Consider the following 57,671-nt stretch of genomic DNA (forward strand, 5'->3'; position numbering starts at 1 on the left):
CGAGAACGACACCCCGTCGAGCAGCGGGCGGTCCCCGCGGGAGAGGGTCACGTCGCGCAGCGAGAGCTGAGTGGGCAAAGGCGAACCTCCGAGCAGGCGGGCACGGGTGGCGGCCAGGAGCCACCTCACAAATACAACTGAAGTTGTATTACCCTGATCGTGGCACAACGAACCAACTAACACAACTGGAGTTGCAATTGTCCTCGGAGGCCGACTCCCAGGCGCCCGGCACGGTCCGCCCCGGCGGGCGCACCGCGCGCACCCGCGCCGCAGTCCGCGACGCCGTGCTCACCGGCCTCACGGAGCACGGCTATCCGGGGCTGACCGTCGAATACGTCGCCGAGCACTCCGGCGTCCACAAGACGACCCTGTACCGCAGGTGGGGCGGCGTCGAAGAGCTGCTCGCCGACGCCCTCGACCTGGCCGGCGAGGACACCTGGACGCCGCCCGACACCGGGGGCCTCGACGGAGATCTGCGGGCCCTCGCGCGCGAGGTCACCGATACCTTCACCGACGCTTCGGCGGCCGCCGCGCCCACCGCCTTCATCGCCGCCGCGTTCCAGTCCGAGCGCGCCGCGGCGGCCCTCCACGACTTCTACGCCGAGCGGTTCTCCCGCTGCGCGTCCGTGGTCGTGCGGGCCGTCGACCGCGGCGAGGCCCCGGCGGGCACCGACGCCGGGGCGGTCGTACGGGCCGTCTCCGCCCCGCTGTTCTTCCGGGTGTTCATCACCCGCGAGCCCATCGACCAGGCGCTGGCCGACCAGTGCGCCGCGGCGGTCGCCGCCGCCGTCCGGGCGGGCACGTACGCCCCGGTTCCCTGAGCCCGGACCTGGAGGACCGGGGAGTCGGGGCGCCGACGGCCGTGGCCCCCGTCGCGCATCACACCGTCCAGGAGAACTCGACCCCCACGACATCGCCCGCGATCGCCGCTACGTCCGCCTCGGTCTGCGCGCGCAGAGCGAGGCGCTCCACCCGCTCCACGCGGTACTTGCCGTGCTCGGCGGCCGAATTCCACATCGACAGCACCAGGAACTCACTGCCGGGAGCCTCCCCGAACACCCCGCGCACCATCCCCGGCGAGCCGGCCATCGCCGGATTCCACACCTTCTCCTGCACAAGCGTGAAGTGCTCCACCCGGTCGGCGTGCACCCGGCAGTGCGCCACCCGCACCACATCCGCGTCCGTGAACCGCGGCTGGAAGCCCACCTTCACATCGAAGCGGTGCTCGAACAGCCGCACCTGCATGTCTCGGTAGGTGCCCGACTGCGTGGCCGCCAACCGGTCGTGCGAGCGCGCCATGAAGGAGTCGTAGAACGCTCTGCTCTCCCAGAACGCGAAGATGTGCGCCACGTTCGGCCGCCCCCGGCTCCAGCCGCCGCCCTGCCCCCGGAATCCCGGTTCGCCGAGCAACCCCGCCCACTTCCGCTGCCCCCGCTCGAAACCGCGGCGGTCCACCACGGTGCAGCGAATCCACTTGACCAGCACCGCGCCATCGTACGGCCCCGAAGGTGGCCCGCATCCCGGACTGAAGGAGTCCGGCTACGCTTGGGGGTTGCCCGGCGACAGCACGTTCGAGGTTCCACGCGGCCGTACGCCCCGCGCACACCCGTCAGAGCGACCGAGCACCCCCCTCAGAGCGACGAAGGCGGGGCACGGGCCGAAGGCCCGCACCCCGCCTCAGCGGTTCACCCGCAAGGGGCCGGTGATCAGCTGCAGCCGCTGGTCGAGCCGCAGCCCTCGCACAAGTAGCAGCTGCCCGCCCGGCGCATCTTCGTCCCGCAGGAGAAGCACAGCGGCGCGTCGGCGTTCAGCCCGAACTGGATCTCGGCGAGCTCGGTGGAGCTGTGTGCCTGCTTCGGCGCCGGGGCGACGGCCCGTGGCTTGGAGGTGGCGGCCGGCGGGGCGGCGACATGGCGCGGAGCCGACTGTGCCAGGCCCTCGACGTCCACCTCGGCGTCGTCGATGGACTGCTCGTACGAACCGGTCTCCAGGTGGCGCTGACGCTCCTCCGCGGAGTGGATGCCGAGCGCCGACCGGGTCTCGAAGGGCAGGAAGTCCAGCGCCAGCCGGCGGAAGATGTAGTCGACGATCGACTGCGCCATCCGCACGTCCGGGTCGTCCGTCATCCCGGCCGGCTCGAAGCGCATGTTGGTGAACTTCGAGACGTAGGTCTCCAGCGGCACGCCGTACTGCAGGCCGACCGAGACGGCGATCGAGAAGGCGTCCATCATGCCCGCGAGGGTCGAGCCCTGCTTGGACATCTTCAGGAAGACCTCGCCGAGGCCGTCGTCCGGGTAGGAATTCGCCGTCATGTAGCCCTCGGCGCCGCCCACCGTGAAGGAGGTCGTGATGCCGGGACGGCCCTTGGGGAGGCGCTTGCGAACCGGGCGGTACTCGATGACCTTCTCGGCCTCGGGCTCGACCTGCTCGGCGGCCTTCTCCTCCTTCTTCTTTGCCGAGAGCGGCTGACCCACCTTGCAGTTGTCCCGGTAGATCGCCAGAGCCTTAAGGCCCAGCTTCCAGCCCTCGAAGTAGATCTCCTCGATCTCCTCGACGGTGGCCGACTCCGGCATGTTGACCGTCTTGGAGATCGCGCCCGACAGGAAGGGCTGGGCCGCGGCCATCATGCGCACATGCCCCATCGGCGAGATGGAGCGCTCGCCCATCGCGCAGTCGAACACCTCGTAGTGCTCGGGCTTGAGCCCCGGCGCGTCGATGACGTTGCCGTGCTCGGCGATGTGGGCCACGATCGCCTCGGCCTGCTCGGGCTGGTAGCCGAGCCGCTTCAGCGCCTTCGGGACCGTGTTGTTCACGATCTGCATCGAGCCGCCGCCGACGAGCTTCTTGAACTTGACCAGGGCCAGGTCCGGCTCGATGCCCGTGGTGTCGCAGTCCATCATCAGGCCGATGGTGCCGGTCGGCGCGAGCACCGACGCCTGGGCGTTGCGGAAGCCGTTCTTCTCGCCGAGGCGGATCACGTCCTGCCATGCCTCGGTGGCCGCGGCCCACACCGGCGTGTCCAGGTCGTCCATGCGCTTGGCTGCGGCGTTGGCGTCCGAGTGCTGCTTCATGACGCGCTTGTGGGCGTCGGCGTTGCGGGCGTAGCCGTCGTACGGGGCGACGACCGCGGCCAGCTCGGCGGAGCGCCGGTAGGACGTGCCGGTCATCAGCGAGGTGATGGCCCCGGCCAGGGCCCGGCCGCCGTCGCTGTCGTAGGCGTGGCCGGTGGCCATCAGCAGAGCGCCGAGGTTGGCGTAGCCGATGCCCAGCTGGCGGAAGGCGCGGGTGGTCTCGCCGATCTTCTGGGTCGGGAAGTCCGCAAAGCAGATGGAGATGTCCATCGCGGTGATGACGAGCTCGACGACCTTGGCGAAGCGCTCGGCGTCGAAGCGCTGGTGGCCCGCGCCATCCTCGTCGAGGAACTTCAGCAGGTTGAGCGAGGCCAGGTTGCACGAGGAGTTGTCCAGGTGCATGTACTCGCTACAGGGGTTGGAGGCGGTGATCCGGCCCGTCTCCGGCGAGGTGTGCCAGTGGTTGATCGTGTCGTCGTACTGGATGCCCGGGTCCGCGCAGGCCCAGGCCGCCTCCGCCATCTTGCGGAAGAGCGACTTGGCGTCGACCTCTTCGAGGATCTCGCCGCTCATACGGGCGCGCAGACCGAACTTCGAGCCGGACTCCACGGCCTTCATGAACGTGTCGTTCACGCGGACCGAGTTGTTGGCGTTCTGGTACTGGACGGACGTGATGTCATCGCCGCCCAGATCCATGTCGAAGCCCGCGTCACGCAGGGCGCGGATCTTCTCCTCCTCCTTCACCTTGGCCTCGATGAAGGCCTCGACGTCCGGGTGGTCGACATCGAGGACGACCATCTTCGCGGCCCGGCGGGTCGCGCCGCCCGACTTGATCGTTCCGGCGGAGGCGTCGGCGCCGCGCATGAAGGAGACCGGACCGGAGGCGTTGCCACCGGAGGAGAGCAGCTCCTTGGAGGAGCGGATGCGGGAGAGGTTCAGGCCGGCGCCGGAACCGCCCTTGAAGATCATCCCCTCTTCCTTGTACCAGTCGAGGATCGACTCCATGGAGTCGTCGACGGAGAGGATGAAGCAGGCGCTGACCTGCTGCGGCTGCTTGGTACCGACGTTGAACCACACTGGCGAGTTGAAGCTGAACACCTGGTGCAGCAAGGCGTAGGTGAGCTCGTGGTCGAAGATCTCGGCGTCCGCGGGGGAGGCGAAGTAGCCGTTGTCCTCGCCGGCCTGGCGGTAGGTGCGCACCACCCGGTCGATGAGCTGCTTCAGGCTCGACTCGCGGTCCGGAGACCCGACCGCGCCACGGAAGTACTTGCTTGTGACGATGTTGACCGCGTTCACCGACCAGAAATCGGGGAACTCGACGCCACGCTGTTCGAAGTTGATCGACCCGTCGCGCCAGTTGGTCATGACGACGTCACGGCGCTCCCAGACCACCTCGTCGTACGGATGCACGCCGGGCGTGGTGTGGATGCGCTCGATGCGCAGACCCTTGGCCGCCTTGCTTCCCTTGGAGCGGGAGCCTCGCGCGGGGCCGCTCGTCGTCTCTGTCATTCCGCCTCCCTGTACGGGCGAAAACGCCCTGATGTGCCCTTTTCTTCCCTGGCACGGTGTATGTCGTTCATCCGGGGGCACCTCGCCCCCGGCAGGCCTTGACCGCCGCGACTCAGTCGGCGGCGGTGGCGGACGCGGGGACCTCCGCGGCCCCGTCGACGCCGGGCCCGCGGTCGTTCGCGGGAGGCCGTTGCTGGTTGCGCAGTTCCGTGACCGCGGCCTCGAAGTCCTCGAGGGAGTCGAAGGCGCGGTAGACGGAGGCGAAGCGGAGGTATGCGACGAGGTCGAGCTCCTGGAGCGGGCCGAGTATGGCGAGCCCCACGTCATGGGTGGACAGCTCCGCGCTGCCGGTGGCCCGTACGGCCTCTTCCACTTGCTGGCCGAGCTTGGCGAGGGCGTCCTCGGTGACCGGGCGACCCTGGCACGCCTTGCGCACCCCGGAGATGACCTTGTCGCGACTGAAGGGCTCGGTGACCCCACTCCGCTTGATCACCATCAGCGACGCGGTCTCCACGGTCGTGAAGCGGCGCGAGCAGTCGGGGCACTGGCGGCGCCTGCGGATCGAACAACCGTCGTCTGTGGTCCGGCTGTCGACGACTCGACTGTCGGGGTGCCTACAGAAGGGGCAGTGCATGACTCCGTACCCTCCTCACCCTCAAGAACGGCGCATGGCTGACATGCTTCGACCGGCCCTCGCAGGCCTTTCGAAGCGACCACAAGCATAGGCGAAGCGCTCGACCCTGGATAACCGGGGACCACAACCTGTAGGCGGCTGCCATCTATCAAACCACTAGATGTGGTGCTTGGCACTCAACCGCAGCAGTGGCGTGTCCCGACCCGCGAGCAGGCACGAGACTACGCGAAGCCGACCGGTCCCCGTGCCGCGGGGGTGAGGGTGTCACACTGGACGCCGCCCAGCCGACCACCGAACCCAACCGCCCCATACACCCAATCCTGTGATCACGTCAGCTCATCTGCGAAATTTCACTCGAACGTGTGTTTGGCGCAACCTTTCGAAAGCAACTACCGTTGCCCTACTAGGGAGAACATCTCGAGAGGGGCCGTCGTGACCACCACCACAGAGAGCGCCACCATCACCACCCAGGAGCGCTCCCAGAGCCGACTCGAACACACGCATGCGATGAACCAGGGCCACGCGATGAATGACGCAGCCACGAACCCGGAGGGGCAGAAGCCCGCGCGCTCCCTACCCGGTCGACCTCCAGGGATCCGGGCGGACAGCTCCGGGCTGACCGACCGGCAGCGCCGGGTCATCGAGGTCATTCGCGACTCTGTGCAGCGGCGCGGCTACCCGCCGTCCATGCGTGAGATCGGGCAGGCGGTGGGCCTCTCCAGCACCTCGTCCGTCGCGCATCAGCTCATGGCGCTGGAGCGCAAGGGCTTCCTGCGGCGCGACCCGCACCGGCCCCGGGCATATGAGGTGCGCGGCTCCGACCAGCCCAGCACCCAGCCCGCCGACACGACCGGCAAGCCCGCCGCCTCGTATGTTCCCCTCGTCGGCCGGATCGCGGCCGGTGGCCCGATCCTCGCCGAGGAGTCGGTCGAGGACGTCTTCCCGCTCCCCCGGCAGCTCGTGGGAGACGGGGAGCTCTTCGTCCTGAAGGTGGTCGGCGACTCCATGATCGAGGCTGCCATCTGCGACGGTGACTGGGTGACGGTGCGCCGCCAGCCCGTCGCCGAGAACGGTGACATCGTCGCCGCCATGCTCGACGGAGAGGCCACGGTCAAGCGCTTCAAGCGCGAGGACGGCCATGTGTGGCTGCTCCCGCACAACGCCGCCTACCAGCCGATCCCGGGCGACGAGGCGACCATTCTGGGCAAGGTGGTCGCGGTTCTGCGCCGGGTCTGAGCTCGGCGGGCCTGAGCTCGGCAGGTCCAGGCGCGCCGACCCTCCGCGCCCAGCGACCGGGCCCCGGAACCTCTGCGCCGGTTCCGGGGCCCTGCTGTGTCCGCGCTCCTCCAGGGCCTAGGCGTCAGCCGCCTTGGCCACGTCGTCGATAGCGGCCAGCGAACGGCGCACCTGATTACGGTCGGTCGTGTACCAGAAGTCCGGCATCGACTTGCGCAGGAAGGAGCCGTAGCGGGCCCGCTCGACCCGCGGGTCGAGCACGGCGACGACCCCGCGGTCCCCGGAGGCACGCACAAGCCGACCCGCCCCTTGCGCCATCAGCAGGGCGGCATGCGTCGCCGCGACCGCCATGAAACCATTGCCGCCGGCCTCCTCCACGGCCTTCTGGCGAGCGCTCATCAGCGGATCGTCGGGGCGCGGGAACGGCACCCGGTCCATCACCACCAGCTGGCAGCTCGGGCCCGGCACATCGACGCCCTGCCAGAGCGAGAGCGTGCCGAACAGGCACGTACGGGCGTCGGCGGCGAAGGTGCGGATCAGCTCGCCGAGCGTCTCCTCGCCCTGGAGCAGGATGGGCATGTCCAGGCGGCCACGCAGCTCCTCCGCGGCCGCCTGGGCGGCGCGCATCGAGGAGAAGAGGCCGAGAGTCCGGCCGCCCGCGGCCTCCACCAGCTCGGCGAGTTCGTCGAGCATGTCCGAGCGGCTGCCCTCGCGACCGGGTTGGGCAAGATGCTTGGCGACGTAAAGGATCCCCTGCTTGGAGTATTCGAAGGGCGAACCGACGTCTAGCCCCTTCCATGAGGGCGCGGCGCCCTCTTCGCCATCGGCGTCCCGGACGCCCTCGGGGAAGAGGCCGAGCGAGGCTGCCACGCCGTTGAAATCCCCGCCCAGCTTGAGGGTGGCGGAGGTGAGGACCACGGACCGGTCCTCGAAGAGCTTCTCGCGCAGCAGGCCGGACACCGAGAGCGGGGCGACGCGCAGCGAGGCGCCGAAGCGATCGTGCCGCTCGTACCAGACGACGTCGTACTCGGACCCTTCCACGATGCGCTCGGCCACCTGGTGGATGTTCTCCACGGAGGCGAGGGCCTGCTTACGCACGGCGTCCTCGTCCTGGACCGACGCGTCACGCGTGGCACCGAGCGCCGAGATGACCGTACGAGCCGCATCGCGGAGCGCCATCAGGGCGTAGCCGAGGTCTTCGGGGATCTCCTCGAGGCGGCCGGGCAGCGCCAGCTCCATGAGCCGCTCGAAGGTCTCGGCGGCGGTCTGCAGGGCATCTGCCGCCTTCTCGTTGACGAGCTTGGCGGCGCGGCGCACCGCGCGGTTGACCTGGCCCGGGGTGAGCTCGCCGCTGGCGACTCCGGTGACCCGGGAGACGAGCTCATGGGCCTCGTCGACGATCAGCACCTCATGGCTCGGCAGGACGGGCGCGCCCTCAATGGCGTCGATGGCCAGCAGGGCGTGGTTGGTGACCACGACCTCGGCCAGCTTGGCCCGCTCGCGGGCGGCCTCGGCGAAGCATTCGGCACCGTAGGCGCACTTGGACGCGCCGAGGCATTCCCGGGAGGAGACGGAGACCTGGGACCAGGCCCGGTCGGAGACGCCGGGGGACAGGTCGTCGCGGTCGCCCGTCTCGGTCTCGTCGGCCCAGTCGCGCATCCGCAGCAGGTCCTTGCCCAGCTTGCTGGTGGGCTCGGCAGCCTCGAACGGGTCGAACAGCCCGGCCTCCCCCGCCTCGGCGTCCTCCTGCGGCACGCCCTCGTGGAGGCGGTGCAGGCACAGGTAGTTGGAGCGGCCCTTGAGCATGGCGAACTCGGGGCGGCGGCGCAGCAGCGGGTGCAGGGCGTCGACGGTGCGCGGCAGGTCGCGCTCGACGAGCTGACGCTGCAGGGCGAGGGTGGCCGTCGCGACCACGACACGCTCTCCGTGCGCGAGGGCGGGCACGAGATAGCCGAGGGACTTCCCGGTGCCGGTGCCGGCCTGGACGAGCAGATGGGCGTTGTCGTCGATCGCCTCGGCTACGGCTTCGGCCATGGCGATCTGGCCAGCGCGCTCGGTGCCGCCCACGGCGGTGACGGCGGCATGCAGCAGGTCGGCGAGTGGAGGCGGGGACGATGGAGTCATAGGACTGTCAGCCTACGCGGCGGCACGGACATCACGGGCGAGACTCCTGGCACGGAACCTGAACGGGGCGGGCGGTGTATGGAAGTCAGAGGCGCGAAGTGGCGCCGGTGGATCACAGGAGGTGGCGCAGGGTGCGGTCCCGCAGCATGAGGGCAGCGTGTTTGTCGGGTAGTTCCACCTCGGCGGAGAGACGGAAGCCGGCGCCGAGGAAGGCGGCGACGCAGGGGGTGTTCCGCACATCGGGTTCGGCGACCACGCGGCCGCAGGAGGGTCGCCGGTCGAGGACGAGATCGGCGACGGCGCGCAGCAGAGCCGTGCCGATGCCGCGGCCCCGATCGCGTACGCGGCCGATGAGCAGGTGGAGACCCGTGTCCTGCGGCCGGGCCGGGTAGTACCGGGCAAGGGGGGCGAGGTCGGCGCGGTACACCTCCCAGTAGCTCATCGGCACCCCGTCCAGGACCCCCAGGCAGGGCACGCTGCGGCCGTCGCCGTCGAGCTGGGCGCGCAGGTGCCGCGCGGTGGTCTCGTGCGGGCCGGACAGTTCCCAGAAGGCGGAGACCGCCGGGTCGTTCATCCATCGGGCGATGAGCTCGACATCGCGCTCGAGGTGGACCGGGACGAGCTGGAAGGCGCCCACCACCGTGCCGACGGGCCCCCACTGGGCGAGCTGGTCGAGCAGGTCCGGCCGGTCGGGGGCCTCCGGCCCGGCGAGGTGCTCCTCGACGAGGCGTGCGGCGTGTTCCTCGGAGGGCCGCATGTCGAGGGTGTCCTCGGTGCTGGAGCTGGTGCCGGAGTCGGTGGGCGGCATGGCTGCGCTCTCCTCTCGTCGTTACCGGGGCGTCGTGGGGGCGCCTGATCGTCGGCGCGGGCGTCACGCCATGGACGTCACCGAGCGGAAAAGGGGGTTGGCGATGGTGACATAGACGGACTGGGTGTCCACCGGTCCCACGAGTTCGTCCAGGCCGCGCAGCCGGGTGAGCAGGTTGGCCTTGCAGCGCAGGGTGGGCGTCTCCAGGAGCCTGGCGGGCAGTGTCGAGCGGATCTTCGCGGGGCCGGACGCGGCCTCGGCGAGGAAGCGGCGGAACGCGGCCAGCAGAAGGCGCTCGTCGGCGAGCCGCTGGGAGCCGAACGCGCCAATCAGGCCGAGGACGTTGTTGACACCGAGGTAGTAGGCGAACCGTTCGTCGGCGACCTCGTCGGAGACGAAGGTGTCGCTGTGGGCGCCGATTTCGGGCAGTCGTCGCTGGAGGTCTGCGCGGCGGGACTCACGGAAGTAGTAGCCCTGGTTGTCGCGGTAGCGGCCGCCGGCCGGCCAGCCGTCGGGGTCGAGTAGTACCAGGGTGTTCTGCTGGTGTGCCTCCAGGGCGATGCCGGCCTCGCCGTCCAGCCAGAGCACGGGCCGTACGACGGTGTGCAGATAGCGCAGGAACCACTCGGTGCCGACGGTCGCCGGGCGGTGGCCGGTGCGGGCGGCGATCCGGGCGACGATCCGGCCGAGCCGTGAGCACATCGCCCTCCGGTCCGGCCAGGGGCGGAGCGAGGTGAGGCCGGCCAGGCATACGGCCTCGTCGCCCGGGCCGAACGGGTTGTGCCGGATGACGACGTCGAGTCCGCTCAGCGGGGTGCCGTCGGGCTTGTCGACCGCGAGCCAGGCGGGGTCGCGGACGATGTCGAAGCCGGGGCGCCCCGGGCAGGCCGCCCGCCATTGCCCGGAAAGGCCGCTGCGCAGCAGCCGGTGCATCTCGACACCGCGCCACAGCTCCTTGCGGAGGTTCTCACGGCGGGAGTTGGTGATCCGCAGGGCGAGCGACAGCTTGAGCATCGCGGGTGCGCCGGTCCGGTAGACGGTGCGGATGGAGGAGGTGGGATGCCAGTGCTCGCCGGCCGCTCCCAGGTCGTGCAGCAGCCCCGCGTCGAAGAGCGCGGTGACCTCCGGGCGGTACCGGATCTCCCGGGCCTGCCAGGGGTGCAGCGGCAAGGGCACGGTGCCGGGCGGCCGTTCGGGGTCCGGGCCGGCGAGCGAGAGGGCGAGCCGTTCGGCGGGCACGGTCCGGCCGCGTTCGGTCCAGGCCGAGTCGCGGGCCAGGACGGACCGGTCGACGGCGATCCAGTGCAGGGGAAAGGAGCCACGCGACTCCGGTGAGAAGACAGGTGATTCGGCGTCGGAGAGCCCCTCGCGGCTCTTGGGCGTGGGATGGAGGGGGTGCCCCAGGAGAAGGGACTGTTCGGCGGTCAGAAAGGGGGTGTCCGTGGCGGGGTCGGCTGGCGTGGCTCGCCGGAAGGACAGGAATTGGGCGGTGTGGCGTACGGAGTCCGCGACCCGGCCGACGAGTTCGGTGACCGGTGCCCGGGAGCTGAGCCGCTCGGCGCCGCAGGACGCCTCCTGGCCGAGGAGGGCCGCGAGGGTGACCGCGGCGAGGGCGGGCGCGTCCTGGGCGCCGCCGTCGAGCGTGGGCGGACCGAAGCGGTGCCATCCGGTGGCGGACCAGTGGCGCACGGGCACGAGCAGGGCGGTGCCGGCGGCGGGGAGCGGGATGCGCAGGGTGCCGGCGGTGGGGGGCGCGGCGCCACTCTCGCGCACCCAGCAGCGCAGCAGGTTCTCGGTGGTGCAGGCGTCCGCGGCGGCCCAGGGGTCGGGGTGGTCCAGGGCATCGTCCGGGACGTCCCATGCGCCGTCGTGTGCGCCGTCGGCGCGGCGGCCCTGCCGTGGAACGGCGGCGGTCTGCGGTGCCGACGGGAGGTGCGGGTGGTGTTCCCCGGGGGAGTGCGGCATATCGGGTGCGGGCACGGCTGTCGGTCCTCCTGCTGCTGAACGCCTTTCGGCTGTCCCCCGCACCTACCAACGACGCGCGGGGCGCGGGATCACGGGCAACCGGAAGATCCGTACGGCCGGGAACCAAGGACCCGGCTGCGGCCGTCGTAGCCGGCACCGGCATAGTGGGGGCCGTCCCCTTATCGGGGCGGTGCATGACAATTTCACAGCAGTACTCAGAGCAGCCCAGAACATCAGGGGGAGTTCCGCCCATGCCATCCAACCGCCAGCCAGCCTCGCGCCCAGGGTCCAGGTGGAGGGCGCTGCGCGCCCGCAGCAGCTCCCCCGTGCTGGCCGCCGCGGCCATCGCCTCGGTGCTGGCGCTGACCGCCACGGCGTGCGGCCCCTCGGACGACAACGCGGGGTCCGAGGCGAGTGCCTCGTCGTCGCAGAGCGCAGGGGACATCACCCTTCCCGACAACCTCGACGACAAGTTGAAGGAGCTCGGGGTCGACCTGGACAAGTGGAAGAACGGCGCCTGGAACAAGTGGGACAAGGACGACTGGCTGCGTGAGGCCGGCGACTTCATCAACCCGATCATCAAGGACCTGTGGAAGCCGGACCGGATGAAGGAGGCCCAGGAGCCCGACACCCCGGTCGACGACAACGACATCTCGGGCGACCAGGGCGTCACCGACCCCGACCCCCAGCCGGTCACGGCCAAGGAGGTCGCGAGCCCCTACAGCGCCAACGTCCCCGAGGCGGGCAAGGTCTTCTTCGACGGCCCCGAGGGCTCGATGGTCTGCTCCGCCACCGTCGTGCAGGACCCGGCGCACCCGGGCAAGTCCAACATGGTGTGGACGGCGGGCCACTGCGTCCACGCGGGCAAGGGCGGCGGCTGGTACAAGAACCTGATGTTCGTCCCCTCGTACAACGACGCCGGCAAGTCGGTCGACGAGCTGGAGAACGCCACCAAGGAGCAGCTGGCGCCGAAGGGCGTGTGGTGGGCCGACTGGGCGCAGACCTCCTCGCAGTGGATCGACAACGGCGCGGCCATCGGTGGCAAGGGCGCCCCGTACGACTTCGCGGTGCTGCATGTGAAGCCCGAGACCAGCGGCGGCAAGTCGCTCGAGGAGACGGTCGGCGGCGCGCTGCCGGTCGACTTCAACGCCCCGGCGGTGAAGTCCATCAGTGAGATCACGGCCACGGGCTACCCGGCCGCGCCGCCGTTCGACGGCCAGAAGATGAACCAGTGCGCGGACAAGCCGGGCAGGCTCTCGCTGGACGCCAAGCAGCCGACGATGTACCGCATCGGTTGCACGATGACCGCGGGTTCGTCCGGCGGTGGCTGGGTCGCGGCCGGCTCGGACGGCAAGCCGGCGCTGGTGTCGAACACCTCGATCGGCCCGTCCAACGCCACCTGGCTGGCGGGTCCGCACCTCGGCCCTGAGGCGAAGGCCCTCTACAACGAGGTCAGCAAGAAGTTCGCCAACCAGTAGGTTCAGCCGGCCGAGCCGGAAGGACGCGGTGGTCGGCACCAGCCGACCACCGCGTTTCTGACCAGCGGCGTCCACGCGCTCGCAGACCAGACACAGACCAGACACAGGTCAGACGACGAAGGCCCACCCCCGGGACACCGGAGGCGGGCCTTCGTCGTGGAAGGGGTGTGGGCTAGCCCTGCGCGGGGGCGGCGGCGGGCACATACCGCCGCAGCTCGGCGGCCAGCTCCTCGTGCACCCGCGCCTTCAGCAGCGTGCCCTCCGCGGTGTGCTCCTCGGAGATCACCTCGCCGTCGGCATGCGTGCGCGCGACCAGCTTGCCCTGCGTGTACGGCACCAGCGCCTCGATCTCGACCTGAGGCCGCGGCAGCTCGCTGTCGATCAGCCCGAGCAGCTCGTCGATGCCCTGCCCCGTACGGGCCGACACCGCGATGGCGCGCTTCTCGACGCGCAGCAGCCGCTGGAGGACCAGCGGGTCCGCCATGTCCGCCTTGTTGATCACCACGATCTCGGGCACGGCGACCGCGCCCACATCGCGGATCACCTCGCGCACGGCGGCCAGCTGCTCCTCCGGCACCGGATGCGAGCCGTCCACCACATGGACGATCAGATCGGCGTCGCCGACCTCCTCCATGGTGGAGCGGAACGCCTCGACCAGGTGGTGCGGCAGATGCCGGACAAAGCCGACGGTGTCCGCGAGGGTGTACAGCCGCCCGCTGGGCGTCTCGGCCCGGCGCACGGTCGGGTCCAGGGTGGCGAACAGCGCGTTCTCCACCAGCACGCCCGCGCCGGTCAGCCGGTTGAGCAGCGAGGACTTCCCCGCGTTGGTGTATCCGGCGATGGCGACCGAGGGCACCTTGTGGCGCTTGCGCTCCTGCCGCTTGATGTCGCGGCCGGTCTTCATCTCCGCGATCTCCCGGCGCATCTTCGCCATCTTCTCGCGGATGCGACGCCGGTCGGTCTCGATCTTGGTCTCACCGGGACCACGGGTGGCCATACCGCCGCCCGCCGATCCGGAGCCACCGCCACCCATCTGCCGGGAGAGCGACTGACCCCAGCCGCGCAGCCTCGGCAGCATGTACTGCATCTGGGCCAGGGAGACCTGCGCCTTGCCCTCGCGGGACTTGGCGTGCTGAGCGAAGATGTCGAGGATCAGGGCGGTGCGGTCCACCACCTTGACCTTGACGACGTCCTCCAGGTGGATCAGCTGGCCGGGGCTCAGCTCACCGTCGCACACGACGGTGTCGGCACCGGACTCGATCACGATGTCGCGCAGCTCCTGGGCCTTGCCGGAGCCGATGTACGTGGCCGGATCCGGCTTGTCGCGCCGCTGGGTGACCCCGTCGAGTACGAGGGCGCCCGCGGTCTCCGCGAGCGCGGCCAGCTCCGCCAGGGAGTTCTCCGCGTCCTGCACGGTGCCGGAGGTCCAGACGCCGACCAGCACCACGCGCTCCAGGCGCAGCTGCCGGTACTCGACCTCGGTGACGTCCTCCAGCTCGGTGGACAGGCCCACGACGCGCCGCAGCGCGGCCCGCTCGGAGCGGTCGTACTGGTCGCCGTCACGCTCCTGGTCGACCTCGTGACTCCAGGCGACGTCCTCTTCCATCAGGGCGTCGGCCCGAAGGCTCTCGGCGAAGGCGAGGCGCTGCCGGTCCTGCGGAAGGGAAGAGGAGTGGGTCAAATCGATCCTTACGTCGATGAGTACTGTCACCGTCGACAACGCGTGGCGGACCCGGAGGATTCCCGGCCGCCGGCCGCGGCGCCGACCTGTCGATGGTCGCACGCGGCGGTCGGGCCGTCACCCGGGTTTCCCGGCGGACTTCCCGCGGCTCGGCCCGGAGAGCACCCCGAGAGCACCCCTCAGCCGCCCCGAGAGCACCCCCTCAGCCGTGCCTAGGGCATCCCCTCAGCCGCCCCGCCGGCCCTGCCGACCGCCCGCCCGGGAGCCTTTCCGTACGCCCATCGGTCCGCCTTTCCGTCGGCCTTCGCCATGGCCCTCCCCGAGGACCTGGCGTCGGGCTTCCAGTCGGGGTGCCCCGGCATCTTCGGCGTCGTCCTCCCGTACAGCCACGGCCGCAGGAAACCGGTCAGGTCGCGGCCCGCCACCTCCGACGCCAGCCGGACGAAGTCCGCGGTCGAGGCCACGCCGTCGCGGTGCCGGTGCGCCCACCGCCGCTCCAGCCGCTCGAACGCCGCCCGCCCGATCCGCTGCCGCAGCGCGTACAGCACCAGGGCGCTGCCGTCGTAGACGACCGGACGGAAGATGCCGATCTGCTGGTCGGAGTCGGACGGCAGAGGGGCGGCGGGCGGGCCCCCGGAGGCACGCCAGGCGTCGGACTGCCCGTAGGCGAGACGCATCCGCTTGTCGAGCGGCATCTTCCCGCGCTCGGCCCCGTAGAGCGCCTCGTACCAGGTGGCATGGCCCTCGTTGAGCCACAGATCGGACCACCGGCGCGGGCTGACGCTGTCGCCGAACCACTGGTGCGCCAGCTCGTGCACCATGATCGACTCGATGTACCACGAGGGCAGTCCGGAGGTGGTGAACAGCCCGCTCTCGAAGAGGGAGAGCGTCTGGGTCTCCAGCTCGAAGCCGGTCGTGGCCTTGGCGATCAGCACACCGTACGTCTCGAAGGGGTACGGGCCGACCTTCTTCTCCATCCACTCCAACTGTCCCGGTGTGCGCGCCAACCAATCGGCCAGGAGCGTACGGTCCGCCGCGGGCACGACGTCGCGCACCGGCAGCCCATGAGGGCCGGTGCGGTGCAGGACGGCCGAACGGCCGATGGAGATCTGTGCCAGCTCGGTGGCCATGGGGTGGGCGAGGCGGTACCGCCAGGTGACGCTGTCCCTCTCGCGGCTGCGCCCCAGCGGCTTTCCGTTCGCGACGACAGTGAGGTGCCGGGGGGCGGTGACGCGGAAGGTGAAGCGCGCCTTGTCGGAAGGGTGGTCGTTGCAGGGGAAGACGCGGTGGGCGGCATCGGCCTGGTTGGCCATGGCGAGCCCGTCGCGGGTGCGGATCCAGCCGCCGTTGCTGCCGCTCGGGTCGCTGGTGTGCGCGACCGTGACCCGGAAGGAGGCGCCGCTCCGGACGGGCCGGGCCGGGGTGATGACGAGGTCCTCCCCCGCGCCGGTGAAACGGGCGGGCCTGCCGTCGACCCGCACGGAGCGCACGGAGCCGTGCGTGAAGTCGAGGTTGAAGGTGCGCAGCGGGGCGGTGGCGCGGGCGTCGAGGGTGGTGACGGCGTCCAGCGGCCGGTCGTTGCCGCGGTAGCGGAAGGCGATGTCATAGGCGTCGACGTCGTAGCCGGGATTGCCGAGATCCGGGAAGAGCCGGTCGCCGATGCCCCGGGGGGCCGGGGGCGGCGGCTCCGCCGCGGACACCCGCCCCGCGGCGGAGGACGGGCAGACCACGACGAGGGCGGCGGTCATCGCGGCGGCCGCGGCGGCGGTCCTGCGACGCCCCGCGCGCCCGGCTGACGAGGGGCGGCCCCTCGGGGAAGACAGCATGATCTACGGCTATCAACGCCCGGACAAAAGCGGCCAGCGGCACGGCCCAAGTCCACCCGAATGGGGTTCGGCGCTGAAGACACCGAAGGGGCCGGAGGGGCCGGAGGGGCCGGAGGGGCCGAGACAGGCCGGAAGGAGCCGCCGGGGGGAAGCGGACGGTTGGGGACCGGCCGGGTTCAGGACCGCGCCGCCGCCATGCTGCGGCCCGCCCGCGTCACGTCGTAGACGCCGGGCACATCGCGCATGGCGCGCATCAGCGTCGGCAGCCGGCCGGGGTCGGGCAGCTGGAGCGTGTACGTATGGCGGACGCGCTGCTCGCGGGGCGGCTCGACCGCGGCCGAGACCACGGCCACCCCTTCGGCGGCGATGGCCTCGGTGAGGTCGGCCAGCAAGTGAGGTCTGCTGAACGCCTCGGCCAGGAGGGTCACGCGGTAGTCGCCCCCGTCGCCCTCCTCCCCGTCCAGCCAGCGCACCCCGACCGTGCCGCGCCCGGCCGCCGTCATGCGGGACACCGCGGGGCACTGCTCACGGTGGACGGTGACGGCCCCGCCGCGCACCGCGAAGCCGATGACGGCGTCCGGGGGCACGGGGGTGCAGCAGCCGGCCAGCCGGACGGCCGCACCGGGCAGGTCCGCGGCGACGCCCGGGGCGACCGCCACCCGGCCCGCGGCCCCACCGGGCGCACCGGCACCCGCGGCCCCCGCCGGGTCCTCGGCCGGTGCGGAGTCCGGGCCGGTGGCCGACTGGGGCTGCTGCCGCTCCGGATTGGCGGCCAGCCAGCGGCTGATGGCGATGCGCGCGGCGGGCGTACGCGCGTGGTCGAGCCACTCGGGCGAGGGCCCTGAGGAGGCGGCGTCGCGGGTGTCGCGCGCCATGAGCAGCTGGAGCATGTCGCCGTCGCGCAGCACGGTGCTCAGCGTCGCGATACGGCCGTTGACCCTGGCCCCGATGCAGTCGTGGGCGGCCTCGCCGTGCTGGGCGTACGCGGCGTCCACACAGCTCGCGCCCGCGGGCAGGCCCAGCGTGCCGCCGTCGGCCCTGAAAACGGTGATCTCCCGGTCCTGGGCGAGCTCGGCGCGCAGCGAGGACCAGAAGGTGTCGGGGTCGGGGGCGGCACTCTGCCAGGCCAGCAGCCGCGACAGCCAGCCGGGGCGGGTGGGATCGACGCGCTCGCCGTCGGGGGCGTCGGCAGCCTCCAACGGCACGTTCGGCGTGTTGGGCGCGTACGGATTGCCGAGGGCGATCACTCCCGCCTCGGCGACCTGGTGCATCTGGTGGGTGCGGATGAGGACTTCGGCGACCTCGCCGTCGCGCCCGGCCACGGCCGTGTGCAGGGACTGGTACAGGTTGAACTTGGGGACCGCGATGAAGTCCTTGAACTCCGAGATGACCGGGGTGAAGCAGGTGTGCAGCTCGCCGAGGACCGCGTAACAGTCGGCGTCCTCCGAGACGAGGACGAGCAGCCGGCCGAGGTCCGAGCCGGTCAGCTCGCCGCGCTTGAGGCCGGCCCGGTGGACGGACACGAAGTGCCGGGGCCGGATGAGGACTTCGGCGGCGATGCCCGCCTCGTGCAGCACGGCGCGTACGTCCTCGGCGGCGCGGGCGAGCGGGTCCGGGCGGCCCGCGTGGTCCAGCAGGAGCTCGCGGGTGCTGGCGTACTCCGCGGGGTGGAGGATGGCGAAGACCAGGTCCTCCAGCTCGGTCTTGAGGGCCTGCACGCCCAGCCGCTCGGCGAGTGGAATCAGCACATCGCGGGTGACCTTCGCGATGCGGGCCTGTTTCTCGGGGCGCATCACGCCCAGGGTGCGCATGTTGTGCAGGCGGTCGGCGAGCTTGATGGACATCACGCGCACGTCGTTGCCGGTGGCGACCAGCATCTTGCGGAAGGTCTCGGGCTCGGCCGCCGCGCCGTAGTCGACCTTCTCCAACTTGGTGACGCCGTCGACGAGATAGCGGACCTCCTCGCCGAACTCCTCGCCCACCTGATCCAGCGTCACGTCGGTGTCCTCGACCGTGTCGTGGAGGAGTGACGCCGTCAAGGTCGTGGTCTCGGCTCCCAGTTCGGCGAGGATGAGGGTGACGGCGAGCGGATGGGTGATGTACGGCTCGCCGCTCTTGCGCATCTGGCCGCGGTGCGAGGACTCGGCGAGCACATACGCCTTGCGCAACACGTCGAGATCGGCCCCGGGGTGGTGGGCCCGATGCACCTTGGCCACATGCTCGATCGCGTCCGGCAGGCGGCCGCGGGCAGGCGAGCCCAGCAGCGCGGCCCTGCTGAACCTGCGGAGATTTCGCAGGTCGATGCGCGGGAGGCCGCGCCTGCGGCCGAGAGCGGCGTGGTCGGTGGCCTCTGCGCTCATGGGCACCTCCGGCGGCATCGAGCGTCAACCGGCGTGGGTACTCCCCCTGGGCCGGTGCTTGATGCTACCGAGCCCATCACGCACGGCCGACCGGCTCTCGCCCAGAGTGAAATGGATCACCCATTGGGGTGAACTGTCAAGCGAGGGCCGTGTCCAGCCAGGCGGGGTCGAGCTCGCCCTCGGCGACGATCACGGCCGGGCCGGTCATCTCCACCGTCCCGTCCGGAAGCTCGCTGATCACCAGGCGCCCGCCGGGGACGTCCACGGTGTAGGTGACGGGGTGGCCGTCGGCCGCGGGGTCGGCGCCGTCCCGCCGGGCGGCGGCCACCATCACGGCGCAGGCGCCGGTGCCGCAGGAGCGGGTTTCGCCCGATCCGCGCTCATGCACCCGCATCGCCACATGGCGCGGGCCGCGGTCGACCACGAACTCGACGTTGGTGCCGTGCGGATACGCCGAACCAGGGGTCACGGCGGGAGGGTCGAACAGGCGCCCCGCCTGGCCGAGGTCGTCGACGAACGCGACCGCGTGCGGGTTGCCCATGTCCACCTGGCGGGCGGGCCAGCTCTGCTCGCCGACGGTGACCGTGACCGGGCCGTCGGGGCCGGGCTCGGGCAGGGCGGCCTTGCCCATCCCGACGGTGATCGCCCCGCCGGGTCCGTCCGCGCCACTGAGGTCGTCCTTGGCGATGTGGATGTGGCGCACTCCGGCCCTGGTGGCGACCGCAAGATCGCCCGCCTCGACGAGCCCGGCCCGCTCCAGATAGCGGGCGAAGACGCGGACGCCGTTGCCGCACATCTCGGCGATGCTGCCGTCGCTGTTGCGGTAGTCCATGAACCACTCGGCCTCGTCGGCCATGGCCCGCGCCTCGGGGTGCGCCGAGGACCGTACGACGCGGATCAGCCCGTCACCGCCGATGCCGGCCCGGCGGTCGCAGATACGGGCGACGGCGGCCGCGGACAGCTCGAGCCGTCCGTCCGGGTCGGGGACGATGACGAAGTCGTTCTCGGTGCCGTGGCCCTTGAGAAAGGCCGGGCGGGGCGCGTCGCTCATCCTTCGATCTTACGGGGCGCTCAGGACAACCGCCCGGACAGGGCTCCGCTACGGCAGAGCTCCGCTACCAACAGGGCTCAGCGGAGGCGGGCCACGCGCCAGAAGGTGAGGGTGGCCAGCAGCGCCACGATCACGACATACAGCACGACGAACCGCCAGTCGGGGCGGCGCCCGGAGCCCCGGGGCGGCAGCCCGGGCCAGGTGTAGCCCACGCGGCGGGCGGCCATCAGGCCCCACCCGGCGGCGCAGCAGCTGAGCAGCAGGCCGAGCATGGCGACCACCGCCCCGCCGTCGCCGAATTCGAAGGCGAGAGGGAAGGCGAACATCAGGGAGCCCAGGATGGCGAGGCCCACGATCGGCGCGAGCTGCCAGATCCGCAGCCGGCGGGGCGGGCGCAGCTCGCTGAAGGACTCGCCGGCGGCGGGGAGGCCCTCGGTGCCGTCGTCGATGGCCAGGGCGCCGGGCTCGCCGGGGACCACGTCGTCGTCCGGACCGTCGGAGGCGAGGTCCGGACCGTCGGAGGCGAGCGGTCCCGGATCGCCGTGGGGCGACTGCCGCGATACGTCGCGAGGGCCGGCCTCCATCGCCACCCGCCCTCCCAACTCCTGAACGACAGCACGATCGGAGCTTGATGATGGCATGCCCGTGGGGGCCGGTATGGCACACGGAGCGTCCCGATGCCATCACGTGATCAGGCTGTGACCGCCCGGTCGACCAACGCCAGCGCGTCCGGCAGAAGCTCCCCGCGGCGGGCGGCCGCGCCGCTGAGCCAGTGGACGCGCGGGTCGCGGCGGAACCAGGAGTCCTGGCGGCGCGCGAACCGTTTGGTGGCCCGCACGGTCTCGGCGCGCGCCTGCTCCTCTCCGTACTCGCCGGCCAGCGCGGAGAGCACCTGCTGATAGCCCAGAGCGCGGGAGGCGGTGCGCCCGGCGCGCAGCCCGGCGCCCTCCAGCCGCCGTACCTCGTCCACGAGGCCGGCCTCCCACATGCGGTCCACGCGTACGGCGATCCGCTCGTCCAGCTCGGGGCGCTCGACGTCGACGCCGATCTGCAGGGTGTCGTAGACGGCCTCATGGCCCGGCAGGTTGGCGGTGAAGGGGCGGCCGGTGATCTCGATGACCTCGAGCGCCCGGACCACCCGCCGGCCGTTGCTGGGCAGGATCGCGCGGGCCGCCTCCGGGTCGGCGGCGGCGAGCCGGGCGTGCAGGACCCCCGAGCCCAGCTCCGCCAGCTCGGCCTCCAGCCGGGCCCGGACGGCCGGGTCCGTGCCGGGGAACTCGAGGGCGTCGATCGCCCCGCGGATGTACAGCCCCGAGCCGCCGACCAGGACGGGGGTGCGGCCCTCCGCGAGCAGCCGGTCGATCTCGGCGCGGGCCAGCCGCTGGTACTCGGCGACGCTGGCCGTCTCGGTGATGTCCCAGATGTCCAGCAGCCGGTGCGGCACCCCTTGCCGCTCCTCCGCGGTCAGCTTGGCGGTGCCGATGTCCATGCCCCGGTAGAGCTGCATGGAGTCGGCGTTGACCACCTCGCCGCCGAGGTGGCGGGCGAGGGCAACGCCCAGGTCGGACTTTCCGGCCGCGGTGGGGCCGACGACGGCGATGACGCGGGATGGAGGGCCTGCGGTATTCACCGGACCAGTCTCGCAAATCCTGGACGGCCTACTCGAACGAGCGACGTGACGGCGCACTTCCGGGGTCGTTGCCCGAACAGCACGCGGTATCGCCCACACGAGTAGGGTATGGAGAAACATATGGGTGTTTTTGATTGGTTTCGTCGAGCGGCGCGGGGACACGGCGAGGCGGAGGCATCGGCGGGCGAAGGCATCGGTATCCCGAAGCAGCAGTCCAAGCAGGAGGCCGATGCCGCGCGGGAGGCTGTGCGCCATCCTGAACAGGAGACGGCGCCGGAGGCCGTGGGGAAGCCTTCCGGCGGCGCGGACAACGAGACCGGCGAGAGCGCCCGCACATAGTCATTGACCGAGGGAAGGTGGCCCATGAGCGTGCTGGACAACCTCAAGGCCAAGGCCGGAGTCATGAAGGACAAGGCCGTCGGCTTCACACGGCAGCACGAAGAGAAGATCGAGAGAGGCCTGGACAAGGCCGTCAAGACGGTCGACACCAAGACCAAGGGCAAGTACCGCGACAAGCTCGAGACCGGTGCGGGCAAGGCCAAGAACGCCCTCGGCCGCTTCTCCCACCCGCAGGAAGGCGAGGGCAGGGCCAAGGGCCACGGCCGGCCCAACGCCTGAGCCCTGCCGGTGAACGGCCGCGGAGCAGCCGCTCCGCGGCCGCGCCCATGTCCGCCCCCGGCCCGCCGCCCGCCGCCCCGCCCAGGCACGGACGCGCGCCCGCCTCCGCGGCCGCTACGACCACATCGCGACGAAATACCCCACGCCGTACGGCGCTCCCTCATACCGCAACTCCCCCTTCAGCGCGGCCCCCTCGCCGGCGCCCGCGAGCACCTGCAAGGGCGCCCGGCCCGCCGCCTTCAGCTCGGCCGCCAGCTCCTCGTCCAGCGCGGCGAGCGCGCCGCCGTCCGCCGCGCCCAGCGCCCGCGCCACCTCCGCGTCGAAGGCGGCCGCACGCTCGTCGAGATAGCCCGGAGCCTTCAGCGTCCGGCACGCGCTGCCGTCGCCCATCACCAGCAGCGCGACCCGCTCGGCCTGCGCCGCCAGCTCCCTTCCGACTTCTCTACACCGCTCGGACGCCAGAGGTTCCCCCACGCCCAGCCCTTCGACCGGCGCCGCCTGCCACCTCGCGCGCTCCAGCAGCCACGCGGCCACGGCCAGCGAAGGCGGCAGCATCCGCTCGGAGGCCTCGGGCGCGGCCTCGCCCCAGCCCCCGAGCCGTACGTCCAGGTCCACCCCGAAGCCCTCGAAGGACCCGGGCGTGCCCTGGGGGTGCGGGCCCCGCCCGTCCCGCTCCGCGGGCCCGACGACGATCAGCCGCTCGGGCCGCGCCGCGGCCAGCACACCGACCGCGTCCAGGCACGCCGCGCGCAGCGCGTCCAGCTCACCGGCCGCCCCGGCGGCGACCTCGGGCACCAGGAGCGGCGGGCAGGGACAGACAGCGGCGGCGATCAGCATGATCGCCAGCCTATCCGGCGGGCTCGGGCCGGGGCGCCGAGTCCCACAGCAGCTCGGCCACCCGGAACCGGTAGCAGTAGTTGCCCGTCGCGGCCTCCAGGACCATCAGGAAGACGTCGCCGTCCCGGTACACCAGCTTCCGGTACGGGTTGGCCGGGTGCCTCGGCTCGTAGCGCAGCACGCGCTCGCGCAGCTCCTGGAGGGCCTCCTCCCGGCTCCCTCTGATGTGCCCCAGGGGAGTGACCGAGTGGTTCCTGGCGCCCGGGCCCATGATCTGGAGGTAGTCCTCCATGAGCAGGCCCCACCACGTCGTCACGCCATCCCCCGTCGCGCCGTCCCCCGTCACGCCGTCTCCCCCGTCGGATCCCACTCGCCCAGTCGTGCGGTCGCTCAGTCGTGCGGTCGCTCAGTCGCAGCCGCAGCCCGCGGCGGGCGCGGCCACCGGCGGCGGGGCGCCGACGGTCGGCAGGCCCAGCATCACGCCCGCGGGCTTCTTCTCCTCGGCCGCGTTGCGCCGCTCCCACGCGTCGCCCGCGCGGGTACGCCGCACGCCCGTGGCCGGGCCCTCGGCGAGCAGGTGGTGCGGCGCGGCGTAGGTGATGTCCACGCTGACCACATCACCCGGACGGACGCTCTCTTCGGGCCGCGCGAAGTGGACGAGGCGGCTGTCGGGGGCGCGGCCGGACAGCCGCCGGGTGGCGCCGTCCTTACGGCCCTCGCCCTCGGCGACCAGCACCTCCACGGTCCGGCCGACCTGCTTCTTGTTCTCCTCCCAGGAGATCTCCTCCTGGAGGGCCACCAGCCGCTCGTAGCGCTCCTGCACGACGGCCTTCGGCACCTGCCCGTCCATCTCGGCGGCGGGCGTGCCGGGCCGCTTGGAGTACTGGAAGGTGAACGCCTGCGCGAAGCGCGCCTCACGCACCACGTGCAGGGTCTGCTCGAAGTCGGCGTCGGTCTCGCCGGGGAAGCCGACGATGATGTCGGTCGAGATCGCGGCGTCCGGCATGGCGGCGCGCACCTTCTCGATGATCCCGAGGTAGCGCTCCTGCCGGTAGGAGCGGCGCATCGCCTTCAGCACGGTGTCGGAGCCGGACTGGAGCGGCATGTGCAGTTGGGGCATCACGTTCTCGGTCTCGGCCATGGCGGCGATGACGTCGTCCGTGAAGTCACGGGGGTGCGGCGAGGTGAAGCGGACGCGCTCCAGGCCGGACACCTTCCCGCAGGCGCGCAGCAGCTTGCTGAACGCCTCGCGGTCCCCGATGTCGGACCCGTACGCGTTCACGTTCTGGCCCAGCAGGGTGATCTCGCTGACGCCCTCGGCGACCAGGGCCTCCACCTCGGCGAGGATGTCGCCCGGACGGCGGTCCTTCTCCTTGCCGCGCAGCGCCGGGACGATGCAGAAGGTGCAGGTGTTGTTGCAGCCGACGGAGATGGAGACCCACGCGGCGTACGCCGACTCGCGCCGCGTCGGAAGGGTGGAGGGGAAGGCCTCCAGGGACTCGGCGATCTCGACCTGGGCCTCTTCCTGGATCCGGGCGCGCTCGAGCAGCACCGGCAGGCTGCCGATGTTGTGGGTGCCGAAGACCACGTCGACCCAAGGGGCCTTCTTGACGATGGTGTCGCGGTCCTTCTGGGCCAGGCACCCGCCGACCGCGATCTGCATGCCGGGGCGCCTGGCCTTGATCGGCGCCAGCCGGCCGAGATTGCCGTACAGCCTGTTGTCGGCGTTCTCCCGCACCGCGCAGGTGTTGAACACGACGACGTCCGCGAAGGCCTCGTCGCCCTCGCCCACGCCCTCGGGCGCGCGGACGTAGCCGGCCTCCTCCAAGAGGCCGGAGAGCCGCTCGGAGTCGTGGACGTTCATCTGGCACCCGTAGGTGCGCACCTCGTAGGTCTTCAAACCGGCTACCTCACTGCTGCTCACCCATCCAGGGTAAGGGCCCGCGATCAGGCCACCGTGCCGAATGCCTCATCCGCCGGGGCCGCCACCGACGGCGTCGGCGGCGTCGGCGAGGAGCTCCGGCACCGACCGCAGCCGGGAGATGAAAGCCTCCAGGTGATCCGCCAGCCGGTCCAGGTCGTACAGCTCGGCGTTGCCGTCGAAGGATATGTCCAGCCCCTGGCCGTCCAGCCGGTCGTAGACATTGATGGACAGATCCTCGACCGGCCCGGCGCTCATGCTGTGGACGGTGGCGGGATGGCCCGCGAAGCGGGTGCCGTAGCTGAAGGACATGATGTTGATCTCGGGGCCGAACTGCTTCCTTCCCTCAGGCAGCCCCGGAAGCTCGCGCACCAGGCGCTCCCGTGGGTAACGCTGGTGCGCCACGGCCTCCTCCACACGCCGGGCGGCCTGCGCCACCAGGTCCGCGAAGGCCGTCCCGGGGTCCAGGACGAGGCGCAGCGGCACCACGTTGGTCAGCATCGCCGGTACGCGGCGCAGCATCGGGTTCGTACGGCCGGTCACCGGGAGGCCGACGACCACCTCACGGACCCCGGTCGCCCGGTGCAGTTGCAGGGCGACCACTGCGATGACCACCTCGGGCCAGGTCACGTCCAGCCGCCGGGCCGCCGCGCGCAGGGCGTCGACCTCCGCCGGGGTGAGGCGGGCACTGCGGCGGACGCAGCCGCGGCCGCGGGTCGGGCGCCAGTCGGTGAGGCTCGTCACTTCGGTCTGGTCCGCCAGCCGGGAGAGCCAGAACCGGCGGTCCTGTTCGAATTCCTCGGAGGCCTGGTAGGCCATGTCCGACGCGATGACGTCCGCGAAGGTGGCCGGGGGCCGCGGTCGGCGGGGCGCGCCGGTCGCCAAGGAGGTGTAGACGTCGGCTACGTGGGAGGCGGTGAGCGCGAGCCCGAACCCGTCCACGACGACGTGGTGCGCGGCCCGGTACCAGAAGTACCGCTCGGCGCCCGCCTTGAACAGCGCCCACGTGAAGAGCGGGCCCTTGGCCAGGTCGTACTCCTTGGCCAGGTCCTCCGCCATCCAGCGCTCGGCGGCGGCCCGGGGATCCGGCTCTCCGCTGACGTCCAGATAGGGCATCGGTACGTCGACGGTGTCGTCGATGTCCTGGCACAGCCCCTCCTCCCCGACGCCGAACCGGGCCCGCAGGGCCGGAGTGGCGGCCACGACCTCGCGCAGCGCGGCCTCGAAGAGGACGGGGTCGACGGGGCCCCGGATATCGCTGTACTCCGCGATGTTGAGAGATCTGTCGTCGGGGTCGAGCTGTTGGGCGACCCAGACCTCGGTCTGGGCCGAGGACAAAGCCAGCCGCTCAGCCATCGGTCACCCGGCTTCCGCTCGCTGCGCCCGGAGCTCGGCGACGAACTCGCAGACGCTGTCCAGAGTGTGAAATTTCTCGGCGATGGCGCTGCTGCCGGGCAGGATCACATCGAAACGCTTCTCGATAAAACTGCCCAGCCTGGCCACGGAGAGAGAGTCGAGAATTCCCCACTCCAGCAGCGGGGTATCCGGGTCCACGACACCCTGGCCTTTCAAGACCTTTTCTTCAATGAAGCCCTTGACGGCGTCGAAGGTCTCGCTATCCTTCATCCGACTCCCCTAAATATTTTCAAGGCAATTGACGCTACTGTTCCGCCGGGACGCCTGTCAAGACATATACGGAGACCTCACTGTGATGCTGCACGAACTCGTCCGGACCGCGGCCCGGCGCACCCCAGACGCACTGGCCGTCGTGGGTCCGGGCGGCGCGGCAAATTATGCTCAATTGGACGCATGGTCCGATGAGCTCGCGCTCGAACTCGCCGGTCTCGGGGTACGCGCGGGTGACCGCGTCGGCATTTGGCTCGATAAATCCGTGGCCGCCGTCGCCGTGATGCAGGCGACCCTGCGACTGGGAGCCGCATACGTTCCCCTCGACCCGCAGGCGCCGCTTCAGCGCATTGCGAAACTCGTGGCGGATTTCGCCCCCGCGGCGCTGGTCACGCTGCCCGAGCGAGCGAAAGCGCTGGAGGAGGCCGGGGTGGCCACCACCTCGCTGTGCGCCTGGCCCGACGGCGCCCGCTGGCAGGAGCTGCCCGCCGCGGCCCCCTCGCCCGACCGCCACGTGCCGCGCCCCACCGGCAGCGACGACGACCTCGCCTTCATCCTCTACACCTCCGGGTCCACCGGCGAACCCAAGGGGGTGTGCCACAGTCACAACAGCGCATGGGCGTTCATCTCATGGGCCGCCGAGATACAGCAGGCACAGGCCGCAGACCGATATTCGAATCACGCCCCCTTTCATTTCGACCTGTCGGTGAACGATATTTATGTGCCGTTCTCGGTGGGCGCCTCCGTCCATCTCGTGCCCCAGGAGGCCTCGTATTCTCCGAAGGCGCTGGTCCGGTTTCTCCTGGATCAGGAGATCACCGTCTGGTATTCAGTGCCGGCGGCGCTCATGCTGATGATGAGGCATGGCGGCCTGCTGGAGACCGAGGTACCGGCACTGCGCTTCCTGCTGTTCGCCGGCGAGGTGTTTCCGATCGACCCGCTCAGGCAGCTGCGCGACCATCTCCCACACATTCGGTTCATGAATCTCTACGGGCCGGCCGAAACCATCATCAGCACCGGCTACACGGTCGGCGACATTCCGGCGGAGCGCATTCTCCCCGTACCGATCGGCACCGCCGCATGCGGCAACACCGTCACCGTGATACGCCCCGACGGACAGCCGTCCCGAGCGGGCGAGGAAGGTGAGCTGGTGGTCACCGGGCCGAGCGTCATGCTCGGTTATTGGGGTCGCCCCCCGGTGACCGACCGCACCTATGCGACCGGCGATATCGCGCTCGTGCTGGAGGACGGAAACCTTCAGTTCGTGGGCCGGCGCGACGCCATGGTCAAGCTGCGCGGAAATCGCATCGAACTCAGCGAGATCGAAGCCGTGCTGCAGAGCCACGAAGGGGTCGCCGAGGCCGCGGCCGTGGTGGCGGGCAGTGGTATCGACGCGCATATCGTGGCGTATGTCGTCCCCGCACCGGGGCATGATCCCTCACTCATCGATCTCAAACGGCACTGCGCCGGGCAGCTGCCCCGGCACTCGATCATCGACACCGCCCACCGACTGCCGTCCCTGCCGCGCAACGCCAACGGGAAGGTCGACCGCCGGCTGCTGGCCGCCCGGACCGCCGACGAGCAGTCGGCGGACATGGCGGACGCGGCGTCATCGGGCCGGTGACGGCGGGTGGGGTGACCTGAGCGGCACACGGTCACCCCACCCCGGTCTCGGCCGGGGTAAGACACGGCACCGCGGGCCGCGTCGCGCCGTCCTCGGGGGTGGGCACGTCGTAGCCGATGCCGAACCCCTCCTCACCGTAGACATCACGCACCCAGGACTCCTCGTAGATCGTGTCCAGATAGCGCTCGCCGAGGTCGGGCGAGATGGCCACGGCGGTGACCGGCGATACGGAGCGGTGTGCGGCCAGCCAGCGCTGCGCCCCGGCGATGACCGTTCCCGTGGAGCCGCCGAACAGGAACCCGGCCGCGGCGAGCCGACGGCAGACCCTGACCGTCTCTTCCTCCGGCACCATCACCACGTCGTCGACGAAGGAAGGGTCCAGCAGCTGGGGGCGGACGCCCGCGCCGAGCCCCGGGATCATGCGCGTCCGCGGCGGGCCGCCGAAAGTCACCGAGCCCACCGTGTCCACGGCCACGATGGCCACCGGGCGCTGCCACTCGCGGAAGTACCGCGCGCACCCCATCAGCGTGCCCGTGGTGCCCGCCCCCACGAACAACACGTCCAGCTCCGGGAATTGCCGGGCGATCGCCGGTGCGGTGGTCCGGTAGTGGGCGGTCCAGTTCTGGGCGTTGGTGTACTGGTTCAGCCACACATAGCGCGGATCGGACGCGCACAGGTCTTGGACATAGCTCAGCCGTGCGGCGAGGTACCCGCCCTCCTCGTCCGGCACCGTGACGGAGTACACCTCGGCGCCCATCGCCTCCATCAGCCGCCGTGTGCTCGGATTGCACCGCGCGTCCGTCACACACAGGAAGCGATAGCCCTCGCTGGCGGCGATCATGCTGAGCGCCACCCCGAGGTTGCCCGACGACGACTCCACCAGAATGGACTTCTTGGTCAGCAGGCCCGATTCCGCTGCCTGTGCCACCATCGCGGCGGCCGCCTTCAGCTTGATGGAGCCCGCGAAGTTGAAGCCCTCGCACTTGAGGTGGAGTTCGATTCCCAGGACCGGCCGGAGATCCACGTACACGTCCTCGGCGTTGAAGTCCTGGGGAGAGGTGATTACCGGCACCGTGGCCACCCCGTCCTACGCATGTCCGCCACTCGCCTTCTCGTCCCCGTAGCGGCTGACCTCATGGAAAAAGTCGCTGATGATCCGTAGTTCGCCACGGTCACGGACCACGTCGTAGACGTGCTTGCTCACCGCGAGGTCGAGTACCCCGAGGCCGAACGGCGAGAAGACGATCGGCCTGTCCTCGGGAAGCCGCACCCGTCCCGACATGACGTCGTACAGCGTCCCGTCGATGAAGTCCCGGTTCCCCACTGCCTGTTCCACCAGGTGGGGCGAGGTGTCCGCCTTCAGACAGTGCTCGATGTCGTCGACGATGTTGGCCGACTTCAGCACGATCTCCGGCGCCAGGTCGCGCAGCGAGATGTGCAGCACGACGGGGTGGTGCGAGAACCAGTCGGCCTCGGCGACATGGGGGGTGCCCGCGACGGTCGCGAACACCACCAGGTCACTGGAGCGGATCAGGTCCTCGGCCTTGTCGTGCACGGTGATCCGCCCGCCGGCTCCGGTCCGCTCCACGTACGAGCGGAAGCCGCCCGCGTGCTCAAGGCTGAGATCGTGCACCCCCACCTCGTCGAACGACCAGCCCGCGCCGTGCAGATAGGTGTGGATGTAGCGGGCGATGAACCCGGCGCCGAAGAACCCGACGCGCCGCGGACGGCCACGCTCCCGGGTCAGCCAGTCGGCGGCCAGGGCGGCGGATCCGGCGGTGCGCGCGGCGCTGATGATGGAGCTCTCCATGCAGGCGATCGGATATCCGGTCGCCTGGTCGTTCAGCACGACCACGGCGGAGGCGCGGGGGATGCCCGCGTCGACGTTCCCTGGAAAGCTGGATATCCACTTCAGCCCGTCGACCTGGGTGCGCCCGCCGATGGACGCGGGCAGCGCGATGATGCGGGAGGCCGGCCGGTCGGCGAAGCGCAGGAAATACGACGGAGGGTTCACCGTGTCGCCCTCGCCGTGGACCCGGTACGCCTCCTCGATGAGCTCGATGACCTGCTGTTCCTGCCCGGCGAGCGCTTGGTCCACCTGGGAGCCGGGGATGACGGAGAAAGGGGGGATCTGGAGGTTCATGAGGAAGTGCGATTCCGTTCTGGAAAGGTGTCCGGCAAAGTGGCACCGACCGCTCAGGAGGCCGTCCCGGGCTGATGCGTCGGCGAGCAGTCGGCCAGCCGCACCGGAGCGCCGAGGACCATTCCCACCTCGCGCCGCCCCTCGAAGGGCTCCCTGCTGTGCGCCATACGGACGTTGTCGACCAGCAGAAGGTCGCCCGCCTGCCACGGCTCCCTCAGCGTCCCCGCCTCGTACACCTTGTTGATGGCGTCCACGGTGTCCGCGTCGATGGGCGCCCCGTCGCCGTACCGGCTGTTGAACGGCAGCCCTCGGGAGCCGAACTGGGACACCAGGTATTCCCGCACGGCCGGTTCCATCGTCCATTCGTTGAGGAAGGCGATCTGGTTGAACCAGACCCGAGCGCCGGTCAGGGGGTGCCGGATCACCGCCGAGCGGCGCTGGCTCGTACGCAGCTCGCCGTCCGGCTCCCAGGCGAACGTGATTCCGTTGTCCCGGCAGTACTTCTCCACCGCATCGCGGTCGGCGGCGCCCAGGGCCTCCGTCCACGGCAGTCCGACGACATCGTTGTAGGAGCGGGTCAGCGACCAGCCTTCCGCGGTGAAGCGCTCGACGACCGGCTCGGGCAGATCGGCGAGCACCGCCTGGGCATCGGCGAGCCCGGTGACCCCGCCGCTGGTCGGCGGCGTGAAGCAGCCGATGGCCAGCAGCCGGGGGAATTCCAGCGCGTAGCTCAACTCGTGGTGCATGCACATCGGCTGGTCGGGCGGCCATTCCAGGGACGAGGCCACCGGCCCGCCGAGCGGCTGACGACGCGCGAACGCCTCCGTCTCCGGCATGGTCGTCCCCAGGAACCGCTCGGCGACCCGGCCGAGCGCGGCGGCGTCACGCACTCCCAGGCCGCGTATCAGCACGGCGCCGTGGCGCAACAGGGCGGCTTCCAGGGCCTCCTGCCGCTCGCCGATCCACGGCTGGAGACCTTCCGGGGCCACGGGCTCGCCGACCCGCAGGATCGGGGGCTTCCCCGGGGCGAGCTCCAGGCCGAGGTCTTCGGCGGCACCGCTCCCGGACCCGGTGGGGGGCGTCGGTGCGGACGGCTGCGTCATGCGCTCTGTTCCTTCCCCTGCTGCGTGTTCTCGTCCATGGCCGCGGCGAGGTCCGCCAGGACCGGGCGGCTCACGATGTCTTCCAGCGTCACCGCCTGGCCGAGGGCGACACCGAGCCGGACCGCGGACAGGGAGGTGCCCCCGGACTGGAAGAAGTGGTGATCCCGGGAGATCTCCGCGACGGGGATGTTCAGCACCCGTGCCCACAGCTCCGCCAACCGCTTCTCCGCGGCGGTACGCGGCGCGTTTCCGGCATCGCCCGCGGCGGGGACGGTGGCCGACTCGGCCGCCTGCCGGGTCAGCCCCTTTTTGTCGATCTTTCCATTGCCGGTAAGGGGCAGCGCCTCCCGGTGGTGGAAGAGGTGGGGGACCATGTAGGCGGGGAGCACGTCCCCGAGAGCCTGGCGCAGTCCGTCCGTCTCCAGCGCGGTGTCCGCGGTGTAGAACGCGACCAGATGCTTGCCCTGGTCCGGGCTCTCCGCCACGACCACGGCGGAATCCCGCACGCCCGGGACGCACAGCAACTGGTTCTCGATCTCGCCGATCTCGATCCGGAAGCCTCTGATCTTGGTCTGGGCGTCCCGCCTGCCGAGGAACTCCAGGGCACCTTCCGGAAGCCAGCGGCCGATGTCGCCGGAGCGGTAGAGCCGCTCCCCCGGGCGATGGGGGTCCGTCCCGAAGGCGGCGGCGGTCCGCTCCGGGTCGTTGATGTAGCCGCGGCCCACGCACACCCCGGAGAACACGATCTCCCCCGGGGCACCGAGCGGCACGGGGTTGAGCCGGTCGTCCACGACGTAGACGCGCACGTTGTTGACCGCGGGCCCGAGCGGCACCCGCTCATGGCCCGGCGCCCCGTCCATGACCTGGTGGTTGGTGTCGTCGGACGTCTCGGTCAGCCCGTAGGCGTTCACCAGCTTGATGTCCGGGAAGCAGGCGAACCACCGCTCGACCAGTTCCTTCTTCAGCGCCTCGCCGGTCGCCGAGACCACGCGCAGCCGGTCCAGGGGGCGTGGCCGCTCCTCGAGGTAGGTGAGCATCACCTCGAGATAGGACGGGACGACCTGAAGCACCTCCACTTCGCCGTCCACCAGGGCGTCGACATACCGCTGGATGTCCAGGATCTCCTGCTGCCCGACGATCAGTGTCCGGGCGCCTACCAGCAGCGCGCTCACCAACTGCCACAGCGAGATGTCAAAGCACTGCGGAGCGGTCTGCGCGACCACCTGCCCGGGGCCCATCCCCAGGTCCTCGATCTTGGCGAAGAGGTGGTTGAGCATGCCGGCGTGCTCGCACATCGCCCCCTTCGGCTCCCCCGTCGAGCCGGAGGTGAAGTAGACATAGGCGAGTTGCCCGGCCGAGACGGGCACGCCCGGGTCGGCGTCGCGGGGGTCTTCGGGGCCTTCCCCGCCCGGCTCCCTCTCCTCCACGGCGTCGGTGATGAACAGCCGGGCCTTGGCCGCGTACCCCTTCAGAGCCTGGTCGAGGGTCTCGGTGCTGCCGAACTCCGCCAGGACGAACCGGCAGTCGCTGCGGGAGAGCATGGCGGCTATCCGGCCTGCCGGGAAGTGCGGCTCCACGGGAAGGTAGACACCGCCCGCCTTGAAAACCGCGAGCGCCGCGGCCATCCAGTCGAGATTCCGCTCGGTGACCACGGCCACCACGTCTTCGCGCCGCAGCCCCCGGCGCAGCAGCGCATGGGCGATACGGTTCGCGCGACGGTTCAGCTCGCCGTACGTCCACTCCGTCCCGTCGTGCACGGCGGCGATCCGATCCGGGTGGTGACGCACCCGCTCCTCGAACAGCTCGTGCATCCGCCGGTCCGGGAGGTCGCGCCGCGGCCCGGCCAGCCCGTCGATCTGGTGCGTGAGCTCTTCGGGCGACAGCAGGCTCTGGCGGTGGTGTTCGGCCCCGCTGTCGGCGGCCAGGAGCTCCAGAGCCGTCACGTAGTACCCGGCGACCCGCCGCGCGTAGGGCGGATCGAGCACCTCACCGCGGCCGAGCACCCGCAGCAGCAGCCCGTGCGGCTCCTCGGGCACCGCATGGAAGGCGATGTGTAACACGGTGTGCCCCGTCGGTGGCCCCCCGTCGGCATGTCCGGCGGACGGAGCGGGGTCGGGAGGAGCGGGCCTGCCGGGCGCCTCGGGCAGCCCGGAGAGGTCGAGCACCACCTCGTACGCCGGAACGGCCGCCGGCGAAGCCGCCTGCGAGGATGGCGTCTCCGAGGATGACGTCCCTGAGGATGACGTCCCTGAGGATGACGTGCGCGCCTCGGCGTGCGCCGCCAGCACCAGCTGCCGCCACGCTCCGTCCTCCACCGTCAGTCGGCACGGCCGGAGCCCACCTCCGCTGTCGGGTGCCACGTATCCGGTCAGCACCTCCTGCTCACCGCAGAGCGAGGCCAGCACTTTGGCGTGCGCCGCGAGCAATGCGGAAGCCATCGGCACGCCCAGGCGCTGGGCGTGCCCGCTCACCCCCGTGACCAGGTCGGCGGGGATCCGGCGCTCGTGCTCTGTCGTCGTCGGTATGTCGGCATGCCATGGTTCGGTGCGCCATCGCGGAATGGCCGAGACGATCCCGGATTCACTCCGCGGGCCGGCGTAGATCGGTGTGCCCATCGTGTGTGTGCCTTTGCCAGAGGGGTTGATACCGGGGGCGCTTCATGCTCAGGCCCCCTGAAGGTGTCTTGACCCGGCGTCGCGCCTCAGGCGCCCGACTCGCTCATGGCCTTGACCAGGCTGGCCGGACGCATGTCCGTCCAGTTCTCCTCGATGTAGGCCAGGCAGGCGTCCCGGGTGTCCGCGGGCTTCGCGACAGTCCATCCGGCGGGCACCTCGATGAACTCGGGCCACAGCGAGTGCTGTCCCTCGTCATTGACCAGCACGAGGTACGTGCCGTCGGGGTTCTCAAACGGATTCGACATGACTGTTCCTTTCATCTCATGTGTGCGCTTGTCTTCTGTGCGCTTGCCTGTGTACTTGGTAACGCTCCGGAAGGGTGCCCGCGGCGCTCGGGCATCCCGGGACACTCAGCGGGGCTTGTCCGTCGGCCGCGGCATGCGACGCAGCGCCGGCCGTTTGCTCACCTCCCGAGGCACCTCGGCCAAGCGCTCAACGAGGCCGGCCACGGTCGGCGACTCGAACAGCGTCCCAATGGGCAGCTCCGCTCCCATGGTGGTACGGATGCGGCTGACGAGCCGGGTGGCGAGGAGGGAGTGGCCGCCGAGGTCGAAGAAGCTGTCATCGATCCCGACCCGGTCCACCCCCAGGACCTCGGCGAACAACCCGCACAGCGTCTCCTCCTGAGGCGTCCGCGGGCCACGGCCGCCCGCCGTGACCGCGTAGTCCGGCACCGGCAACGCCCTGCGGTCCAGCTTCCCGTTCGGCGTCAACGGCAACCGGTCCAGCACCATCACCGCCGACGGCACCATGTACTCCGGCAACCTCTCCGCAAGACGCTCCCGCGCCCCGCGCACCACCGCCCCGATACCCCGCACCGCCACCGGACTGTTCACCCACGGACCACCCGAAGACGCCGGGACATACGCCCCTGACAGGGGCGCCTGACCCACGGCCGAGGGGAGCATCACGGCGTCGAACAGTGCCACCGAGCGAGACGACCACGTGGGCACGACCCGCACACCCCGCGCACGGCCGGCGACCACCAGTTCCTCCGGGTCCACCCCGGCCCCGGTCACCTCAGCCTCCAGACCGTCCAGCGCCCGCTCGGCCGCCACCTCGGCCAGCAACCGCGCATTGGGAATCCCCACCACACGCACCGGAGCATCCACGCCGGCAAGCAGTTGGCGCGGGTCCGTATCCGGTCCCCAGGTCAGCTGTCGCACGTCCGTGACGTCGACCACGTGCGCCGAGGACTTGTGCAGCACCACCTCGTACCGGTGCCGGGTCAGCTCGTTGTGGTAACCGCCCTGCTTGAGCCGGATGTCCACCGCACCGATACGAGCATCCCGCCCAGCAAGGTCGCTGAAGAACTCCGGAGCCACCACCAGCTCCTTCTCCAGCAACACCGCACGATCCACCACCGCCCGCGCCGCCGCACCACGACCCTGATGCACCGCCGCCTGCAACACACGCAACGACCCCGCATGCCGCACATCACCAATCACCAACCGACCACCCGGCGCCAACAACCCCAACGCCCGATCCACCACCCGCGCCAGATACGCCCCATCAGGGAAATACTGCACAACCGAATTGATCAACACCGTGTCAAAGAACCCCGACGGCAGACCCTCCACCACATCCGCCGCCTGACACCGCAACCGCACCCGGTCGCCCAAACCCGCCACAGCCACCTGACCCGTCAGCCGATCAATCACGGCAGACGACAGATCCGTACCCCAGTACTCCTCCACACCCTTCGCGAGATGCGCCATCAACAGACCCGAACCGACGCCGATCTCCAGAACCCGCCGCGCACCCAACCCGCGCACCCGATCAACCACCGCATCCCGCCATGCCCGCATCTCACCCAGCGGGATCGGCTCACCCGAATACGAACTGTCCCACCCCGAGAAATCCTCCCCGAAACCACCCGAACCCGACCCGGCATACACCGAGTCATAGATCTCCCGCCACTCCCCCACCTGCGCATCCACACCAGACGCCACAGCCACCCCCAGATCCGGCACCACATACGCCGCAAGCCGCTGATCACCCGGAACATCCTCACGCACCACCACAGCCGCCTGCCGCACCCCCTCACACCCCACCAACACCGACTCAACCTCACCCGGCTCAACCCGAAAACCCCGCAACTTCACCTGCTCATCCACCCGCCCCACAAACTCCAACTGCCCATCCACACGCCACCGCACCAGATCACCCGTCCGATACATCCGCCCACCCGACTCAAACGGACACGCCACAAACCGCTCAGCCGTCAACCCCACACGCCCCACATACCCACGCGCCAACCCCACACCCGACACATACAACTCACCCACCACACCCACAGGAACCGGCCGCAACACCCCATCCAGCACAAACACCCGCGTATCAGCAACCGGACGACCGATCGGCACGACGGCCTCGTCGACGGTGCCGCTCATGGAAACGCACACCGTCGACTCGGTCGGGCCGTACGCGTTGAGCACCCGACGGCCGCCCATCGACCACCGCGCCACCAACTCCGGCGGGGCTGCCTCCGCGCCCACCACAAGGCACTGGAATCCCGTCAGCTCCTCGGCTGCCTCCGACGGCATCGTCGCCACCACCGAAGGCGGAATCAGCGCGTGGGTCACCCTCTGAGCGGCCAGCACTCCCTGAAGGGCCTCGCCGACGAGGCGTCCGCCCTGTGGCACCACCAGCGCGGCGCCGCAGGAGAAGGTGACGATCAGCTCCCAGACAGCGGCGTCGAAGCTCGGCGAGGCGAACTGCAGGATCCGGCTGACGGAGTTCACCCCGAGCCGCTCCCGCTGCGTGTGCGCCAAGGCGGCCACACCCGTGTGGGACACCACGACGCCCTTGGGCCTGCCGGTGGAGCCCGAGGTGTAGATGACGTAGGCCGGGTGTGCCGGCTCGGTGTCCGGTGCCGGGTCGGTGTCAGGGAAGGTCGCGAGTTCCGCGGCCGGCACCTCCCGCTCCAGAACCAGGACAGGGGCGGCGTCGGCCAGAATGAAGGCCCGCCGCTCGGCCGGGTAGTCCGGGTCGACGGGCACATACGCGCCACCCGCCTTCAGCACCGCCAGGGCCGCCACCACCATCTCCACCGACCGCGGCAGCATCACCCCCACCAGCTTCTCCGGCCCCACGCCGCGACCTATCAGCCAGTGCGCCAGCCGGTTCGCCCGGGCATTCAGCTCACCGTACGACAACGACTCCCCGCCGCACGCCACCGCCACCGCGTCCGGAGCCCGCCGCACCTGAGCCTCGAACAGCTCGGCGAGCGACGCCGCGGGCACCTCCACGGCCGTGTCGTTCCAGCCCGACAGCAGCTGATCGCGCTCCGCGCCGGACAGCAGTTCCACCCGTCCGATCGGCAGCGACGGATCGGCCACCACCTGCTCCAACAGCCGCACCCACCGCGCCAGCAGACGCTCGACCGTTGCGCGATCGAAGAGATCCGTCGAGTACTCGACGGTCGCGCTGACACCTTGCCCGCCGGTGTTCTCGGCCAGGCTGAGGAGCATGTCGAAGCGCGACCGGCCGATTCCGACCTCCTCCAGGCCGACCCGTAGGTTCGGCAGGGAGAATGCGCTGTGGGGGGTGTTCTGGAGTACGAGGGCGACCTGGAAGAGGGGGTGGTGGGCGGTCGAGCGCTGCGGGTTGAGCAGCTCCACCAGATGCTCGAACGGCACATCCTGGTGCTCGTACGCCGCCAGGCTCGCAACCCGCACCCGCCCCAGCAGCTCCTCGAAACTCGGATCACCCGAGGTGTCCGTACGCAACACGAACGTGTTCACGAACAGCCCGACCAGATCCTCCAGAGCCTCATCCGTACGCCCGGCCACACCACTGCCCAACGGAATGTCCGAACCCGCACCCAACCGCGTCAACAACGCCGCCATACCCGCCTGCAACACCATGAACACCGTCGCACCCGACCGCCGCGCCAACGCCACCAACCGCTGGTGCAGCTCCGGGTCCAGGGCGAACTCCAGATGGGTGCCCTCGTACGAGGCCACCACCGGACGCGGCCGGTCGGCGGGGAGGCTCACCAGCTCGGGCAGGTCGGCCAACTGCTCCCGCCAGTAGCCGACCTGTTGGGAGTACACGCTGTCCGGATCGGATTCGTCGCCGAGCAGCTCGCGCTGCCACAGGGTGTAGTCGGCATACTGCACCGGCAGCTCCGGCCACCGCGGAGCGTCCCCCTGCGCGCGAGCCGTATAAGCAGCCATTATGTCGCGCGATATCGGGCCCATCGACCACCCGTCACCCGCGATGTGGTGCACGAGCAGCAGCAGGACGCTGTCGCTCGGGCCCACCTCGAAGAGCCAGGCGCGGACCGGGACCTCGGAGGAGAGGTCGAACCCGTGGCGGGCCGTCTCCTCCAGGGCCGCGGGCAGGTCCGCCTCCGAAACGGGGCGGCGCTCCCAGCCGAAGTCGGCCTCCGCCACGTCCAGCACCGACTGGTGCGGCTCACCGTCGACCTCGGGGAACACGGTGCGCAGCGACTCATGCCGGCCGACCAGATCGCGCAGGGCGGCATGCAGCGCCTCCGCGTCCACCGTGCCGGTCAGGCGGAGCGCCAGCGGCATGTTGTAGGTCGCCGAAGGGCCCTCGAGCTTGTGCAGGAACCACAGACGGCGCTGCGCGAACGACAGCGGCACCACATCCGGGCGCACCATCGGTGCCAAGGCGGTCCGCACCCGGCCACCGCCCGCGACGCGCGTCGCCAGTCCGGCGACGGTCGGGGACTCGAAGACCGCTGCGATGGGCACCTCCACCCCGAGGACGCCACGGATGCGGCTGACCAGTCGGGTGGTGAGCAGGGAGTGGCCGCCGAGGTCGAAGAAGCTGTCGTCGATCCCGACCCGGTCCACCCCCAACACCTCGGCGAACAACCCGCACAGCACCTCTTCGCGCGGCGTCCGCGGGCCCCGGCCACCCGCCGTGACCGCGTAGTCCGGCACCGGCAACGCCCTGCGGTCCAGCTTCCCGTTCGGCGTCAACGGCAGCCGGTCCAGCACCATCACCGCCGACGGCACCATGTACTCCGGCAGCTTCTCGGCAAGACGCTCCCGGGCCGCCCTCACCACCGCGCCGATACCCCGCACCGCAAGCGGACTGTTCACCCACGAACCACCTGAGGACGCCGGAACGTACGCCCCTGACAGGGGCGCCTGACTCACGGCCGAGGGGAGCATCACGGCGTCGAACAGTGCCACCGAGCGAGACGACCACGTGGGCACGACCCGCACACCCCGCGCACGGCCGGCGGCCACCAACTTCTCCGGATCCACCCCGGCCCCGGTCACCTCGGCCTCCAGGCCGTCCAGCGCCCGCTCGGCCGCCACCTCGGCCACCAGCCGCGCATTGGGAATCCCCACCACACGCACCGGAGCGTCCACGCCGGCAAGCAGCCCTGGCAGGTCCGTATCCGGTCCCCAGGTCAGCTGTCGCACATCGGACACATCCACGACCTCTGACGGTAGCTTGTGCAACACCACCTCGTACCGGTGACGGGTCAGTTCGTTGTGGTAGCCACCTTGCTTGAGGCGGATATCCACCGCACCGATGCGGTCGTCCCGCTCGGCGAGGTCGCTGAAGAACTCCGGAGCCACCACCAGCTCCTTCTCCAACAACACCGCACGATCCACCACCGCCCGCGCCGCCGCACCACGACCCTGATGCACCGCCGCCTGCAACACACGCAACGACCCCGCATGCCGCACATCACCAATCACCAACCGACCACCCGGCGCCAACAACCCCAACGCCCGATCCACCACCCGCGCCAGATACGCCCCATCAGGGAAATACTGCACAACCGAGTTGATCAACACCGTGTCGAAGAACCCAGAGGGCAAGCCCTCCACCACATCCGCCGCCTGACACCGCAACCGCACCCGGTCGCCCAAACCCGCCTCAGCCACCTGACCGGAAAGCCGGTCAATCACGGCGGCCGACAGATCCGTACCCCAGTACTCCTCCACGCCCTCAGCCAGATGCGCCATCAACAGACCGGAACCGACGCCGATCTCCAAAACCCGCCGCGCACCGAGATCCCGCACCCGCTCAACCACGGCATCACGCCACGCCCGCATCTCACCCAGCGGGATCGGCTCACCCGAATACGAACTGTCCCACCCCGAGAAATCCTCCCCGAAACCACCCGAACCCGACCCGGCATACACCGAGTCATAAATCACCCGCCACTCCTCCACCTGCGCATCCACACCCACCAAGGCGGCAGTCCCCAGATCCGGCACCACATACGCCGCAAGCCGCTGATCACCCGGAACATCCTCACGCACCACCACAGCCGCCTGCCGCACCCCCTCACACCCCACCAACACCGACTCAACCTCACCCGGCTCAACCCGAAAACCCCGCAACTTCACCTGCTCATCCACCCGCCCCACAAACTCCAACTGCCCATCCACACGCCACCGCACCAGATCACCCGTCCGATACATCCGCCCACCCGACTCAAACGGACACGCCACAAACCGCTCAGCCGTCAACCCCACACGCCCCACATACCCACGCGCCACCTGGGCGCCGGTGACGTACAGCTCGCCCACCACCCCAGCCGGGACCGGCTGAAGGCCCGCGTCCAGCACGAACATGCGGGTGTTCCAGGTCGGCCGTCCGATCGGCACACCGTGCTGGTTGTCGTCCGTGTCCCGCCAGACGGCGGAGGCCACCTGAATGGTCATCTCGGTCGGGCCGTACAGGTTGAAGAGTGCGCTGCCCCAGCTCTTGGCGATCTTGGCCGCGAGATCCGGTGGCAGTGCCTCACCGCTGGACCAGATGCGGCTGACCGCGTGGTCGGCGGGCGGCTCGGGGAGCGTGGCCAGCAGAGAGGGCGGGAACTGGGCGACCGTGACGCCGTTCTCCGCGATGTGGGCAACCAGCCGCTGGGGGTCCCGGATCACTTCGCCGGGGGCCACACAGATCGCGGCACCGGATATCAGCGGGAACCAGATCTCCAGCCCCACTGAGTCGAACCGCACCGACGTGCGGAACAGCAGCACATCTCCGGCCGCGACCGGATAGGTGTCCCGCATCCACTGGAGGTTGTTGACCAGGCCACGGTGCTCGACCATGACGCCCTTCGGGCGCCCGGTGGACCCCGAGGTGTAGATGACATAAATCGGGTTGGCCGGGGACAGCGGGGCCTGGCGGTCGTCGTCCGTCAGGTCCGCCGCGGAGTGACGGGCGACGGCCTCGATGGTTTCCTCGCTGTCGATGACGACGCAGGGAACGTCCGCGGCCTGCCACCCGGGCAGACCGCTCTCGCCGGAGGCAAGTACCAGCGCGGGCTTCGCGTCCTCCAGGCTGAACCTCAGCCGCTCCGCCGGGTCGTCGGGGTCCAGCGGCAGATAGGCGCCGCCGGCCTTGATCACCGCGAGCAGCGCCACCACCGTGTCGGCGGAGCGCGGCAGCGCCACCGCGACCAGGTGCTCGGGCCCGACGCCGAGCGCCACGAGGTGGCGGGCGAGCCGGTTGGCCCGGGCGTTCAGCCGGGCGTACGTGAGCGTGGTGTCGCCGAAGAGCACGGCGGTGGCCTCGGGAGTGGCCTCCACCTGCGATTCCAGCAGGCCGACGATCGTGTCCCGCCGGACGGGGACCTCGGTGTCGTTCCAGTCCGACACCACCCGCCGCCGCTCGGCCTCCGTCAGCAGCTCGGGTCGGCTGATCAGCTGCTTCGGAGCGGCCACCACCCGGTCCAGGAGGCGGAGCCACCGCGCGAAGAGGTCGTGGACGGTGGACTCGTCGTACAGGTCCGTGGAGTACTCCACCAGCGTCTGGATGCCGGAGGGGTTCCCCATCGCGTCGAATTGCTCGGTGAGCGAGAGGAGCATGTCGAAGCGCGAGGTGCCGGAATCCACCTCGGCCATGCGGACCCTCAGCTCCGGCAGGGTGAAATCGCTGTGGGGGGTGTTCTGGAGTACGAGGGCGACCTGGAAGAGGGGGTGGTGGGCGGTCGAGCGCTGCGGGTTGAGCAGCTCCACCAGATGCTCGAACGGCACATCCTGGTGCTCGTACGCCGCCAGGCTCGCAACCCGCACCCGCCCCAGCAGCTCCTCGAAACTCGGATCACCCGAGGTGTCCGTACGCAACACGAACGTGTTCACGAACAGCCCGACCAGATCCTCCAGAGCCTCATCCGTACGCCCGGCCACACCACTGCCCAACGGAATGTCCGAACCCGCACCCAACCGCGTCAACAACGCCGCCATACCTGCCTGCAACACCATGAACACCGTCGCACCCGACCGCCGCGCCAGGTCCGCCATCCGCCGGTGCAGCTCGCCGTCGACGTCAAGGGTCAGGCATGAGCCCCGGTAGGAGGCGATCGCGGGGCGGGCCCGATCGGCGGGGAAGCTCACCAGCTCGGGCAGCCCGGCCAACTGCTCCCGCCAGTAGGCGACCTGGCGCCCGAACGTGCTGTCCGGGTCGGACTCGTCGCCCAGCAGCGCCCGCTGCCAGAGCGTGTAGTCGATGTACTGCACAGGAAGCTCGTCCCACTGAGGCGCACTGCCCCGGGTCCGCGCGGTGTACGCGGCGACGACGTCGCGCGCGAGCGGGCCCATCGACCAGCCGTCACCCACGATGTGGTGCAGCAACAGCAGCAGGACGCTTTCCCCGGCGCTCGTCTCGAAGAGCTTGGCGCGAACCGGCGTCTCGGAGGAGAGGTCGAAGCCGTAACGGCCCGCCTCCTCCAGGGCCGCCGGCAGGTCCGCCTCCGAAACGGGGCGGCGCTCCCAGCCGAAGTCGGCCTCCGCCACGTCCAGCACCGACTGGTGCGGCTCACCGTCGACCTCGGGGAACACGGTGCGCAGCGGCTCATGCCGCGCGATCACGTCGCGCAGGGCGGCATGCAGCGCCTCCGCGTCCACCGTGCCCGTCAGGCGGAGCGCCAGCGGCATGTTGTACGTCGCCGACCGCCCCTCCAAGCGGTGCAGGAACCAGAGCCGACGCTGCGCGAACGACAGCGGCACCACATCCGGGCGCGGCATGGGCGCCAGTTCCCTACGCGTCTGCCCGCCGAGGTTCAGCCGCTCCATCAGCCGGGCCACGGTCGGCGCTTCGAAGACGTCCTTGATGGGCGGCTCCGCTCCCATGGTGGTGCGGATGCGGCTGACGAGCCGGGTGGCGAGGAGGGAGTGGCCGCCGAGGTCGAAGAAGCTGTCGTCGATCCCGACCCGGTCCACCCCCAGGACCTCGGCGAACAACCCGCACAACACCTCTTCGCGCGGCGTCCGCGGGCCACGGCCGCCCGCCGTGACCGCGTAGTCCGGCACCGGCAACGCACTGCGGTCCAGCTTCCCGTTCGGCGTCAACGGCAACCGGTCCAGCACCATCACCGCCGACGGCACCATGTACTCCGGCAACCTCTCCGCAAGACGCTCCCGCGCCCCGCGCACCACCGCCCCGATACCCCGCACCGCCACCGGACTGTTCACCCACGGACCACCCGAAGACGCCGGGACATACACCCCCGACAACACCGCATCGCTCATCCGCGACGGCAGAATCACCGCGTCGAACAGCCCCACCGAACGCGACGACCAGGTGGGCACGGTTCGCAGTCCCCGCACGCGGCCCGCGACCACCAGCTCCTCCGGATCCACCCCGGCCCCGGTCACCTCGGCCTCCAGGCCGTCCAGCGCCCGCTCGGCCGCCACCTCGGCCAGCAACCGCGCATTGGGAATCCCCACCACACGCACCGGAGCATCCCCGGCCAGGAGCTTGTCCAGATCGGCGACGCCGGTGACCTCACGCCCCCAGGCCAGTCGCCGGACATCGGACACATCCACGACCTCTGACGGCAGCTTGTGCAACACCACCTCGTACCGGTGACGGGTCAGCTCGTTGTGGTAACCGCCCTGCTTGAGCCGGATGTCCACCGCACCGATACGAGCATCCCGCCCAGCAAGGTCGCTGAAGAACTCCGGAGCCACCACCAGCTCCTTCTCCAACAACACCGCACGATCCACCACCGCCCGCGCCGCCGCACCACGACCCTGATGCACCGCCGCCTGCAACACACGCAACGACCCCGCATGCCGCACATCACCAATCACCAACCGACCACCCGGCGCCAACAACCCCAACGCCCGATCCACCACCCGCGCCAGATACGCCCCATCAGGGAAATACTGCACAACCGAATTGATCAACACCGTGTCAAAGAACCCCGACGGCAGACCCTCCACCACATCCGCCGCCTGATACCGCAACCGCACCCGGTCGCCCAAACCCGCCACAGCCACCTGACCGGAAAGCCGGTCAATCACAGCACCCGACAGATCCGTACCCCAGTACTCCTCAACACCCCCCGCGAGATGCGCCATCAACAGACCCGAACCGACACCGATCTCCAAAACCCGCCGCGCACCCAACCCGCGCACCCGCTCAACCACCGCATCACGCCACGCCCGCATCTCACCCAGCGGGATCGGCTCACCCGAATACGAACTGTCCCACCCCGAGAAATCCTCCCCGAAACCACCCGAACCCGACCCGGCATACACCGAGTCATAAATCACCCGCCACTCCTCCACCTGCGCATCCACACCCACCAAGGCGGCAGTCCTCAGATCCGGCACCACATACGCCGCAAGCCGCTGATCACCCGGAACGTCCTCACGCACCACCACAGCCGCCTGCCGCACCCCCTCACACCCCACCAACACCGACTCAACCTCACCCGGCTCAACCCGAAAACCCCGCAACTTCACCTGCTCATCCACCCGCCCCACAAACTCCAACTGCCCATCCACACGCCACCGCACCAGATCACCCGTCCGATACATCCGCCCACCCGACTCAAACGGACACGCCACAAACCGCTCAGCCGTCAACCCCACACGCCCCACATACCCACGCGCCAACCCCACACCCGACACATACAACTCACCCACCACACCCACAGGAACCGGCCGCAACACCCCATCCAGCACAAACACCCGCGTGTTGGTGACCGGACGGCCGATCGGCGCCACAGCTCCCGCAACAGCGTCACTCATCGACACACACACCGTCGACTCCGTCGGACCGTAGGCATTCACCACCCGACGACCGCCGACAGACCACCGCGCCACCAACTCCGGCGAGGCCGCTTCACCCGCCAGCACCACCGTTTCCAGTTCCGGCAACGCGGTCTCGGCACCCACCGGCACCGCTCCCAGCACCGACGGCGGCAACGTCACATGAGAAACCCGCCCCTCCCGCAGGAAACGCCGCAGACCCTCACCGACCAGGGGCCCGCCCTCCGGCACCACCAATGCGGCACCCGACGAGAACGCCATCGTCAGCTCCCACCACGCCGCATCGAAACTCGGTGAGGCGAACTGCAACACCCGACTGGCCGAGCTCACCCCCAACCGCTCCGCCTGCGCATGCGCCAGGCTGGCCACTCCCGCATGGGAGACCACGACGCCCTTGGGCGTGCCCGTGGAGCCCGAGGTGTAGATCACGTACGCCGGATGCGCAGCCTCCACCGCGATCCCGGGGTCGGTGTCCGGGAAAGACGACAGATCCTGCGCCAGTGCCGCCTCGTCGAGAACCAGCGCCGGCGCGGCGTCGGCGAGGATGAACGCACGCCGCTCCGCCGGATACTCCGGATCCACCGGCACATACGCGCCCCCGGCCTTCAGCACCGCCAGGACCGCCACCACCATCTCCACCGACCGCGGCAACACCACCCCCACCAGCTTCTCCGGCCCCACACCCGCACCGATCAGCCAATGCGCCAGCCGGTTCGCCCGGGCGTTCAACTCCCCGTACGACAGCGACTCGCCACCGGACACCAACGCCACCGCGTCCGGAGCCCGCCGCACCTGGGCCTCGAAAAGCTCCGCCAGGGTGGCCTGCGGCACCTCGACCGCCGTGTCGTTCCACCCCGACAACAGCTGCCCCCGCTCCGCCCCATCCAGCAGCCCCACCCGCCCGATCGGCACCGACGGATCCGCCACCACCTGCTCCAACAACCGCACCCACCGCGCCAACAACCCCTCGACCGTCCCCCGGTCGAACAACTCGGTGGAGTACTCCAAGAGCGCGTCGATGCCCGCTACTCCGTCCACGTCCTCGTGGCGCTCGTACATCTCGATCAAGACGTCGAAACGCGAGGTCCCCGTGGAAATGAACTCGGTCCGCACATGCAGCCCGGGCAGCCGGAATTCCTCTGACGGCGTGTTCTGCAGCACCATCGCGATCTGGAACAGAGGGTGATGGCTGGTGGTGCGCTGGGGGTTGAGCAGTTCCACCAGGTGCTCGAAGGGCACATCCTGGTGCTCGTACGCCGCCAGGCTCGCAACCCGCACCCGCCCCAGCAGCTCCTCGAAACTCGGATCCCCCGAAGTGTCCGTACGCAGCACGAACGTGTTCACGAAGAGGCCGATCAGATCTTCGACCGCCTGGTCGGTGCGGCCGGCGCCGCCGTTGCCGAGCGGAATGTCGGTGCCGGCGCCGAGCCTCGTCAGCAACGCCGCCATGCCGGCCTGCAGCACCATGAACACCGTGGTGTTCGTCCGCCGCGCCAGGGCCACCAGCCCCTGGTGCAGCTCCGCGCTCAGCTCGAAGTCCAGGTGACCACCCGCGTACGAGGCCACCGCCGGGCGCGGGCGGTCGGCCGGGAAGCTGACCTGCTCGGGCAGGTCGGCCAGCTGCTCGCGCCAGTAGTCGACCTGCTGGGCGAACACGCTCTGGGGATCGGCCGCGTCGCCCAGCTGGTCCCGCTGCCAGAGGGCGTAGTCGGCGTACTGGGCGGGCAGTTCGGACCACTTCGGCGCGGAGCCCTCCACCCGCGCCGTGTAGGCGGCGAGCACATCCCGCGCCAGCGGGGCCATGGACCAGTCGTCGGCGACGATGTGGTGCAACAGCAGCAGCAGGGTGCTCTCGTCGTTGCCCAGCTCGAAGAGCCAGGCCCGCAGCGGCACCTCGGTGGACAGGTCGAATCCGTAGCGGGCGGCGTCCCGGAGGGCGCCCGGCAGGTCGGCCTCCGAGACCGCCCGGCGCTCCCAGCCGAAGTCGGCCTCGGCCGGATCCAGGATGAGCTGGTGCGGCTCGCCGTCCACCTCGGACTCCGAAAAGACCGTGCGCAGCGACTCGTGGCGGCCGACGACGTCGCGCAGGGCGCCGTGCAGCGCCTCCGCGTCCACGGTGCCCGTCAGCCCGAGCGCCAGCGGCACGTTGTACGTGGCCGACGGGCCGTCCAGCCTGTACAGGAACCACAGCCGGCGCTGCGCGAACGACAGCGGAAGCACCTCGGGGCGCGCCACGGGAACCAGGCTCGTACGCGAACCGTCGCTGGTGTCACCGCCCAGGCGCCCGGCCAGGGTGGCCGGTGTCGGGTGCTCGAAGATGTCCTTGATGGGCAGCTCCACCCCGAGTGCGTTGCGCACCCGGACGAGCAACCGAATCGCGGACAGCGAGTGGCCGCCCAGCTCGAAGAGGTCGTCGTGGGGGCCCACCCGCTCCACACCCAGCACCTCGGCGAACAGTTCGCGCAGCACCTGTTCGCGCGAGGCGCCCGGCTGATCGTCTCCGCCGGGGAGGGCGTTCGGGCCGGACTTCGACGATGCCTTGGGGGCCAACTTCTCGCTCACTTTGCCTCTTCCCCGTTCACGAACGCCTGCCGCAGCCTTTCCGAAATGATCGGCCCGATCTGACGCAGCGGTTCAGGGTTCATCATGTGCGTGTGCTTGCAGTGGATCTCACGGAATTCGACTTCTCCGTCCACGTACGGATCCCACGCGTCCCGCTCGAGCCGGTGGTCCATTTCGCCACCGACGGCGGCAAGGACGAGCGTCGGCGCGGCGACGGGGTGGTGTGTCACATCCAGGCCGATGTAGGCGTTGTTCAGGGTGATGTCCATCATCGCCCGGGCCTCAGCTTCCGTGAGGCCCGCCAGCGCGCTGTTCTTTGTGCGCAGCAGCTCCACGGTGTTCTCGTGAGTGAGCCGCCGTGCTTCCTCGTCGGTGAGTTCGATGTCGAACAGCGCCAGCATGGCGCGGTGCACGTCGGCCACCCGGACCTTGGCCCTGGCCTCGTCCACGCTCTGCCGGCTGACCAGGCTGACCGGGTGGCAGTCGAGCAGGGTCAACAGGCCCACGTGCTGCCCGCGCCGTTCCAGTACTTCGGCGATCTTGTGCGCGGCGACTCCGCCGAACGACCACCCCAGGATGTGGTACGGCCCCTCGGGCTGCATCTCCATGATGCGGTCCGCATAGTCCTCCGCCATGGACTCGACGGAATTCGCGAAGGGCTCTTCTCCATTGAGTCCGCGAGCCTGGACGGCGTACATCGGAATGTCCTTGTCGATGTGCCTGAGCAGTCCTGAATAGGTCCAGCCCAGGCCACTTCCCGCATGAATGCAGAAGACCGGCTTCTGTTTTCCATGGGCACGCAGCGGCAGGATCACATCCAACGCACTGTCTTCGAAGTCGACGCTCAGACGCCGGGCCAGTCCTGCCACCGTCGGGGTCTCGAGTATCGCCTTGACCGGAAGTTCCACGCCCAATACCGCGTGAATCCTGGCCAGCAGTCTGACGGCCGAGAGAGAATGTCCGCCGAGCTCGAAGAAGTTGTCTTCGACACTCACCTGTGGCACGTTCAGAAATTCGGCGAACAGAGCACACAGCAGCTCTTCCTGCGGATTCCTGGGCGTCCGGGGACCGGCGTCGTCCCGCTGGTCTCTCGGCAGCGGCAGCGCCCGCCGGTCCAGTTCGCCGTGGGCGGTCAGCGGCAGTCGGTCGAGCAGCTCGACGACCGCCGGAACCAGGTGTTCGGACAGACGCCCGGCGACATGCGCGCGCAGCGCGGCGGGGTCGGCCGGTGCCGCCGCGACGGCCGTGCTGTCGAGCACCGCGTAGCCGACCAGGACTTCCTCACCGGCGTCGTTCTCGTGTACGACCACCGCGGCCTGCTCGACGGCGGGGTGCTCGGTGAGGACGTCCTCGATCATTGCCGTTCCGAGCCGCAGGCCGCGGATGACCGCGTGGGCTCCGTCGTGCGCGACGCACTCCAGCTCGAGCCCCCGCTCGCCGGTGCGGTGGCGCGCCAACGCACCGGTGCGGTACATCCGCTCGCCCGAGTGGAACGGGCTCGGCAGAAGACGTTCCGCGGCCCGGCCGGCCTCGCCCGCGTACGCCCTGACCGGCCACAGCTCCTTCATGTACAGCTCACCGGTCACTCCCGGCGGGACCGGACGCAGCACCGAGTCCAGTACGTGCGCCTCGCAGCCCGCGAGCGGCCGGCCCAGCGCCGGGGCCGTCGTCGCCTTCAGCCGTCCCGACAGAACCGCACCGGCACCCCCTCCGGGCCGGTACACCACGTGGGTCTCCGTCCGTGGCAGCGCGCGCAGCCGGTGCCAGAGCGCCGTGCCGACGGGCTCGCCGGACAGCACGAGTGCCGTCGGCTGGTGCTCGTCCGCCGCGAACAATCCCGCGGCCAGCAGCTGCTCCAGGTGGCGGGGTGCCGCGGTCAGCAGGTGGACGCCCGCCGAACGGATGGCGCTCACCGTGTCCTGCGGGCGCTGCCCACGGTGCGCGTCGAACATGTGCAGCTCATGGCCGGCGAGGAGGGCCGACAGCGCGTCCCAGGAGTTCGCCGAGGACAGCGGCGCGGTGAGCATCACCCGCAGCGTCTGTCCGGCCGCGGCTTCGGCCGGGGCGAAGACCTGTTCCCGGTGGACCGCGAACAGGTCGGCGAGCGCGGCGTGCGAGACGGAGTGGGCGAAGGGACGCGCCACGGCATGCGCGGGATGGACCGGCAGCACCGGCGCCGTACGCTCGGCGTCGGTCACATCGCCGTGCGTCGCGCTGTCGTGTCCCTCGTCCCCGTCGGCGGCGCCCCCATCGGGCGCGCCTTGGTCGGCCGCGTGCCGCTCCAGCGCGACCTCGAACCGGTCGTCGGCGACCGATGGACCGGCGAAGTCGTCGTGGGTGATGACGAGGAGTGGGTCGGCCGCCTGGACGACGGCTCGGGTCTCCTCCGCCTCGGCTCCGGCCTCGAGCGCCAGGTATGCCGCGCCGGTCTTGAGCACCGCCAGCAACGCGACGATCGTCTGCGCGGACGGCGGCACCGCCAGGGCCACCACCCGCCCCGGGCCGGCCCCGTGGCCGATCAGGTGGCGGGCGAGGCGGTTGGCCCGCGCGTTCAGCCGCGCGTATGTCAGAGCCCCGTCGCCCGCGACGACCGCGATCGCCTCGGGCGTGGCCGCCGCCTGTTCCTCGAACAGCCGTACCACCGTCGTCGCCGGCTGCTCCGAGCGCGGCGCCGCGTACGTTTCCAGCTGCCGGCTCTCGGCAGCGGTCAGGACGTCGAGTCGGCTCACCTTCCGCTGCGGATCGGCCACCACGGCGCCGATGAGGGCGATCAGCCGGTCGACGACGGACATCGCGGTGTCGTGGTCGAACAGGTCGGTCGCGTAGCGCAGGACGCCCGTGACCCCGCTGGGGGCGCCGTCATCCGCAGTGCGTTCATGGAAGGTGAAGTCGAGATCGAACTTGGCTGTGTTGATGTCAAGGTCGAGGGTCTCGATTTCAAGACCGGACATGTCGGGAGTGGCCTCGCCCGTGACGCCGAAGTCCACCATGACCTGGAACAGCGGATGCCGTGCCGTGGACCGGTACGGGTTGACGAGCTCGACCAGCCGCTCGAACGGCAGGTCCTGATGGTCGTATGCCTCCAGGCCGGCCTGCCGGACTCGCTCGACCAGTTCGGCGAAGGTCGGGTCGCCCGACAGATCGGCCCGCAGCACCAGTGTGTTGACGAAGAAGCCGATCAGGTCTTCCAGCGCCTCGTCCGTGCGCCCGGCGATGGGCGTGCCCAGCACGATGTCATCACCCGCGCCCAGCTTGGACAGCAGTGCCGAGACGGCGGCCTGGAGGACCATCGCGGGGCTCGCCCCCGACGCGCCGGCCAGCGAGGTCAGCCCTCGGTGCACCGGACCCGGCAACTCGAACCCGACGGTCGCGCCCTGGTAGCTCGGCTCGGCCGGCCGGGGTCGGTCGGTCGGCAGGATCAGCTCCTCCGGGGCTCCGTCCAGCAGCTTGCGCCAGTAAGCGACCTGCCGCGCCATGGCGCTGTCCGGAGTGTCCTCGTCACCGAAGACCTGGCGCTGCCACAGGGTGTAGTCGATGTACTGCACGGGCAGCGCGGGCCATTGTGGAGCGCCCTCGTCCTGCCGTGCGGTGTACGCGGCGGCGAGGTCGCGGACGAACCGCCCCGCCGACCAGCCGTCGCTCACGATGTGGTGCAGCAGGACCAGCAGCGCGCAGGAGGCGTCACCTTCGCCACCTTCGTCTGGGAGTTCCCACAGCTCCGCCCGCACCGGAATCTCGGACGCCAGGTCGAACTCGTACCGGGCGGCAGCCGTCACCCGCTCCGGCAGCGCCGCCCCGGTGGTCCGGCGAACCCGCCAGCCGAAGTCGGCTTCGGCCGGATCCAGCACCAGCTGGTGCGGCTCGCCTTCGGCCTCGGGGAAAATCGTGCGGAGCGACTCGTGCCGAGCGATCACGTCGCCGAGGGCGGCCCTCAGCGCCTCGTGGTCCACTGCGCCCGTCAGGCGCAGCGCGAGCGGCATGTTGTACGTCGTCGACGGCCCCTCCAGCTTGTGCAGGAACCACAGCCGGCGCTGCGCGAACGACAGCGGTACGACCTGCGGGCGCGCGACCGGCACCAGCGCCACGCGCGCCGTGCCGCCCGCGTCCAGCCGGTCGGCCAGACCGGCCACCGTCGGAGCCTCGAACACCACCCCGATGGGCACCTCGACGCCCAGGGCCCCGCGGATCCGGCTCACCAGCCGCGTGGCGAGCAGCGAGTGCCCGCCCAGCTCGAAGAAGCTGTCGTCGATGCCCACCCGCTTGAGCCCCAGCACGTCGGCGAAGAGCTCGCACAGTGTTTCCTCGCGCGGTGTGCGGGGCGCGCGGCCGCCGCTGAGGATGCCGTAGTCCGGGGCCGGCAGTGCCTTGCGGTCCAGCTTGCCGATCGGGGAGAGCGGCAGCCGGTCGAGCACGACGAAGGCCGACGGGACCATGTAGTCGGGCAGCCACGCGCGCAGCCCGGCCCGTAGGTCCCGGTGCAGCCGGGCCGACCGGTCCGACTGGGCAGGGCTGTTGGCATGCCCCACCGCCGGGCCGGCCTCTTCTTCCGCGCCCCGGTAGGCGGCCACGGGGCCGCGCGCCGCGGTCGCCTCCGGCAGCAGGACGACGTCGAATCGGTCGTCGTGGCCCGTCTCCGACCAGGTGGCGACGGCCCGGAAGCCGAGCGACGCGACGAGGTCGTACACCCGCTCCGGGTCCACGCCGGTCTCCGCGTCGTCTGCCGTGGCCGTGCCGTCGAGCCGGCGCAGCGCCCGGGTGTCCGCGCTCAGCCGACCGTTCGGGAGACCGGTCAGCCGCACTCCGTCGGGGTGCTCGCGCAGTTGCCGCTCGACCGCGTCCAGGCTCGCGCCGCACCGCTGCCAGGTGATCTCCGGGAGTCCGTCGACCTGGGTGGGGACCAGGGGCGTCTTGCAGATCACCACCTCGTATCGGTAGCGGGAGAGCTCGTTGTCGAAAGCGCCTCGCTTGAGCCGGATGTCCACCCCGGCGACGTCCTCCAGCTCCCGTCCGAGAGAGGTGAAGAACTCGGGTGCGAGCAGCAGCTCCTCCTCAGCGGCGACCTTCTGGTCGACCTGCGCCCTCAGGGCCGTCAGGTCGTCCGGCCCCAGGTCGTTCGCCGTCCCGTGACTGGTCACGCCCGCCTGGAGCGTACGGAGCAGCCGGAGGTTCCGGATGTCGCCCAGGTAGAGGGAGCCGCCCGGGACCAGCAGGTCCAAGGCGTTCTTGATGACCTCGGTGAGGTAGCCGGCGTGCGGAAAGTACTGCGCGACGGAGTTCACGACGATGGTGTCGAAGAAGTCCCGGGGCAGCCCCGAGGTGTCGTCGGCGGCCTGGGCGCGCAGTTCGACGCGCCCCGCCAGGTCCTCCCGCGCCGCCGTCCGCGCACGCAGGGTCTCGATGGCCGATGCGGAGAAGTCGGTGCCCCAGTAGGCGGCGGAGTGCGGAGCCAGCTGGGAGAGGATCAGGCCGTTGCCGACCCCGAGTTCGAGCACGTTCTTCGGCTCGAGCCGCCGGATCTCCGCGACGGCCGAGGCGCGCCACTCGCGCATCTCGTCCAGCGGTATCGGGGAGCCGTCGTAGCTGCTCGTCCAGATCCCGAAGTCCTCCCAGAACCCGCCCGCGTCGGCCTGGTCCCGGTACACCGACTCATAGACCTCCCGCCAGGACGCGACCTGCCGGTTTTCCTCGGCGGTGTCGCGGTCCCGGGCCCGGGCCCGGTCCGGTACGACGTAGCCGACCAGCTGAGGGGTGTCGTGGTCCTCGCGTACGAGCACGGTGGCCGCGGCGACGCCCTCCTGCCGGGAGAGCGCGGCCTCGATCTCGCCGAGTTCGATCCGGAATCCGCGCACCTTGACCTGGTCGTCCGCCCGGCCGACGAATTCCAGACCTCCCTGGGCACGCCAGGTGACGAGGTCGCCGGTGCGGTACATGCGGGCGCCCGGCCCCTCGTACGGATTGGCCACGAAGCGTTCCGCGGTCAGTCCCCGGCGGCCCAGGTAGCCGCGGGCGAGGAAGGGGCCCGCCAGGTACAGCTCGCCGACGACGCCGTCCGGTACCGGCCGCAGCCCGGCATCCAGCACATACACCCGGGTGCCCGGCAGCGGCAGGCCGATCAGCGGCGGGCGGTCCGGGCCGGTCACCGAGGCCGCGGTGCACCAGACCGTGGCCTCGGTCGGCCCGTAGAGGTTGACCGCGCCGCCGCCCTGGGCGTGCAGCCGCTCCGCCAGCGGCGCGGGCAGCGCCTCGCCGCCGACCAGCAGGCGCACTCCGGCCAGCCCGTCGGGCTCGTGGGCCAGGATGGAGCGGTACACCGAGGGCGTGGCCTGGAAGACCGTGGCGCCGCTGCCGCGGATCAGGCGCCGCAGGGCGATCGGGTCCTTGGCGACCTCCGCGGTGGCGACCTCCACGCTGCCGCCGGACAGCAGCGGCGCGTAGATCTCCACGGCCGCGATGTCGAAGGTGATGGTGGTCGCGGCCACCATGCGGTCTCGCGGCGTCAGCGGGACCCGGGCGGCGATGGCGTCGAGGAAGTGGGCGATGTTCGCGTAGGAGACCACCACGCCCTTGGGGTAGCCGGTGGACCCCGAGGTGTAGATGACATACGCGGCGTGGTCGCCGTGGATCGGCGTGTGCCGGTCGGTGTCCGTCACATCGTCCGCCGCGAAGCCACGGAGCTCGTCCTCCGCCTCCGCGTCGCCGAGGGCGACGCACAGGGCGGGCAGCGGATGCGGCAGCCCCTCCCGGACGGCCGGGGTGGTGATCAGCGCGGCGGGCCCGGCGTCCCGGAGGACGTAGGCCAGCCGGTCGGCGGGGTGGGTGGGATCCAGCGGCAGGTACGTCGCGCCGGCCTTCGCCACGGCCAGCAGCGCCACCACCATGTCCACCGACCGCGGCAGCGCCAGCGCCACCACGCTCTCCCGGCCGATGCCGCGGGCGAGGAGCAGCCGGGCCAGCTGGTTGGCGCGGTGGTTGAGCCGCGCGTAGTCGGCCTGCTCGGCGCCGGCGCGCACCGCGAGCGCGCCGGGGGTGAGCGCCGCCTGCCGCTGGAACTTCTCGTGCGGCCACGCGGCGGGCGGCGCCGTCGCGGTGTCGTTGCGCGCCACCAGCACCTCGGCCCGCTCCTCGGCGGACAGCAGTTCGGCGTCGGCGATGCGCACCGCCGGGTGGAGCGCCACGGCGCGCAGGAGGTTCTCGTACCACGCGGCGATCTTCTCCACGGTGGCACGGTCGAACAGCTCGGTGGAGTACTCCAGCGTCGCGCTGAGCCCGGCGGGCCGCCCCTCGCCGGACCGCGCCTCGACGATGCTCAGGAAGAGGTCGAACTTGGAGTTGTCGCTCTCCAGCGGGTACGGCGTGGCCTCGATGTCCTGCATGCGCAGCGCCGGGGCGTCCACGTTCTGGAGCTGGAACATCACCTGGAAGAGCGCGTTGCTCGCCAGCGTGCGGACCGGGTTGAGCGCCTCGACCAGGTACTCGAACGGCAGGTCCTGGTTGGCGTAGGCGGTCAGCGCGCCGTCCCGGACGCGGCCGAGGAGCTGGTCGAAGGGCGGGTTGCCGGTGGTGTCGGTGCGGAGCACCAGGGTGTTGACGAAGAACCCGACCAGATCGGACAACGCCTCGTCGGTACGGCCGGCGATCGGGACGCCGATCGGGATGTCCTCGCCCGCGCCGAGGCGGGTGAGCAGGGCGGCGAAGGCCGTCTGCAACACCATGAACAGGGTCGACTGGGAGTCGGCGGCGACCTTGCGCAGCCCGGCGTGCAGCTCGGCGTCCAGGACGAAGGGCACGACATCGCCGCGGTAGCTCGCCACCGCCGGCCGCGGGCGGTCCGTGGGAAGTTCGAGCTGGGAGGGGATGCCCGCCAGCGCGTTCTTCCAGTACCCGAGCTGCCTCGAGACCAGGCTGTCCGGGTCGTCGGTGCGGCCCAGCAGCTCCTGCTGCCAGATCGCGTAATCCGCGTACTGGACGGGCAGGGGCCGCCAGTCGGGGGCCGAGCCGGCCAGGCGGGCCTCGTACGCCTGGGCGAGGTCGCGCATCAGCGGTGCCCTGGACGCGCCGTCGCTGATGATGTGGTGCATCAGAATGACCAGGACCGGCCCGGTCGGTGCGGCGGATTCGTCTTCCGCAGCGGCGGGGGCGGCCCCCTCGTCCCCGCCGCGTCCGGTAGCCGGCTGAAACAGCCATGCCGCCAGCGGCGGTTCGGTGGCGAGGGCGAAGTGGTGGCCGACCGCCTCGTGCACGGCCCGGTGCAGCCGCCGCGGCTCGACTTCCACCACGCGCGGCCGTAGCGGAGCCGCTGCCGGGTCGAGCACCACCTGTCGCGGTTCACCGTCCACTTCGACGAAGACCGTCCGCAGCGACTCGTGCCGCGCCACCAGGTCGTTCAGCGCGGCCCGCAGCGCTTCCTCGTCCACGGCCCGGGACAGCCGGAGCGCGAAGGGCCAGTTGTACGCGGCCGACGGGCCTTCCAGCCGGTGCAGGAACCACAGCCGGCGCTGGGCGAACGACAACGGGATCGTGTCCGGACGCGACACGGGCGCCAGCGCCGTGCGCGGCCGCCCTTCCGCCGCGTCCAGATGCGCCACCAGGCTCGCCACGGTCGGGGCGTCGAACACCGCTCCGATGGGCACCTCGACGCCCAGGGCCCCGCGGATCCGGCTGACCAGCCGGGTCGCGAGCAGGGAGTGTCCGCCGAGGTCGAAGAAGCTGTCGTCGATGCTCACCCGATCCACGCCGAGGACACCGCCGAACAGCTCGCACAGCAATTCCTCCCGCGGGGTGCGCGGGGCGCGGCCACCGCCGCGGGCGCCGAAGTCCGGGGCGGGCAGGGCCCGGCGGTCCAACTTGCCGTTGGGCGTCAGCGGGATCGTGTCGACGGCCACCACCGCCGCCGGGACCATGTAGTCCGGGAGCCGCTCCGCCACGTGCGCGCGCAGGGCGGCGGGGTCGACCGTGGCCGGCACGGCATAGCCCACCAGCTGGGTGCCGCCCGGCTCGGTCTCCCGCGCCACGACCACCGCCTGCCGCACCTCCGGGTGGTCCAGCAGGGCCGCGGCGACCTCGCCGGGCTCGATCCGGAAACCCCGTACCTTGACCTGCTCATCGGCACGGCCCGCGTACTCCAGCTGCCCGTCGGCCCGCCACCGCGCCAGGTCGCCGGTCCGGTACATCCGTACCCCGGGCTCGAAGGGGCAGGCCACAAAGCGCTCCGCGGTCAGGCCGGAGCGGCCCAGATAGCCTCGGGCCAGTTGCGCACCGGTCACATACAGCTCGCCCACCGCGCCGGCCGGCACCAACTCCAGCCGGTCGTCGAGCAGATAGATCCGCGTGTTCCAGAATGGCCGGCCGATGGGCACCGGCCCCGAGGGCAGCTTGTCCTTCGGGCCGATGCGGTACTCCGTGCAGTTGACTGTCGTCTCGGTCGGGCCGTAGGCGTTGACGACGGTGACCCGCCGGTGCTCGGCGCGCCACGCGGCGAGGGCCTCGCCGGTCAGCGCCTCGCCGCCGAGAATCAGCATCTCGCCCGGCGACCGGTGCTTCGGCAGTTCGCTCAGCATCGGCAGGTGCGACGGCGTGGCCTTGAGCAGCGCCACGGGGACGCTGCCGCCCCCGTTGTCCCCGGGAGCCGGGACGTCGTCGTCCAGACCGGTCAGATAGACCCGGCCACCGACGACGAGGGTGGTGTACAGGCCGGTGACGGTGAGGTCGAAGGCGATCGGCGTGGGCACCAGGGTGGCCCCGCGGGCCGCCGGATAGTGGTGGGTCGACCAGTTGAGGTAGTTGGCGACCGAGCGGTGCTCCACCGCGACGCCCTTGGGGGTGCCCGTGGAGCCGGAGGTGTAGATGACGTACGCCGGGTGGGCCGGCTCCACGTCGATCTCCGGATCGGTGTCGGGGAAGGACGACAGGTCCCGGCCCAGCGCTTCCTCGTCCAGCACGAGGACGGGCGCGGCGTCGGCGAGGATGAACGCACGCCGCTCCGCCGGATACTCCGGGTCCACCGGTACGTAGGCGCCCCCGGCCTTCAGCACCGCGAGCAGCGCCACCACCATCTCCACCGACCGCGGCAACACCACCCCCACCAGCTTCTCCGGCCCCACACCCGCACCGATCAGCCAATGCGCCAGCCTGTTCGCCCGGGCGTTCAACTCCCCGTACGACAGCGACTCGCCACCGGACACCA

At 70.7% G+C, this 57,671-nt stretch carries 31 protein-coding genes (2 of these 31 running past the window's edge); 6 read left to right on the plus strand and 25 right to left on the minus strand.

Annotation, left to right across the window (positions count from 1 at the left end):
• Nucleotides 1-78: the beginning of a ribosomal protection-like ABC-F family protein gene (abc-f, locus tag ACWY4P_RS15180; RefSeq protein ID WP_456211082.1), read on the minus strand. It extends 1,533 nt beyond the left edge of the window; the window shows 78 of its 1,611 coding nt (coding positions 1-78); the start codon lies at nt 76-78; its stop codon lies beyond the left edge, outside the window.
• Between the two features lie 119 nt (nt 79-197).
• Between abc-f and ACWY4P_RS15185 the strand changes: the two genes are divergently transcribed.
• Complete coding sequence (locus ACWY4P_RS15185; RefSeq protein WP_456211083.1) at nt 198-821, plus strand: TetR/AcrR family transcriptional regulator; 624 nt, start codon at nt 198-200, stop codon at nt 819-821.
• Between the two features lie 58 nt (nt 822-879).
• Here the strand turns inward: ACWY4P_RS15185 and ACWY4P_RS15190 are convergent, their stop codons facing one another.
• The 3 genes from ACWY4P_RS15190 to nrdR all read right to left on the minus strand — a co-directional run bounded on the left by ACWY4P_RS15190 (nt 880) and on the right by nrdR (nt 5,214).
• Nucleotides 880-1,485 carry a YdbC family protein gene (locus ACWY4P_RS15190; protein ID WP_456211084.1) on the minus strand — a complete coding sequence of 202 codons (606 nt, stop codon included), beginning with the start codon at nt 1,483-1,485 and terminating at the stop codon, nt 880-882.
• A 221-nt stretch (nt 1,486-1,706) separates the two neighbouring features.
• The gene (locus tag ACWY4P_RS15195; RefSeq protein ID WP_456211085.1) at nt 1,707-4,580 is read right to left on the minus strand and encodes a vitamin B12-dependent ribonucleotide reductase; all 2,874 of its coding nucleotides are present in this window, start codon (nt 4,578-4,580) and stop codon (nt 1,707-1,709) included.
• 112 nt (nt 4,581-4,692) lie between these two features.
• Nucleotides 4,693-5,214: a transcriptional regulator NrdR gene (nrdR, locus tag ACWY4P_RS15200; RefSeq protein WP_456211086.1), complete on the minus strand. Its 522-nt coding sequence runs from the start codon at nt 5,212-5,214 to the stop codon at nt 4,693-4,695.
• Between the two features lie 432 nt (nt 5,215-5,646).
• On the opposite strand from nrdR, the gene lexA reads away from it, so the two are divergent.
• On the plus strand, nt 5,647-6,450 hold the full coding sequence (gene lexA / locus ACWY4P_RS15205) for a transcriptional repressor LexA (RefSeq protein ID WP_456211087.1): 804 nt from the start codon (nt 5,647-5,649) through the stop codon (nt 6,448-6,450).
• Nucleotides 6,451-6,567: 117 nt separating this feature from the next.
• Here the strand turns inward: lexA and ACWY4P_RS15210 are convergent, their stop codons facing one another.
• The 3 genes from ACWY4P_RS15210 to ACWY4P_RS15220 all read right to left on the minus strand — a co-directional run bounded on the left by ACWY4P_RS15210 (nt 6,568) and on the right by ACWY4P_RS15220 (nt 11,347).
• Nucleotides 6,568-8,574: an ATP-dependent DNA helicase gene (locus ACWY4P_RS15210; RefSeq protein ID WP_456211088.1), complete on the minus strand. Its 2,007-nt coding sequence runs from the start codon at nt 8,572-8,574 to the stop codon at nt 6,568-6,570.
• 112 nt (nt 8,575-8,686) lie between these two features.
• Complete coding sequence (locus ACWY4P_RS15215; protein WP_456211089.1) at nt 8,687-9,382, minus strand: GNAT family N-acetyltransferase; 696 nt, start codon at nt 9,380-9,382, stop codon at nt 8,687-8,689.
• A 63-nt stretch (nt 9,383-9,445) separates the two neighbouring features.
• Nucleotides 9,446-11,347: an IucA/IucC family protein gene (locus tag ACWY4P_RS15220; protein ID WP_456212931.1), complete on the minus strand. Its 1,902-nt coding sequence runs from the start codon at nt 11,345-11,347 to the stop codon at nt 9,446-9,448.
• A gap of 251 nt (nt 11,348-11,598) precedes the next feature.
• On the opposite strand from ACWY4P_RS15220, the gene ACWY4P_RS15225 reads away from it, so the two are divergent.
• Nucleotides 11,599-12,825: a trypsin-like serine peptidase gene (locus ACWY4P_RS15225; RefSeq protein WP_456211090.1), complete on the plus strand. Its 1,227-nt coding sequence runs from the start codon at nt 11,599-11,601 to the stop codon at nt 12,823-12,825.
• A gap of 172 nt (nt 12,826-12,997) precedes the next feature.
• On the opposite strand, the gene hflX is transcribed toward ACWY4P_RS15225, so the two are convergent.
• From hflX to miaA, 6 genes are all read right to left on the minus strand, one after another.
• The gene (gene hflX, locus ACWY4P_RS15230; protein ID WP_456211091.1) at nt 12,998-14,506 is read right to left on the minus strand and encodes a GTPase HflX; all 1,509 of its coding nucleotides are present in this window, start codon (nt 14,504-14,506) and stop codon (nt 12,998-13,000) included.
• A 212-nt stretch (nt 14,507-14,718) separates the two neighbouring features.
• The gene (locus ACWY4P_RS15235) at nt 14,719-16,332 is read right to left on the minus strand and encodes a M1 family metallopeptidase (protein ID WP_456211092.1); all 1,614 of its coding nucleotides are present in this window, start codon (nt 16,330-16,332) and stop codon (nt 14,719-14,721) included.
• 176 nt (nt 16,333-16,508) lie between these two features.
• Nucleotides 16,509-18,692 (minus strand): RelA/SpoT family protein, encoded by a 2,184-nt coding sequence (locus ACWY4P_RS15240; RefSeq protein WP_456211093.1) that lies wholly within the window; start codon nt 18,690-18,692, stop codon nt 16,509-16,511.
• 136 nt (nt 18,693-18,828) lie between these two features.
• Complete coding sequence (dapF, locus tag ACWY4P_RS15245) at nt 18,829-19,743, minus strand: diaminopimelate epimerase (RefSeq protein ID WP_456211094.1); 915 nt, start codon at nt 19,741-19,743, stop codon at nt 18,829-18,831.
• A 77-nt stretch (nt 19,744-19,820) separates the two neighbouring features.
• Nucleotides 19,821-20,327 (minus strand): hypothetical protein, encoded by a 507-nt coding sequence (locus tag ACWY4P_RS15250; RefSeq protein WP_456211095.1) that lies wholly within the window; start codon nt 20,325-20,327, stop codon nt 19,821-19,823.
• A gap of 107 nt (nt 20,328-20,434) precedes the next feature.
• Nucleotides 20,435-21,373, minus strand: a complete 939-nt coding sequence (gene miaA / locus ACWY4P_RS15255) for a tRNA (adenosine(37)-N6)-dimethylallyltransferase MiaA (RefSeq protein WP_456211096.1) — start codon at nt 21,371-21,373, stop codon at nt 20,435-20,437.
• A gap of 108 nt (nt 21,374-21,481) precedes the next feature.
• Here miaA and ACWY4P_RS15260 point away from each other — a divergent pair, with 108 nt between their 5' ends.
• Together ACWY4P_RS15260 and ACWY4P_RS15265 are read left to right on the plus strand one after the other, a co-directional pair.
• Complete coding sequence (locus ACWY4P_RS15260; protein ID WP_456211097.1) at nt 21,482-21,712, plus strand: hypothetical protein; 231 nt, start codon at nt 21,482-21,484, stop codon at nt 21,710-21,712.
• Between the two features lie 24 nt (nt 21,713-21,736).
• Nucleotides 21,737-21,991 (plus strand): antitoxin, encoded by a 255-nt coding sequence (locus ACWY4P_RS15265; protein WP_456211098.1) that lies wholly within the window; start codon nt 21,737-21,739, stop codon nt 21,989-21,991.
• A 114-nt stretch (nt 21,992-22,105) separates the two neighbouring features.
• Here ACWY4P_RS15265 and ACWY4P_RS15270 read toward each other — a convergent pair whose 3' ends face one another.
• The 5 genes from ACWY4P_RS15270 to ACWY4P_RS15290 all read right to left on the minus strand — a co-directional run bounded on the left by ACWY4P_RS15270 (nt 22,106) and on the right by ACWY4P_RS15290 (nt 26,375).
• Nucleotides 22,106-22,828 carry a class III extradiol dioxygenase subunit B-like domain-containing protein gene (locus ACWY4P_RS15270; RefSeq protein ID WP_456211099.1) on the minus strand — a complete coding sequence of 241 codons (723 nt, stop codon included), beginning with the start codon at nt 22,826-22,828 and terminating at the stop codon, nt 22,106-22,108.
• A gap of 10 nt (nt 22,829-22,838) precedes the next feature.
• A complete protein-coding gene (locus tag ACWY4P_RS15275) occupies nt 22,839-23,174 on the minus strand; it encodes a hypothetical protein (protein ID WP_456211100.1) in 336 nt (111 codons plus the stop codon).
• Nucleotides 23,175-23,234: 60 nt separating this feature from the next.
• Entirely contained in the window at nt 23,235-24,692 is a 1,458-nt protein-coding gene (gene miaB, locus ACWY4P_RS15280) for a tRNA (N6-isopentenyl adenosine(37)-C2)-methylthiotransferase MiaB (protein WP_456212932.1), read from the minus strand.
• A 105-nt stretch (nt 24,693-24,797) separates the two neighbouring features.
• Nucleotides 24,798-26,105, minus strand: a complete 1,308-nt coding sequence (locus ACWY4P_RS15285) for a condensation domain-containing protein (protein WP_456211101.1) — start codon at nt 26,103-26,105, stop codon at nt 24,798-24,800.
• A gap of 3 nt (nt 26,106-26,108) precedes the next feature.
• Entirely contained in the window at nt 26,109-26,375 is a 267-nt protein-coding gene (locus ACWY4P_RS15290) for an acyl carrier protein (protein WP_456211102.1), read from the minus strand.
• Between the two features lie 85 nt (nt 26,376-26,460).
• Between ACWY4P_RS15290 and ACWY4P_RS15295 the strand changes: the two genes are divergently transcribed.
• Nucleotides 26,461-27,999, plus strand: coding sequence for an amino acid adenylation domain-containing protein (locus ACWY4P_RS15295; protein ID WP_456211103.1), 1,539 nt, complete (start codon nt 26,461-26,463; stop codon nt 27,997-27,999).
• A 31-nt stretch (nt 28,000-28,030) separates the two neighbouring features.
• Here ACWY4P_RS15295 and sbnA read toward each other — a convergent pair whose 3' ends face one another.
• The 7 genes from sbnA to ACWY4P_RS15330 all read right to left on the minus strand — a co-directional run.
• The gene (sbnA, locus tag ACWY4P_RS15300) at nt 28,031-29,071 is read right to left on the minus strand and encodes a 2,3-diaminopropionate biosynthesis protein SbnA (RefSeq protein ID WP_456211104.1); all 1,041 of its coding nucleotides are present in this window, start codon (nt 29,069-29,071) and stop codon (nt 28,031-28,033) included.
• A gap of 15 nt (nt 29,072-29,086) precedes the next feature.
• Complete coding sequence (gene sbnB, locus ACWY4P_RS15305) at nt 29,087-30,142, minus strand: 2,3-diaminopropionate biosynthesis protein SbnB (protein WP_456211105.1); 1,056 nt, start codon at nt 30,140-30,142, stop codon at nt 29,087-29,089.
• Nucleotides 30,143-30,195: 53 nt separating this feature from the next.
• On the minus strand, nt 30,196-31,245 hold the full coding sequence (locus tag ACWY4P_RS15310; protein ID WP_456211106.1) for a TauD/TfdA family dioxygenase: 1,050 nt from the start codon (nt 31,243-31,245) through the stop codon (nt 30,196-30,198).
• Entirely contained in the window at nt 31,242-33,860 is a 2,619-nt protein-coding gene (locus tag ACWY4P_RS15315; RefSeq protein WP_456211107.1) for a non-ribosomal peptide synthetase, read from the minus strand. Before ACWY4P_RS15315 ends, ACWY4P_RS15310 begins: the two co-directional genes overlap by 4 nt.
• A gap of 86 nt (nt 33,861-33,946) precedes the next feature.
• A complete protein-coding gene (locus ACWY4P_RS15320; protein WP_456211108.1) occupies nt 33,947-34,165 on the minus strand; it encodes an MbtH family protein in 219 nt (72 codons plus the stop codon).
• Nucleotides 34,166-34,270: 105 nt separating this feature from the next.
• On the minus strand, nt 34,271-47,488 hold the full coding sequence (locus ACWY4P_RS15325) for an amino acid adenylation domain-containing protein (RefSeq protein WP_456211109.1): 13,218 nt from the start codon (nt 47,486-47,488) through the stop codon (nt 34,271-34,273).
• Nucleotides 47,485-57,671, minus strand: partial view of a non-ribosomal peptide synthase/polyketide synthase gene (locus ACWY4P_RS15330; RefSeq protein WP_456211110.1) — the end only. 11,956 nt of this gene lie beyond the right edge of the window; only the last 10,187 of its 22,143 coding nucleotides appear in the window; its start codon lies beyond the right edge, outside the window; it ends in the stop codon at nt 47,485-47,487. Before ACWY4P_RS15330 ends, ACWY4P_RS15325 begins: the two co-directional genes overlap by 4 nt.

It is taken from the genome of Streptomyces sp. LZ34, from assembly GCF_053890475.1.

Coding starts and splice junctions, on each gene's coding strand:
- ACWY4P_RS15195 (WP_456211085.1), bottom strand. CDS start 4,580: ATGACAGAGACGACGAGCGGCCCCGCGCGAGGCTCCCGCTCCAAGGGA.
- nrdR (WP_456211086.1), bottom strand. CDS start 5,214: ATGCACTGCCCCTTCTGTAGGCACCCCGACAGTCGAGTCGTCGACAGC.
- ACWY4P_RS15210 (WP_456211088.1), bottom strand. CDS start 8,574: ATGACTCCATCGTCCCCGCCTCCACTCGCCGACCTGCTGCATGCCGCC.
- ACWY4P_RS15215 (WP_456211089.1), bottom strand. CDS start 9,382: ATGCCGCCCACCGACTCCGGCACCAGCTCCAGCACCGAGGACACCCTC.
- ACWY4P_RS15220 (WP_456212931.1), bottom strand. CDS start 11,347: ATGCCGCACTCCCCCGGGGAACACCACCCGCACCTCCCGTCGGCACCG.
- ACWY4P_RS15225 (WP_456211090.1), top strand. CDS start 11,599: ATGCCATCCAACCGCCAGCCAGCCTCGCGCCCAGGGTCCAGGTGGAGG.
- ACWY4P_RS15235 (WP_456211092.1), bottom strand. CDS start 16,332: ATGCTGTCTTCCCCGAGGGGCCGCCCCTCGTCAGCCGGGCGCGCGGGG.
- ACWY4P_RS15240 (WP_456211093.1), bottom strand. CDS start 18,692: ATGAGCGCAGAGGCCACCGACCACGCCGCTCTCGGCCGCAGGCGCGGC.
- dapF (WP_456211094.1), bottom strand. CDS start 19,743: ATGAGCGACGCGCCCCGCCCGGCCTTTCTCAAGGGCCACGGCACCGAG.
- ACWY4P_RS15250 (WP_456211095.1), bottom strand. CDS start 20,327: ATGGAGGCCGGCCCTCGCGACGTATCGCGGCAGTCGCCCCACGGCGAT.
- ACWY4P_RS15260 (WP_456211097.1), top strand. CDS start 21,482: ATGGAGAAACATATGGGTGTTTTTGATTGGTTTCGTCGAGCGGCGCGG.
- ACWY4P_RS15265 (WP_456211098.1), top strand. CDS start 21,737: ATGAGCGTGCTGGACAACCTCAAGGCCAAGGCCGGAGTCATGAAGGAC.
- ACWY4P_RS15270 (WP_456211099.1), bottom strand. CDS start 22,828: ATGCTGATCGCCGCCGCTGTCTGTCCCTGCCCGCCGCTCCTGGTGCCC.
- miaB (WP_456212932.1), bottom strand. CDS start 24,692: ATGAACGTCCACGACTCCGAGCGGCTCTCCGGCCTCTTGGAGGAGGCC.
- ACWY4P_RS15285 (WP_456211101.1), bottom strand. CDS start 26,105: ATGGCTGAGCGGCTGGCTTTGTCCTCGGCCCAGACCGAGGTCTGGGTC.
- ACWY4P_RS15290 (WP_456211102.1), bottom strand. CDS start 26,375: ATGAAGGATAGCGAGACCTTCGACGCCGTCAAGGGCTTCATTGAAGAA.
- ACWY4P_RS15295 (WP_456211103.1), top strand. CDS start 26,461: ATGCTGCACGAACTCGTCCGGACCGCGGCCCGGCGCACCCCAGACGCA.
- sbnB (WP_456211105.1), bottom strand. CDS start 30,142: ATGAACCTCCAGATCCCCCCTTTCTCCGTCATCCCCGGCTCCCAGGTG.
- ACWY4P_RS15310 (WP_456211106.1), bottom strand. CDS start 31,245: ATGACGCAGCCGTCCGCACCGACGCCCCCCACCGGGTCCGGGAGCGGT.
- ACWY4P_RS15315 (WP_456211107.1), bottom strand. CDS start 33,860: ATGGGCACACCGATCTACGCCGGCCCGCGGAGTGAATCCGGGATCGTC.
- ACWY4P_RS15320 (WP_456211108.1), bottom strand. CDS start 34,165: ATGTCGAATCCGTTTGAGAACCCCGACGGCACGTACCTCGTGCTGGTC.